This window comes from Psychrobacter sp. L7 (assembly GCF_002810365.1).
GTDB classification, from domain to species: Bacteria; Pseudomonadota; Gammaproteobacteria; order Pseudomonadales; family Moraxellaceae; genus Psychrobacter; species Psychrobacter celer.
Map to the genome: position 1 here is coordinate 1 of NZ_NEXR01000012.1, position 57,671 is coordinate 57,671.

Below are 57,671 nucleotides of genomic sequence, written 5' to 3' on the forward strand. Positions count from 1 at the left end.
GGTAACCAATCAGGACAAGTATCTTTATACAGCTTAAAATCGTGGATTGACCCTTTACAGGTTTGCACATCAAGTATCAAACCAGTTTGCCAATGAACGATAACCTGCGCTTTTAAGGTGTGTTGTTTTTTCTTACCGCTGTAGTAGTCTCTTTGGTTTTTTTTGGACGCTCAATAGGGGTTTCGGTGGCATCGACAATGACGACTGACCAATTGATGTCCTCATCGACACGACTAGGCAACTTTTTAGGCAATTCAAACTTACCTGAATCGATAAGTACGTCTTCTACTTTACGAATGATACGGCTAGCAGAAGACTCATGAATACCAAAGTCCATACTGATATGATAAAGCGTGCGGTATTCACGCCAATAAGTCAGGGCTAGTAGTATCTGCTCCTTAAGACTGAGCACACTTGGTCTGCCTGATTTGGTCTTAGATGCTTCATGCTCTTGCATGGCCTCAAGCATGTCATAAAAGGTGGCTTTATGAATGCCTGTATAGCGTTTAAAACCAGCGTCACTTTGTTTGAGTAGCTTATCTATGTTTGGCATATCTATTAAGTAAGTAGAGTTCAATAATATACGTTGTGTCTTACAACTACTTTTGCAAGAGGTCTAATAGTTTATATTTAAACACATTACATAGAAAGCAAATTAAAATCCACTACTATAATTCATATAGGTCGTCCAATAAGCTAAACATAGCTAGGTTTAGCTATTCTTAGCTGTTTTTAGCTATCCTTAGCTATTTGCAAGAGTCCAAGACCAACCCTCAGAAACGACTAATCCATCACGGCGCATTTTCTGCAACAGGTTACGCACCTTGTTCTTACGCTGTTTATCATCTAGCACTTGCGGTAACTTGTTAGCCAGCATTTTATCAAAGTCAGCTAGTCTGCCTCGCTCAAACGTCTTGAGGTATTCTATAATCAAGCTTTGATAATGCATGTCATCTAAGCCGCGCATTTGCATATACTCTGCCTGCTGCTCAGTGTGCTTAGCAACATCAGCGGCAATGATATAGCTGTTTTTACGCCCTTCTATCAATGACTTTTTGCGTAACGCGTCGGCTTCCTCTTCAGTGATTGACTGCCCTTTTTGTACTTTATCCAGCGCTATGATGTCGTGCAGTGTGAGATTATCAACGGTCGCTAACTGCTTGGCGTATTCTTGATCAAGCACTTTGCCTGTGAACTTCACGCCTACTCTTTCACGGGATAAGTCATAATCTGGCAATGGAAAAAAGCGCTTAGACTGAATCTGATACATTTTTTTGATGCCGCTACCGATGGTGTCCATCATATTTAGATTGACCATGGCATTGACCAAAAACGGATTGCGGTAACTCGCTTCAGGCGCATCTTGCAGTAGTACATTTTCAATGGTCTTAGGAATAAACGCACCGCTGTTTTGAAACAATAGCGTTGAGTCTTCTTTTTCAACTATTATGATACGTCCGCCTAGGCGGTAATCTTGATGACCAATGGCATTGCTTAACGCTTCACGAATGATATAAGGATCGTACTGCTGCACCTCTTCAGGAAATAGCGTACCTGACGCCATGTAGCGGTAATTGAGATTACGAATCTTGTTATACACCTCATCTAAGACTAACAAAAACGGTGGTTCAAAATGCTCATAGTCTTTTTCAATGCCATCAACGCCCTTTAAAATCCAAGTGATATGCGCTTGCGCTGGACTCAAAAAACTCGTGGATTCATAACGACCTAATAGGATAATCGCTGTGTTAGTAATCTGACCGTGAATGGTGATTTTGGCTTTATTTAAAAAAGTGATGTCGTCCCATTCTTTAACATCTTCAGCCAACCGCTTGTTTTTATCCGCAAAGACTTGTCTAGCAACTGCAATGGCCTTAGGATCAAGGTCTTCAAGCGTTGCTTCATGACAAATCTCAGCGCTCCAATCATCGGCTTGATTTTGCCAGAGCTTACGGCTTTGATCAGGATAATGCTTGAGCAGCTTTGTGACACTACCGATACGAATATAAGGCTCATGCAAAAAGCTGACAGGCGTATCGGTAGCTGCTGGAATCTCAAACAGTACCACCGCTTTATCATCAATCTGTAGCTCATGAATGGTAAAGTGAATCTTAGGGCTTAGACGGTTTACCAGCCAATGCTCTAAGTCTTCGTTGCCTTTAGCTTTTTTTGTCCTCGGGCTAAAGCTTGTGCCAACGATGTTGTGCGTGCCGTCCTCTACGCCAAAAACTAAATAGCCAAACTTCTTGCCAGCCAAACACGCGCCATTGGCAAGTGCAGAGATACGCTTACCGATCTCATCAGGACTATGAAAATTATGCTTAAACTCAAGCCATTCTTGTTCGGTTGGCTGCTGAGTTAGTCTTAGGACAAGGCTTTGGTAGTGATTGGGCATAGTAAGAGCGCTAGAAATAATTAAGTATGAATGATTTTGTTTATTATGCACTGTCAATTATGCAAAAGCAGTATATCGTCTGGTTTTGTTTATGATAAGCTATTCTACTTTTAACGAACAAAGTTCTATATAAAAAGTTATCAGCTAAAAATACACGACATAGGTTAAGGTTAAACATGAAAATTGATGCAGACGTTTTTAGTATTGCAGACCTCGAAAAGTATTATTTTGTAGTACCAGACTATCAAAGGGAATACGTCTGGGAAGCAGACAAGCATATCTATCAGTTTTTAGTTGATACTGATGAAGAGTTTGAAGCACATGCTCATGAGCAACAGAGCTATTTTTTAGGCTCAATCATCATTGTAGAAAATAATAAAAAGTACGATGTTATAGATGGTCAACAGCGCCTCACTACTATCGTAATTACTCTGTGCGCCATGCGCGATATATTAGAGGAGATCCAGAAAGATAGTCAACTTTCTGAGATGAGCAACAGTATTCTTAGCATTATAAAAAATTGGCTGTTCAAATTTGATTTAAAAACTAAATCTACACTCTCGCGTCTTGAGCTACAGTATGATGAGAGCAACGGATATATAGACACGCTAATTCAAAAAAAGACATACGAAGGCGAGATCACCAATTCAATCGAAAAAATGCAAAAAGCATACGCGCGTATTTTTGAGCACCTACAAAACTATGTAAATCAAGAGACGCTACTGTTTGAGGAATACACACAGTACTTTTTAACTAACGTCACTGTGGTAGTGATGGAGTCAGACAACCTTGGCAGTGCACTCAAAATATTTGAGACGATCAACCAGCGCGGTGCTGGTCTCAACGCTATGGATCTTGTTAAAAACTTGATGTTTAGTAAAGCGAACTCACATGATTTTGAGGACATCAAAACCAAGTGGAAGCAGATTACCACTTATCTTCAAAACTGTGATGAAGCGGATAAGCCACTACGTTTTTTAAGATACTTTATGATCGCACGTTACCACAATGGTATTATTCGAGAAGATGACCTGTACTCGTGGATCATATCAAAAGAAGGCAAGAGTAAACTAGACTATGAAAACGAGCCTTTGCATTTAGTGAATGAAATGGTCGCTGCGGCTAAACGTTATAGCTATTTGGTTCAAGCAACCAATAGCGACAATAACGCGGACGGGGTTAATAAGTATCCCAACGTAGTCAATATTGGCTACATTAATAAACAACGCTCACGTCAGCACCTTATTTTATTAATGGCGTTAAACCTGAACTGTGATGATCAGGTGATCAACTATCTTGCACAGCAAATAGAGAGCTTTTTATTTTTCGCTAACACACTCAAGATGCAAACTAAGAGCTATGAGCGCCGTTTTACAGATTGGGCAACTAAACTACGCGAGATACGTAGCATAGATGAGATCGTAGAGATCATTGATGGAACCATGGTTCCTTACCTAAGAAGCTATCTATCAGACTTTAAATATAGCTTTTTGCAAATCAAACATTACGACTATAACCCGCAATATCGAGAGCGCTATATTTTAGGGTGCTTAGATACCGAATTATGCACGCAAGCAGGACTAAATCTTCTTAGCCAAGAGAACATACAAAGACTGCAAATTGAGCATATTCTACCGCAAACGTTGAAGAATATAGACGCAAGTGAAGAATTCGCTGATGATGAAGATCGTGAAAAGTACACCTTTATGCTTGGTAATGTGACCTTACTTGAAAGCCAAATCAATCAGGCTATCAATAGCTATAATGATCTATCTACTGATTGGTTTGGTATGAAACAGGCTGAATACATCCATTCTAACTTCGTGCTCACTAAGCTATTGAATGATAACTATACTATCGGTAAGAACACTGGCCTTAATCGTCTAAAAGACAAGCTAAACTGTCAGTTTAATGAGTGGACGAAAGCATCTATCGAGCAAAGACAGAAAATGCTGATGGAGCTAGCTTTGGATCACTGGCAGCTTAATGGTAAACGTTTAGATGAATACGATAAAATAAGTACTACGGAGGACGTAGAAAAATAAGAATAACTTAGAGTTAGTTAACAGAACAGACCACCCTTAAAGGTGGTCTACTTTTTTGATCTGAAGTAGTAAGAGCACATTTTTAGGTAAAGCCTCGCATTGCCACGCGATATGATAAGCTCAAAGATAGCTATGCAGCGGCGGTAATGCTCGCTTGTGTCTTTATCTGGTTGCCACTCATTTGAATTCTATACACACCCTAATTGATAGTTATCTCATAACTAAAATTATCAGCTAAACCAAACGATTCACGGTACTCGATCGGCTCGCCTTTTAGATTTTTGGCAACTCGGCAAATCTTGACCAAGCTTTCATCAATACCATTGCTTAAATAAGCATCGATATGGTTTTTTTTAAAGGTAAGCTTTTCAACCGCTGACGACACAAACTGATTGCAAATTTCATAGTAAAAAGGATATAGCAGATTACCAAAGTCTTCTATGCGCAATCCTGCTAGTGGGTGAAACAGACTTTCAGGAAGCCAAATTCTTTCACTCAGTATGATCTTGTGATCTATCACCCGTATACGCTCAAGATACACTAAGCGTTCATGATCTTTCAGATTTAATTTTTTGTTTATCTTAGAGACACCATTTATCAATGCTACTTTTTTTACTACCCCAGTCGGTGTGACATAATCACTATTTTTATCTCGAAATTTGAAAAACCGTGATAGCGATGTCTCAAAATTTGGTTGTTTTAAGAAAGTACCTCGCCCTTGCTGTTTTTGCAAAATCCCGTCTTCAACAAGCTTTTCTACCGCTTTTCGAACCGTTCCTACCGAAACCTCATATCGTTTCGCAAGCTCTGATTCGGTAGGTAACGGCTTATCTGCGTCCCACTGACTCTCAGTCAATAAGCATTGAATCTCCCAACGAACTTGCTCATACCGAGGTATATTAAGTCCTTCAATACTTTCTAATATTTTTCTTCTCATGTCTATACTCTTTATGAACTGGTTTCATTCTATATTTTAAAAAAGTGATTGACAACGTTCTTAGTATCACTTCTAATGTATAAATATTCATATACATGTTTATATGTTTATATCATTGCTTAGTCACGGTCAAGGAGTGAACATGACAATATACATACTCGCCGCTATCATTGCTTCGATATTTTTAGGCTATACCACTAAAGTTAATATTGGCTTTTTTGCTATCGTATTTTCTTACGTTATCGGTTGTTTTGGCCTTGGTATGAAGGCTTCTGAGGTCATTGCTCTATGGCCTATCAAGATATTTTTCATCATCTTCGCCGTCACTTTGTTCTATAACTTTTCATTGGTTAATGGCGCACTAGAAAAGCTAGCTAATCAGCTAATATATAAATGCCGTAAAGTGCCTGCTCTATTGCCCTTAGTAATATTCTTTGTTGCCACCATTATTTCAGGATTAGGAGCAGGTTATTATACGGTTCTCGCTTTTATGGCTCCTATGACTTTATTACTTTGTAAAAAAGCTAATATGAACATAGTTATTGCTGCACTGGCAGTTAACTATGGTGCACTGGCGGGTGCCAACTTCATGACGTCTCAAAGTGGCGTTATCTTTAGAGGATTGATGGATACTGCGGGATTGGCACAAGACATTGCCTTTACATATTCATCAGGAATCTTTGCTGCGACATTTTTGATTCCGGTAGTTTTACTTGGAGGCTACAGTCTTATCAATGCCAGACACAACAAAATAGCAATTGATGCAGTACTTCCTGAGCCTCTAGACCACAAACAAAAACAATCGATTGTACTCATTTTCATCATGATGGCAATCGTTCTTATCGTCCCTATTTTGAACTTGCTGTTTCCTAATGTTGAGATGATTAGCTTTTTAAACGCGCGAATTGATATCGGCTTTATTGCTATATTTTTCACAATCATCAGCTTGTTTTTGAAGCTAGCGGATGAAAAAACAGTTATTCGTTTTGTGCCTTGGAACACGCTTATTATGATTTGCGGCGTTGGTATGTTAATCAGTTTAGGTGTAAAGGTTGGAGTGATAGACGAGCTAACTGAATGGCTTAGCACCAATGTTCCAATTTGGATGATTCCAATTTTAGTATTCATTATCAGCGCAATTATGTCAGTATTTGCAAGCACACTTGGCGTCGTTGCTCCTGCCCTTTTCCCTATTGTTCCAACACTTGCAGCAGCCTCTGGACTTAACCCACTGCTATTATTTGTCTGCATCGTAGTTGGCGCTCAAAGCTCTTCAATCTCGCCTTTCTCATCAGGGGGTAGTTTGATTTTGGGGTCATCACCAAACGATATTGATAAAGATAAGCTATTAAACTCACTACTGTTTAAAGCTGTTCCCATTGGGATTGTTGCTGGACTTATTGCAACCTTTATTATTCAGGTTTTATTTTAATTGAGATAAAAAGGAGAGTGCTATGCCGCTTATTGACACCCATGCTCATGTTTTTTCAAACGAGGCAGACTTTGTTACCAATGCTCGCTATAAACCAAGCGATACAGCCAGTGCTGAGGACTATATCCAGCAGTTAGATGCTAATGGCTTTAACCAAGGCGTATTGATCCAGCCAAGCTTTTTAGGGACAGATAACAGCTATATGCTATCGGCAATCGCGTCTTATCCTGATCGATTAAAAGGAGTTGCCGTGGTTGATCGTGACGTGACATTATCAACACTTAAGGGCTTAGCTGATCAAGGAATTGTAGGAATACGCTTAAATTTATTTGGGCTTGATTGCCCAGATTTAACTAAACCTGACTGGCAAGCGCTTCTGACAAAGCTTACCGATGTTAACTTTCAAATTGAACTTCATGCGCCGCCTGCTTATTTAGTACGGCTATTGCCTAATTTACAGCAATACCCTATAGATGTGGTCATAGATCACTTTGGACGATTTGATCCAACATTGGGCGTGAATGATCCGGATTATCAAGCATTGTTAAAGCTGCTTGATCCTAAGCAGCATTGGGTCAAAGTATCAGGATATTATCGTGTTGATAAATCAGGTGTTCAAAATGCCGTAGACGCTTTTGCCTTATTAAAGCAAATCGGACTACAAGATCATCTGCTTTGGGGAAGTGACTGGCCGCATACTCAGCATGAAACCATAAGCTTTGATAAAGCACTTGATAACTTCAAGCGCATCGTTAATGATGATAAGCTTGTGACGCAAATTTTGATAAAAAATAATGCCGCGTTGTTTGGGTTTTGATTCAAGCGTCAAAATGCTTTGACTACGGTAATTTAACTGCCGATTAAGCTTTTTTTATTTATAATATATATCTTATCTAGTCTTAATATGGCGCCTCAACATTTATGAGGTGCCAAGTAATATCTTGATACAATTAATCAGGGGAAAAATCCCATTATTTGCCTTGCCTCCAATACTGTAGCGCTGTTGGTCTATTTGATGGTCTAATATGTATCTACAATAAAATAACTATAATTAAATCAATTACTTGTATATAAAGTTAGACTTCCTCCTTCACCGCCAATCTTATAAAATCTTAGTTTTCCTAGCTTGTCCTAAACTATCCTATGTACATCTTAAACCCTTTAAATATAACGCGTCTAGCGTTTTTTTTATACCTACTATTTCCCCAATCCCACCCAACGTGACCCACCTATCACGTCGCTTGTGTTGGTCTATAGTGAATTCAGTATAGTAAAAGACACAGTGGGACGGGGATAAATTTTTCGCAGCCTCTGTCTGCGTAGGCACAGCACGCAAGGAAAATTTAGACCAGTTCCACCTTGATATAGTCTAATCCAAATAAAACCGATACAATACTTTTAACAATTGCATTTAATGAAATAAACGATGACTTATTCAATAGACTATCGCAAACAGGTACTTTCTAGCATCACTGATGGTATGACCATACGAGAAGCTGCGCTATTTTATGGACTTAGCACCAGCACCATTCACAGTTGGCAGAAGAAATTAGCTCCTAAAACAACCAGGAATAAAGCACCGACTAAAATACCTGATGACGCCTTGATTGAAGACATAAAAAGATACCCAGATGATTATAACTATGAAAGAGCTCGCCGCTTGAACTGTAGTAAAACGGGCATCTTCAATGCTTTGAAGCGTCTTGGTATCAGTCAAAAAAAAGACTTTGGAACATCCAAAAGCGTGTCCGATAAAAAGAGCGATATTCCAGAGTAGGCTTGATCGCTTTACTCAGCAAGGCTATCCCATTGTCTATATGGATGAAAGCGGCTTTGAGGCTGAAACTATTCGTTCTCATGGCTATGCACCGATTGGTAAACCCTGTATCGATAGCTACAACTGGCAAGCTTCGAGACGTACGAATGTCATCGGAGCTCTCTATGAAAAAATGCTATTTGCGCTTGAGTACGTTGAGCAGAATATCAATAGCAATATATTTTATGATTGGTGTAAGTTCACACTTATTCCAAGTCTTAAAACCAAGTGCGTGATTGTCATGGATAACGCTCGGTTTCATAAAAGTAGACGCATTCAAAAACTACTCAATAGGCATGGCCATCGTATTTTATGGCTGCCGCCGTACAGCCCTGATCTGAACCCTATCGAGAAAAAATGGGCACAGGCTAAGTTTATGCGCCAAGGGTGGATGGAGAATAATCTACCTAAACTATTTCATGATATGGGCTGTATCGATTTTATAAAGACTTAACTATAACGGCGCTACTTCCTTTGTTCGACCGCAATTTGTCCCATTTTTATCACCATTTTTGACATGCAGACACGTCCTAATGACTTTACCAATCAATACGGTCAAAGTTTTACAGTACGTTATAATTAGTCAGTACTGTGCGATACGTCAATAAAAACAATAACACTGGATTGCCTTATGCTGTTAGACATCCTGCTCACCATCCACTTTATCTTACTGGTGCTCATCTCTTTACGAGTATTGTCGCGCCATGATCTGAGTGCCCCTGCTCGGCTGGCTTGGATTGTCATTCTATTTATCTTGCCTTATCTGGGGGTGGTGGTTTACTGGATGTTTGGTGAGGTACATCTGGGCCGCAACTTTGCCCGCGAGCGTGAGCAAGTCATCGATAGATTGAGCGCCTATCGCCCCGATGTGCTGGGCAGTGAGGCGGCCTTGACACAGGCTGTCAAACCAGGGTACCGCGCAGCCTTTGCCTACTCTGCCAATGCCACAGGCTTTCGTACGACGGTGGGCAACCGCGCCGAGCTAATGGCCGATGCCAACGAGACGCGTAGACGCATGATTGCTGATTTTGATGCGGCGACCGATCATATTCATGTGCTGTATTATATTTGGCTGATTGATGGCATGGGTATCGACACTGCCCAAGCATTGATACGGGCGGCAAAGCGCGGGGTGACATGCCGCGCGATGGTCGATGGCATGGGCTCACGTAAGATGGTGCGCTCAAAGATATGGCAAGAAATGAAAGACGCTGGCGTACAAGTTAGCGTGGCATTACCGATTAACAACTTCTTAAAGGTAATGATGTTTAGTCGGATCGACTTGCGCAATCACCGCAAAATCACGGTGATTGATGGCAAGATTGGCTACTCTGGCAGTCGCAACTGCGCCGACCCTGAGTTTCGGGTAAAGCCCAAGTTTGCGCCGTGGGTAGATATCATGATGCGTGTTGAGGGGCCAGTTGTGGCACAAAACCAGATGCTATTTGCCAGTGACTGGCTCAGCGAAAACCCTTATACCCCGCTTGAGAGCTTTCCTTTTTTTACCCAGCCTGCGACCGCCTTGGATGACGGTGCTGAGACAACGTCTGAGATACAAGCAACCAACACCTTTGCCGCGCAAGTCTTCTCCGATGGGCCGACCCAACGTCACGGCACCACGCCGCAGTTTTTGGGCGCGTTAATCAGCCAAGCCCAGCACACTCTTATTATCTCGACGCCCTACTTTGTACCGGACTACTCGTTGGTCAATGTGTTGTGTGCCACCGCCTACCGTGGTGTAGACGTGACGATGATTTTCCCAAAGCACAACGACTCTATCGTGGTGGCAGCCACCAGCCACAGCTACTACTGGCAATTGCTCGAATCTGGGGTAAAGATATATGAGTACAAACCCGGCCTACTACACGCCAAAACCCTAACCGTCGATGGCGAAATCAGCCTGATTGGCTCAACCAATTTGGACTTACGTAGTTTTGATTTAAATTATGAAAACAACATCGTTTTTAGTGATAGAGCGCTCACCGCTGATATCGTCGCACGCCAACACCAGTATATCGCAGACTCAGATGAGGTGACCTGCGCGCAGGTGAAAAACTGGCCACTGCCTTATAGAATTTGGAACAATATCGTCGCGAGCATGGGGCCTATTTTATAAATGGCCAGTTAGATGGCTAAATGGCTCTAGATTGAATTGAAGATACGCCCTAATACTGACTTTGCTAATAAGGATGCAGGCAGACTCATTTCATCTACAGACTGCGCTATTTACCCATATGCTTTTGCAAAACATACACCACAAACTTGGCTTCTGTATTAAATGGCGCATGCTCACTAAGCTCCAGTAATGCTTGGCGTTTTTCTGCGCGGGCGCGATAAGCATACGGGGTCATGGTCATCAAATCTGCCAAATCATTTGCCGCTAATGACAGCTCGGTACTGACGTGATGCGTCGCAAGCAGGGTAAAGTGCGGGGCTAATTCGTGCAAAAACTTATCAGAATCATGCTCGCGCACACTATCAAACAACGCCTCACGCATCGAGGCAAGATGCTGACTATCGGGTTTGGCAATGATGAGATAGCCTGTGTCACACAACACTTTGGCAAAAGCCTCAGGCAAGATAGGACTAAAGATGCTACTGATACCCGTCACACTACGGGCGCGTAGCGGCAGATGGGCGGCGCTGGTCACTAGTGGATATACCGCCGTCTGAGTCGCGCCCTCTTTGGGCTGCTGATACCACAGCTGCCCTGCCGCTTTACTTGCTTTGGCGAAAGTAGAGACGGCAGGCTTGCTGATGTCAGCCGCTATCAGCGATGCTATACCGTCTATCTGCGCCATTGCTTGGGTATAATAGCCCTCACCGCAACCGACATCCAGCCAATTTGCGGCAGTATCACTTTGCCCGAGCAGCGGCCTCATTTGCTGCTCAAGCAAAGCCTGTAATGGCTGGTAATGTCCTGCGGCCAAAAACCGCTGCCGCGCTTCGATAGAGGCTTGGCTGTCTCCTGGCGCTTTGGATTTTTTTTGTTGTACTGGTAACAAATTGACATAGCCTTGACGCGCCACATCGAAAGGGTGCTTGGTCTGCTTTGGATGCAAGCTGCCATCACAGCGCCACGTATCGGCGGCAGGCTGCATGGGTGACTGGCAAAGGGGACAAATAAATAACGACACAGGTTTCTCAAAATCAGTCAAATATGGCCGTCATTTTAGCAAAGTTTGCTTCAGCTGCGGCATAAAACCCCTCACTTAATAATAAGAGACAGAACCAAAAAAGCCACCTCAAACACGATGAGATGGCTTTTGCAGAGCGCTGAACCAAAAGACTCAGTTTGCTAAAACACCAGCTTGTTAAAGCACCAATTTATTAAAAAACCAGCTTGTTAAAAAGTAGTTAGCGCAGTTTTAGCGTCATTAGCCCTAAGATTACAAGGATAATGGCAATAATCCAAAAGCGTGCCACCACTTGTGTTTCTTTCCAGCCAATCTCTTCAAAATGATGATGCAGCGGCGCCATACGAAAGACGCGTTTTTTGCGCAGCTTATATGAGCCAACCTGTAGCATCACCGACAGCGCTTCTGCGACAAACAAACCACCCATAATGGCAAAGGCAATCTCTTGACGAGTCATGACCGCGATGGTACCGAGCATCGCGCCCAGTGCCAGTGCTCCGACATCACCCATAAATACTTGGGCTGGATGGGCGTTAAACCACAAAAAGCCCAAGCCTGCCCCAATCATCGAACCACAGACAATGATGACCTCAGAGTTATAAGCGATATAAGGCACATGCAAGTAGTCAGCAAAACGCACATCACCTGAGACATAAGCCATCGCGCCCAAACCTGCCGCCACCAGTACCACTGGCAAGATAGCCAAACCATCCAAACCATCGGTTAAGTTGACGGCATTAGAAGCGCCATTAATCACAAAATAGGTAAAGATAATAAACCCAATACCAAAAGGTAGCGCAGAGAAAGGAACGATCCAGTTTTTAAAGACAGGCAGTAGTAAATCCTGCATCTCGCGGGTGGTCGCCATATCTGGCTGCAGCGTGGCGATATAGTACAGCGACACCCCAACAAATAACGCGCCCATCGACAGCCAAAAGTACTTTTTGCGAGCGATTAGGCCTTTGGGGTCTTTATACTTAATCTTTAGCCAGTCATCAGCCCAGCCAACCGCACCAAACACCACCATCACCACCAGCAAAATCCACACATAAGGATTGTCTAAGCGCGCCCATAGCAAGGTCGACACCCCGATAGCACTGAGTATCAAGACGCCGCCCATGGTCGGTGTGCCCGTCTTGGCCAAATGCGACTGCGGTCCATCATTACGGATGGCCTGCCCATATTTGAGCGCACGCAAGTGGCGAATGACGCGGCCACCAAACATCATGCTAAAGACTAAAGCGGTAATGACCGCTAATAACGCGCGTAGCGTCAACGAAGAAACCGCAGAAAACGGTGTATAATACTGGCCAAGCCAGCCAAACAACCAAACTAACACCGCCTACTCCTCGACTAGCGCATTGATAAGGGTTTCCATTTGCATGGCACGTGAGCCTTTGAACAGCACGGTACAAGGCTTAGCCTGCTGCGCTTGCAAATACGGCTGTAAATACGCCAAAAGACTGTCTTTATCCGCAAACGCATGCGCACTGATATCAGAGATTTCTTGCGCACCTGCTACGGTATACGGCGCATACTCACCGACGCACAGCAGCACGTTGATACCAGTGGTGGCAATGGTACGACCCAAGCTTTGATGCTCGCTCACTGCCGCGTCACCCAGCTCAGCGATATCGCCCAACACCATCACTTGCGTGCCTGTTTGCGCCGCCAGCACCTTGGCCGCTGCACGCACGGAATGCGGATTGGCATTATACGTATCATCGATCAGGCGATGCATCCCCAGTATCTGACTATTGAGACGACCTTTGGCGGGGCGGGCGTTTTCTAAACCAATCACGATATCACTGACATCGATGTTTAACGCATGCGCACAAGCGGCCGCCGCCAAGGCGTTATTGACATTATGCTCACCCGCCAATGGTAGGTTGATGTCATGGACTTGATTGCCAATATGCAGCTTGAACTCACTACGCTCAGGCTCGACATCCAAGTGACTGGCACTGACATCGGTATTGCCAAAACCAATCACATGTGAGGTATGTTTTTCGGCGATACGGCGCAGTTGATTGGTAAAGTCGTCTTTGTCAGGGACAATAGCAAACTGAGTATCGGTTAATGTATGGTAAATCTCCGACTTGGTTTGACAGATACCTTCACGGCTACCGAATTCACCCAAATGCGCGGTACCAATATTGAGGATACAAGCCACATCCGGTTGGACGATTTCTGCCGTGTAAGCAATCTCGCCGATATGGTTGGCGCCCAGCTCCAAGATGGCATAGCGATGATGATCGGACAACTCGAGCAGCATCATCGGTACGCCCAAATCGTTGTTTAGGTTGCCACGGGTGATCAGGGTTGGTGCTAAACGACCAAAGATACTACCAAGCATCTCTTTGCAGGTGGTTTTACCGCTTGAGCCGGTGATAGCAATCACAGTCAAGTCTTGATGCTGCTGACGACGATAAGCGGCCAGCTGCCCCAAAGCCAGACGCGTATCACTCACGACCAACTGCGGGATGCTCGTCGAGATGGGACGTGAGACGATAGCAGCGACAGCACCTTGGGCAGCGGCTTGATTGATATAGTCATGACCATCAAAATTGGCACCGCTTAGCGCCAAAAAGATATCGCCGCTCTTTATCGTGCGGGTATCGGTGGCGATACGGTTGCTGGTGACCGCGTTGTTGGCAAGCTCAGTTTGTCCTGCATTGCTTTGCTCTGCTGCTAGCTGCCAATGCCCATCCAGCGAGGCTGTCGCAGCGAGCAGATTATCTACCTGCCAGACATAGAGACCTTGCGACTGAATGGTATTGTCGTTGTCGGCTGTCATAATGATTACCTTGTATGATGACTACTTAATTTTTATAAATACTGTTTGTTACGCTCAACATGATTTGATGAGCGCTCTCAAATGATGGCGCAACCCTCAAAATCATGACGCTGTAAACCCATTGCCTATCTGCGCCCAGCCTTTTGTAAGGCTTGTTGCAAGACCACACTGTCATCAAAATCATAACGGACATGATTGATCTCTTGATAGGTCTCATGACCTTTGCCAGCGATGACGACGATATCATTGGGTGCTGCTTGCATGACAGCATACTCAATCGCCGCTTGCCGTGCAGGCTCAATATGGGTGCGCTGATACTGCGCGGTGCTCATGCCCGCTTGCATATCTTGCAAGATGGCCTCTGGGTCTTCGGTTCGCGGATTATCCGCGGTCAATATAACCCTATCCGCGCCCGCCAGTCCTGCCTGCGCCATCAGCGGACGCTTGCCCGCGTCACGGTCTCCGCCGCAGCCAAACACCGCCCACAGCTGCCCCTCACAGTGGGTGCGCAAACTGGCCAGCACCTGACTGAGCGCATCAGGGGTATGGGCATAATCAACGATAAAGCAGCCATCACTCGATGCGACGCGCTGCATACGTCCTACCGCGCCTTGTAGCTGCGGGACGAGCTCGGCGATACGCTCAAGACTCATGCCCAATGCAGTAGCAGCGGCAATGGCAGCCAGCAAATTGGCGACATTAAAACGCCCGAGCAAAGGACTAACGATATTTATGCGACAGCTCTCTTTATGGCCAGTGTCTGTATCACCAGTTCCTTTATCAGCGGTATCTCCACCGGCGATGTCTGTCTGCAGTGTAATTTCCACCCCTTCTAAGCTTGGGGTAATATCGGTGGCAACAAAAGTCGCAGGCTTTGAGGCATCTAGACTATACGTCCATACCGTCAAACCACTGGCATGCGCCATATCTAGCATGACCTGCGCGTACTCATCATCGATATTAATGATAGCGTGGGTCAAGGAAGGAAAATGCGTTTTGTCAAAGAGCCTAGCTTTTGCCGCGGCATACGCTGCCATATCGGCATGATAATCTAAATGATCGCGGCTTAAGTTGGTATAAATCGCAACAGATATCGGCACGCCTTGTAGACGCTGCTGATCAAGGCCGTGCGAGCTGGCTTCTAACGCCAATACTTCTGCCTTCTCAAGCGCCATTTGATACACAAACTGCTGCACGGCAAGAGCGTCGCCCGTGGTATGGCTAGCCTGTACCAAAGCGCCCAGTCGACCGTTACCCGCGGTCCCCATCACAGCGCTGCTCATGCCAGTCAGCTGCGTCAACTGCGCTACCAGCTGGCTGACGGTGGTTTTGCCATTGGTGCCCGTCACTGCCGCCACCGTGGGTAATCGGCTTGGCTGCTGGTACTGCAAACGCGCCTGAATGAGACTGCCCAAAAAATCACGAATATGCGGCGTGTATATCAAAGGACAAGACAACACATCCGCTGGCAACTGTCCATCATCAAACAAGTCGCTTGGGTCAATCTCCGAGAGAATAAAAGCCGCCTGTGATGCGGCTTGTAGCAGATAGTCGCGGCTTTTTTGACAGTGGCCTGTCTGGCTTTTTAGCAGGACAAACACATCGTGTGCCGCAACGTGGCGGCTATCCAACCGAAACTGTGCAAATGGTATATGCGCGACCGAGATGCCCTCACTGGTATTGTCCGCAGCAGCGAGCAGCGCGGTGAGCGATGACTGTAGCAAAGAATGCTGACGATCGCCGCTCTCTAAAAGCTGCTGCAAGGTAACCGCGTGGGTGCTGGGCGATGAGGTAAGCGTGGTCATGGGCAAATCCTAAACGGTAAACACAAATCAGCGGCTGGCGCTGGATACTGGCCGACATCAGTCGTCGTGTTTGTGTGGCAAGATACTTATGGCTCTTCGGTCTTTAGCGGTTTATCTAAAGGCACATTATACAAACGCAGCGCCTCTTTCATGACATTATGAAAGACAGGAGCGACAGTCAGACCCGCATAAATCTGCGCGCGCGGGTCTTCGATGAGCATCACGCCCACCAGCCTTGGGTTTGATGCTGGTGCCATACCCGCAAAGACGTTGCGATACTGGTCAGTATAGTAGCCACCTTTGGGGTTGATACGGCGCGACGTTCCTGTTTTACCCGCCACACGGTAGCCATCAATGGCCGCGCCTTTCGCGGTACCACCCGGCTCGGTGACGCTCTCCATCATCTGCACGATAGACATCGCCTGCTCGTGCGCCATAATGCGTTTGCTTGGCTGCGGTTTGTCGTCTTTGATCAATGTCAGCGGATGCATGACACCACCTGCGGCCAGCGCCGAATAGGCCTGTGCGACCTGCGCAAGTGTCACCTGCAGACCATAACCATAACTGACGGTGGCGCGGCGCGAGGTTTCTTTTTCTTTTGGCGTGACCACCAGACCACTACCCTCACCAGGGAACTGTAATGGGGTTTTTTTACCAAAGCCAAACTGCTTTTGCATATTGGTAATGGCATCAGGCGGCAGGGACAATGCAATCTTGGTCGAGGCGACGTTACTCGATTTTTGTAGTAGCGTGCCCATGTTGATCATGCCGAGATTACGGTGATCGCGAATGGTATAACCACGGACACGGATAGAGCCTGGATTGGTATCAATCAATGATGTCGCGGTATATTTACCCGAGTCTAACGCCGCAGCCACAGTAAATGGCTTCATCACTGAGCCTGGCTCAAAGACGTCTAACAGCGCACGGTTTCGCTGGTTTTCACCGGTCATCTCATTGAGGTTATTGGAATTAAATGACGGCCAGGTCGAGAGGGCGAGCACCTCGCCTGTCTGTACATCGACGACCATACCTGTCGACCAGCGCGCCCGCTGTAGGCGTCCTGCTTTTTCTAACTCTTTATAAAGCAGATACTGCAGACGCGAGTCAATCGTCAGCGCCACATCTTTGCCCGGTATCTCAGGCTCGACTTGCTTGATTTCTTTTAGGCTGTTTTGTTTGGCATCTTTTAGTACCAGTACCTTGCCATCTTTACCCGCCAGCTCCTTTTCGTACTGACGTTCGATACCCGCACGCCCTTCATAGCCGCCCTCAGGATCATTGGCGTTTTGTCCCATAAAGCCGAGCAATTGCGAGTTGGGCTGAGGCTGCGGGTAATAACGCTGAAAGAAGTTTTTTTCATACACCCCAGGGAAATCTAAAGAGCTGACACTTTGGGCAATCTCTGGCGTGACTTTATTAAGAAGCGGTAAGTAGTGCGAGCCTGCGCCTGATGGCAACGCTGCTTTTACTGCTTCCTCGTCGGTGACATCGATGCTGTCATCGATCGCGGTGACTCGTTTTAGCTCACTGACTGAGATATTGGCGGCAGCGGCCAAGGTCGTCAAATCCATAGCATCCAAGCGTTTTTGCATGCGCGCTCGTAGCTGCGGACTGTCAGGGTTGGTCAAAATGATGCGTTTTAGCTCATAGTATTCACGCGCATAGTCATGCGGACTAAAGGACACTGTCGCCAGCGGCGCACTCACTGCCAGTGGCAGTTTGTTGCGATCCGTGATCATACCGCGATAAGATGTTTGTGTGCGTACGCTGGTGATCAGCTCATTGCCCTTATCTTGATAAAACTGGGCATTGGCGACTTGAATGTAGTAAGCACGGCCTATCAGTGCGACCAATATGGCAAGCGCCAATCCCCAAACCGTCCAAAATCGCGCTTTGTCTTGCTCAAAACCGCCCCGTGAGGACGCCCCTGATGCTTTATTTAAAAACGCGGTTTTACGGTTTTTGACACTGGTATAAGCACCTTGATTGTCATTCTTTTTTAGTCGCCCAAACAGCTTGGCCTTACGGCTATCTGCCGCACTACTATCAGTTTTTTTATTTTTTTGTCCTGAATTGGCCGCACTGACACGGCGCAGCGGCTTGGTGACTTTGCCACTGGTGGGTTTTTTGCTGTTGTTTTTTGCTGTTGACTTACCGGTCTTGGCTTTGGATTTTTTTTCACTCATCGCCCAGCCTCCGCCGCATTGGTATTAATTGATGTAGCTCTAGGCGGCGCGTCAATCGACAAATCGGTACTGACAACCTCTTGTATGACATCACTGTCATTGGCGGTGATATCTGCCTCGCTAGAGGCGGCTGGCGCCAGTGCCGTAGGAGCGCCTGGCTGAATAATCAACTTGTCTTTGAGGGTTGGAGAATACATGCCAAGCTCGGCCACAGCGCGGCTGGCAATTTGCGGCGTGGCGCTAAAGGTTTGCTGCTCGATAAGCAACCGCTGATGCTCTACTTGTAGCTTGCGCTGTTGTTTTTTCATGTCTTGCAAGGTTTTATAGTCCTGATGGTATTGCTGGACGCCTTCAGCGGTCTTGATACCGCTCCAGATGATTGCCGCCGCCAGCAATAATAAAATCGCCACATAAATGCTGACCACATTAAACCGGCGCACAAACAGCTCGCCGATATCGACATTAGGAGGGGTGCCGGCGCGGCGAGTAGGTTTGTCAGATATTGCCATGACGCTCTCAAAAAGTGGACTTCAAATATAAAATCGGCGACGGTTTTAAATGGTTTTTATGCGCAAATGTCTCTATCAGACACTCAGGCCGCATCGGTGACATAAAACCAAATATCACTGTCATGCGCGCTACAAACAAAAAACCAACTGCTGAGCCTAGCAGGTAATATTTACAGCTTTTTAACACTAGCGTAGCCATTCGCACATTTTTATCTTATTTAGACAAACAACAGCAAAGCGATATGACTACTCTTAAACCGCTTCACTGACAATGTAGCTAATCTTGGCTTGCCGCCTGTTGATACTCAACATCGCTGCGCGTGGCCAGTCGCAACCAAGCACTGCGCGCGCGCGGGTTGCCGCTGATCTCGCTCTTGCTAGGCCCCACCCGTTTTGGCTTACCAAAATAGCGCGGACGTTTGGGTGGCATCGGCAGATTATCATCCTCTGGATATTGCCCTTTGCTATGGCGCTGCAAAAACTGCTTGATTCGGCGGTCCTCTAAGGAGTGAAAGCTAATCACTGCCAGCTGACCACCTGCTTTTAAAATCGGAATGCTTTGCGCCAAAAAGTCATCGACATCGCCAAGCTCGTTATTGATAAAAATACGCATGGCCTGAAAGCTTTGGGTCGCTGGATGCTTGCCGCGCTGCCAGTTGGGGTGCGCCGTTTTGATCACCTCTGCCAGCTCAAGCGTGGACTCATAGCTGTCCATCTGCTTGATGGCGCGCGCGATACGGCGACTGTGGCGCTCTTCGCCGAACTCGTAAAGCACATTGGCCAAGGTTTCGTCATCGACCTGCTCGAGCCATTCGGCCACCGACTGGCCACGACTGGTATCCATACGCATATCGACCGCGCCATCACGCATAAAACTAAAACCGCGGCTACCATCATCAATCTGCGGCGATGAAATGCCCAAATCTGCCATCAAGCCATCCACCTGATCGATACCCAGCGCCGCTAAGCTATCCGTTAAGGTCGCAAAACTATCATGCACCACTTTGACACGGCTGTCACTAGCGGCCAGCTCTTGCGCCACAGCAATTGCTGTCGGGTCTTTATCAAACACCACCAGCGTCGCGTCGTCACTCAGATGACTCAATAATAGACGGCTATGACCGCCACGGCCAAAGGTAGCATCGACGTAGATGCCGCTCATTTGCAAGCTGGGTTGTGGGGCGTCATCTGTGCGTTTGGGAAGAGATTTGACCCCCAGTACCGCCGCCACCGTCTCTTGCAATAGTACGGCATCATGGACAAAGCGCTGCTCGCTGGACGCCGCGCATGCAGACCCTCCTTCACGGGTGGGCTGCGCGGTATCAGAGGTTACAGCAGATAAATCAGCCGCCGACTTGGCAGGGTCAGTGGCCAAAGAAGGGCTTTGTTTGCAAGTGGACGTACTGTTTTGCTTATTATTTGGCTTATCATTCAATGTGGACACAAACGACTCAGTAGATGACGGCCATATCGGCCGGTAATAGTAAAAAATCAGATGAAAATAAACAAGTTATGTCTTGCTTGACCTTATTATCGCAAGGATACACGGTGAGTCAAGCACTAGACAGGCTTTTCATTAAAAATATCGCAGCTGTCTGTTATACTAGCGCTATATTTTACGCTATTTTTTGCTATTGACGGCCACTCTTTCATTGCTATTTTAGTCATATTTTTCCTTTAGTTATTTTGTGGCTATTGTTGCTACTTATCGCCCACGACATTTTGAGATTTTTATTATGCAAACATCGACCCATGCTCCCTCCGACACGAGCAACGCCCGCCCTATTCGCACGCGTATTGCGCCCTCGCCGACTGGTTTTCCGCATGTCGGTACCGCTTATATTGCGCTCTTTAATTTAGCCTTTGCCAAAGCCCACGGCGGTGAGTTTATTTTGCGTATTGAGGACACCGATCAAACGCGTTCGACGGCCCAATCCGAGCAGATGATTTTGGACGCGCTACGCTGGGTCGGACTTGACTGGAGTGAGGGACCAGACGTTGGTGGCCCGCACGCACCTTATCGTCAGAGCGAGCGTAGCGATATTTATAAAAAACACGCCGAGCAGCTGATAGCAAGCGACCATGCGTTTCGCTGTTTTTGTACTACAGAAGAGCTAGATGCCATGCGCGCTGAGCAAATGGCCAATGGCGAGACCCCACGCTATGACGGCCGCTGTGCCCACCTACCTCCAGAAAAAACTGCGCAATTGGTAAGCGAGGGCACCCCGCATGTGATCCGTATGCGTGTACCCACCGACGGCGTTTGCCAAGTACATGACATGCTGCGCGGCACCGTCGAGATTCCTTGGGCGCAAGTCGATATGCAAGTATTGCTAAAAACCGACGGTATGCCAACTTACCATCTTGCCAACGTCGTTGACGATCACTTGATGGAGATCACTCACGTTATGCGCGGCGAAGAGTGGCTCAACTCCGCCCCCAAGCATCAGCTGCTTTATGATTACTTTGGTTGGGAGATGCCAACACTCTGCCATATGCCGCTACTGCGTAACCCCGACAAATCAAAGCTGTCGAAACGTAAAAACCCAACCTCAATTACTTACTACCGTGATGCCGGCGTACTACCTGAGGCGCTGCTCAACTACCTAGGCCGTATGGGCTACTCAATGCCTGACGATACCGAAAAATTCACCTTGGATGAAATGATTGCCAGCTTTGATATCCAGCGCGTGTCTCTTGGCGGCCCTATCTTCGATACCGAAAAACTCAATTGGCTAAACAGCGAATGGCTACGCGCGCTTACACCTGAAGAGCTTAAAAACAAAATCCTTGAGTGGGCCAGTGACAGCGATAAACTCACCGCGATCGCCGCTGCGATTCAGCCACGCATCGAGCTGTTGTCTGACGCGGTCAACTGGGGCGGCTTTTATTTCCAAAACCTGCCAGACATCACCGCTGAGAGCTTTACGCATAAATCGCTTGAGCCTGAGCAAATCATCGAGCTGCTACAACTGGCGCTTTGGCAGCTTGAGACCCTGCCGACGTGGTCGGAGGAAAACATCTATACCACGCTAAAAGGCCTCGCCGCCCACCTCGATATCAAGATGCGCGACTTTATGGCGCCATTCTTTATCGCGATTGCGGGTAGCACCTCATCGACGCCCGTTATGAACTCGATGGCGATTATCGGTGCGGATATGACCTTGACGCGCTTGCGTCATGCGGTTGATGTCTTAGGCGGCCTCGGTAAAAAGAAACTGAAAAAGCTTGAGAAAAAAGCGGCGGATCTGCCTAATTTTTTGGCTGATGCATAGTTTGGCAGCAGGGTATCCTTGTACTTGCCGATGAAGAGTAGGATAGATAAATAATAACAAAGAGTCAGCTCGATACTGGCTCTTTTTTATGTAACACCCATACTCAAACGTCCATAATTAGCCATTTAAATACTTTTAATGACTTTTTTTGCATTATTTTGCATTTTTTTAAAAATAGCGGTTGACAAGACTGCTGGTCTTACCTAAAATACGCACACTCTTAGCGAGGGGCTATAGCTCAGTTGGTAGAGCACTTGCATGGCATGCAAGGGGTCAACGGTTCGACTCCGTTTAGCTCCACCATACTATTTATCGCTCAACAGATAAATATTGCTTTGAGAACAATGTCAGCACCTAGGCAAGGCTTATTAATAAATAAGCGCTCTGATATTGTGAAGTACCGTTATAACCATAGGTTATGACACTCTATGCGTCCCCATCGTCTAGAGGCCTAGGACACCGCCCTTTCACGGCGGTAACGGGGGTTCGAATCCCCCTGGGGACGCCACTATTCGGCGTCACTTATTAGCACTTTTGCTTAGCATCAGGTTAGACTAATAAGCGAACACTAAAAAATCCCAGTCATCATCCGGTGACTGGGATTTTTTTCGTTTGTCGTTTATAAAAACCATCGATATGAGCTGCTCATGACGACCGATACCAGGTAAACTACGAAAGAAACGATAAATAAAACACTCCCCTATTATTGCTATCACAAGGAAGTATGAGCCATGTTCGGTATCGAAAACTATCTGGGCTTTGTCTTGGCGGCGATTTTGCTAAACCTCACTCCAGGCACCGATACGATGTATATCATCACCCGTAGCGTCTCACATGGCAGCGCAGCAGGGTTTTATTCTGTCCTCGGTATCATCTCAGGCATCTTGGTGCACACGGTATTCGCCGCATTGGGTCTATCGATCATTTTGATCAACTCGCCTCTGGCCTTTACGATTGTAAAATATATCGGTGCCAGCTACTTATGCTATCTGGGTATAAAAATGCTGATGAGCAAGCAGCCTTCTTTACTGGCAAATCATTTACCAAAAAGTCGCCCATCGGCACCTGCCAACTCTATAGCGCACTGGCAAATATACAAACAAGGCGTATTAACCAATGTCTTTAACCCAAAAGTCGCGCTATTCTTCCTTGCATTTTTTCCGCAGTTTATCGATCCTAGCTATACTCATAGCGCCTTGTCATTTCTGATTTTGGGATTGAGTTTTGCGCTGACGGGCTTTGTATGGTGTTCGTGCCTTGCTTTATTGGCCTCAAAATTTAGTGCCAACTTAAGAAAAAACCCAGCTATCGAAGTGATTTTAAATAAAATAAGCGGCGTGGTGTTTATTGGTTTGGGAGTTAAGTTGCTTACAGAGAAGGGATAAACAAACTGCAAATAATGATCAAATAAGCTGATTTTTATAAAATCTAACTACCCATAAAAAAGCCCAGTCTCCTTAATATAGGGGACTGGGCTTTATATTTTTCTAACTCTAATTAATCACTATGCAGCTTCTTTATTATCAGCAGCTAGCTGACGCAGCACATAGTGCAATACGCCGCCATGACGCACGTATTCGCGCTCTTTTGGTGTCTGCAGGCCGACATTGACCTCAAAGGTTTCAGTCGAGCCATCGGCGCGGGTGGCAGTGACTTGAGCGGTTTTGCTCTCGCCATTGTTCAGGCCAGTGATGCTCAGCACTTCAGAGCCATCGAGCTTGTAGGTTTGTGCATCTTCGCCATCTTTGAAAGTCAATGGCAGCACGCCCATACCGACGAGGTTTGAACGGTGAATACGCTCGAACGAGGTGGTCAATACCGCTTTTACACCAAGCAAAATCGTACCCTTCGCTGCCCAGTCACGGCTAGAGCCTGAGCCATACTCCGCCCCGCCGAGGACGACGAGCGGGCGCTTATCTTCTTTATACTTCATCGCTGCATCATAGATAGCCATTTCTTCGCCATCTTGTAGCGTTGACTTATCGTCTTTGAAGTAATAGGTATAGCCGCCCTCTTTGCCGCCCATCATTTGGTTTTTGATACGGATATTGGCAAAGGTACCACGGGTCATGACTGCATCATTACCACGGCGTGAGCCATAACTGTTGAAGTCCGCTTCCATGACGCCGCGCTCTTGCAGATACTTACCTGCTGGTGAGTTTGGATCAATGTTACCAGCTGGCGAGATATGGTCGGTGGTGATTGAGTCACCAAATAGACCTAAGATACGCGCGTCTTCGATATCAGGGATACCTTCTGGCTCCATGGTCATACCATCAAAGAACGGTGGATTTTTGATGTACGTTGAGCCTTCATCCCATGGATATAGCTGACTATCGGCTGAGCTAATCGCGTTCCATTCTTTACTACCATCGAACACTTCACCATAGTTTTTACGGAACATATCAGCATCAATGTTATTGGCAATCAGCTCGTTGATCTCATCTGACGTTGGCCAAATGTCTTTTAGATAGACATCATTGCCGTCTTGGTCTTGACCAAGCGGCTGGGTGGTCAAGTCGATATCCACCGTACCTGCCAGCGCATAAGCGACGACTAATGGTGGCGACGCCAAATAGCTTGCCTTGACGTGTGAGTGAATACGACCTTCAAAGTTGCGGTTACCAGAGAGTACCGCTGCCGCCACTAAATCATTTTCTTCGATACCTTGCTCGATACTTTCAAGCAGTGGTCCTGAGTTACCGATACAAGTGGTACAACCATAACCGACGAGATAAAAGCCTGTTTTTTCTAGCTCATCCATCAGTTTGGTTTTTTCTAAGTAATCCGTCACTACTTTTGAGCCAGGTGCCAATGAGGTCTTAACCCAAGGTTTGGCTTTGAGGCCTTTGGCAGCGGCCTTTTTGGCGACCAGTCCAGCACCGAGCATGACGGCTGGGTTTGAGGTGTTGGTACAAGAGGTAATCGCGGCAATCACCACCGCGCCGTCACGTAATTTATACTTCTCATCATTAATGTCAACGATACTACAGAAGTTACCGTCTTCATCACAGTTTTTCGGCTTAGCTGCTAGGTTTTTGGCTTGCTCTTGCTTACCGCCTTCTTCATCGAAACGCACCTTAGCTTCAACTTCTTTTTTACGGTCCTTGGTCATCTTCTCAAGCGTTTCGCCGAATTTTTCGTGCATATCAGATAAGTTGATACGCTGCTGCGGTAAGTTAGGGCCTGCCAGTGCTGGCTGGACAGAGGACAGATCAAGCTCTAGCTTACTTGAGTAAGTTGCCGCTGGCGTATCGGCATCATGCCATAAGCCCTGTGCCTTGGCATATTTTTCGACCAGCTCAATTTGCGCTTCGTCACGGCCTGATAGACGCAGATAATCAATCGCCATTTGGTCAATCGGGAAGATACCACAAGTCGCGCCATATTCTGGCGACATATTGGCAATCGTCGCCCGATCTGCTAATGGCATTTGATGCAAGCCTTCACCGTAGAATTCGACAAACTTACCAACCACGCCATGTGCCCGTAGCATCTCGACCACGCGCAATACCAAATCCGTCGCGGTGACGCCTTCTCTCAGTTTGCCTGTCAGCTCAAAGCCAACCACTTGCGGAATCAGCATTGAGGATGGCTGACCGAGCATCGCCGCTTCAGCTTCGATACCGCCAACACCCCAACCAAGCACGCCGATACCATTAATCATCGTCGTATGACTGTCGGTACCAAACACTGTGTCAGGATAGGCGGTCAGCTCGCCATCGACATCTGCTGCCATGACCACGCGCGCAAGATACTCAAGGTTGACTTGGTGCACGATACCCGTCGCTGGCGGGACAACGACAAAGTTCTCAAAGGCATTTCGGCCCCAATGGAGAAACTCATAGCGCTCATTGTTACGCTTAAACTCAATCTTCTCGTTGAGATCCAGCGCATCTTCGCGGCCATAAGCATCCACTTGTACCGAGTGGTCAACGACCAACTCACTGGGGATAAAGGGATTAATTTGCTCAGCACGACCACCCAGCTCTACTACTGCATCACGCATCGCTGCCAGATCGACGACTGATGGCACGCCGGTGAAATCTTGCAGCACCACGCGTGCTGGCATGAAGGCAATCTCTTTGGACGCCTCAGCGCCAGCGTCCCAGTTGGCCACTGCTTCGATGTGGTTTTTGCCGACAGACTGACCATCATCTTCGTTACGCAATAGGTTCTCTAGTACGACCTTCATACAGTACGGTAGCGTATTGATATTGTCGTAAGTTTCGGCAAGTTTGGGCAAGCTATAATAGGCATGCTCCTTGCCATCGACCGAAATGGTGTCTTTTACATTAAAGATATCACTCATGGTAGCTTCCTTATCGTTGTTATAAATCCTAAACATAAATGGCCAATTACAAGTTAGCATTTATGTTGATATTGGTGGCTCAATAAATGGTGGTTTATTAAAGAAATACTGTGTCAAAGTAGGCACTAAAGACATTCATTATTACAAAACCATGTAAGACAAAATCCTAAGACATATGTTTTCATTAACCCAAGCTCTAAAGGTGCTTGTAAGACCTGACATCAGCTTGTTTTTACCATAACAAATATATAGCGCTTTGTTAACGTCTGGACGTAGTCAAATCGTGGCACAATCGTAACTGTAACAATGTGTTAGCGAGTTAATAATGAGAGGCTAGCCAAATCCATTTTTATTACTTTTTACGGCGACCACTACGAAACACAAATGCATCATCATAAAAATTAGAATCTTCATTCTCGGCCCAGAAATGCGGCACACCTAAAATGGGCAATGGCGATAAATAACGCGGTGTGACTGTGTCCTTTGATAATAATTCATTCATATAATCAGCCAATTTATCATCCAAAAAGGCGATGCGCTGCTGCGTTGACAAGGCAAAGAAATCTTGGCCGACGTTGATGACCACACTATGCGCGCACAAGGGCTTACGCGGCGCTATCAATTGCTCAAGGAGGGCATGACCAAAAATATAAACCACCGCTTGCGCGTTTGGACTAGGACTTGTAGGGTCATCCCACTGCATGCGCGGCTGTACCAAACTGCCCTGCCAGTCAAAGCCAATCAACGCCTCACCAATACTAGGATTGGCAGTGACCAAAACCGCGCCGTTTTCATCAAACACAGTGATGGTATCGCGGACGCGGCCCCGACTGGCACCGACCCCTTGCTGCTCAATTTCAAGCATATGGTAGTGGTTTAGCAGGGCTTTGGTCTTAGGGAACGTCAGCCAAATACTACCGTTAAATAAGTCGTGTAAGTTGTCACGCGTCGGGATATTGCCCGTACTGCCGATGAAGCTCTCGTAAGCCTCGCCCTCTGGCAACGCCTCTTGTGAGACAAACTGTAAAGCCTGCGCCTTATGGTTATATGCAGGCTTGGTGTGCGGCAGTTGCTGCTGCACGTCAGCTGCCTGCTGATGCAATGCGGTATTTAATACTTTCGCGATGATGTCTGGTGTGTTTTGGGTACGGCTGATATCAAGGGCTTGATTTTCAGGAGCAGAACTTTGAGTATCAGCGCGCTCCATGCTCAAGCTTTTTGTCGCACTAAGCTGAGTGATGGCTTGGCTAATGGCATCTAACTGCTGCACATGACCAAGCCACGGCGCACGCCAGTCAATCTGGGCAAAGCTGTCATCAAGTCTGCTTGCCGCTAAGGCTGACGCCTGTACAGGCGAATCGTTCGGCAAAGGCTTATCAAAACGCGCATCTGAGCGATGCAAAGGAGGCAGATTACTGGCAGTCATATCAAACTATCTCTCATGAGCGATGGGCGGCTTATGGTATCATGGTGCGCTTTTTTACGGCTAGACGGGCAGCTCGAAACGTTGTGTTCGCGCGCTATTTATTGATGAGTTTTTATGGCAAATTTTAACACCCACTTAAATGTTGCATTTATGGTCAGCGGTACACTGAGCTTAACGGTCTATAAAGCGGGGCTGGTTGATGACTCTGGGTTTTTGATGTGTGCGGCGCTCGGTACTATCGGCGGCCTTTTGCCAGACTTGGACTCAGACAACTCAACACCGATTAAGCTTGGTTTTAACCTCATCTCTTTTGTCTTCGCTTTTGGACTGGTGATGCATTGGCGCGGTGAGCTGAGCCTATTGGCATTGATGGTGTTATGGCTGGCAGGCTATGGGTTTATGCGTTATGTGGTGTTTTATGTTTTTACCACGATGACGGTGCATCGCGGCGTTATCCATTCTGTGCCTTATATGGCGATATTGGGCTTGGCTCTGACGTATTTAAGCCATGATATTTTGCACCTGCCCTTAACGGTGAGCTGGTTTTATGGTTTGTTTTTATTTGGCGGCGCGATGGTGCATTTGGCTCTAGACGAATTATATAGCGTCAACTTGTCCAATATGAAAATGAAGCGATCGTCGGGTACGGCGATGAAGTTTTATCAGCATAAAGACAAATGGTGGTATTTGCTGCTATACGTTATTTTGGTGTTATTGTTATATATAGCGCCGCCGTTTGACACCTTTTGGCAGCAGGTCAGTGATCCCGCAGCTTGGGCAAAGCTTAAGCTCGGTCTATGGCCAGAATTGATAAAAGGCTGGCTGAGTTAAGGCCGCCTCTACCAGCAAAAAATGATAAATAATGAGAGTACACTATGTCGACTTCTGCCGCCCTCCAAACCTGCCCTTGCCAAATCAACCCCGCGTCAGAGACCGCCACCGCGCCCCTACTTTATAAAGACTGCTGTCAACCTTATCATGACAGCGTTTTAAATAAAGAAATGAATAAAGAAGTGAATAAAGAAGCGGATAAAACTGACGGCGTACAGGCAGAAACAGCGGAGCGTCTGATGCGCACGCGTTATAGCGCTTTTGTGCTTATCAAGCCAGAATACATCGTCAAAACCACACTACCCGCGCAGCAAAGCTTGCTCGATGTCATAGCGATTGAGTCTTGGGCCACCGAGACCGATTGGGCAGGATTAGAGGTTGTAAAACACAGAGCAAAGCTTGGCAAACGACACGCGCAGGTTGAATTTAAAGCTTATTTTAAAACGCCTAATGGCTTGCAAGCGCATCATGAGTTGTCTGCCTTTGTAAAGGTAGTAAATAAAGCCAATCATGATACGCGTTGGTATTTTCTCGACCCGACCGTTCCTATGTCTGTCGCCCAAAAGCAGCCGTGTATTTGCGGCTCGGGTGAGAAGTTTAAGCGCTGTTGTGGATTATACAGTTAATTCACTTTAAAACCGATACGGTGCCTGCCGGCGCTATACACTGGCCCCAACCGCCCGTGCCACTGCAATCCCTTCATCAATGGTCAAAAACTTACGCTGGCTTGGGCTGTCTTTATAAATAATCTCACCCTCAGAGAATATCAGACATTCATTGACCGCCAACTGTTGCCATTTTTCATTTTCAGTCAATGGTACGGTCACCAAAATCGTCACCTTATCGGTATCGGTGGTGACATCGCTAAAGTTAATCGCTAAGTCATCGTCCGCCAGTTTCGCTTCACCAAATGGTGCTTGGCGGGTGAGATAAAACAACAAGCTACCGGCATACGCCAATTGCCAGCGGCCGTTGGAGATTAGGCAATTAAACAGGCCATTGGCCGATAAATAACGGCACTGAGTGGTCAAAAAGTTAAACAGCGTCTGGTCGTCAGGACGGGTTTTAAAAGTGCTTTTTAAGCGATTGACCAGATAACAAAACGCCACTTCTGAGTCGGTGCTGCCGACAGGCTGACAGTGTGAGGCGTTGCCATTGTCTTGCAGACGCTGACAGCGCTTGATAAATTCACTATTCATCTGCCCGTTGTGGGCAAATACCCACTGCTCGCCCCAGACTTCGCGGACGAAAGGATGGGTATTTGCCAGACAGTTTTGTCCCTGCGTGGCTTTACGAATGTGGGCGATGACATTCATGGCCTTAATCGGGTAGTTATTGACCAAGTCGGCCACTGGCGACAGATGGCTTGGGCGATTGTCATGAAACAAGCGTAGTCCCGTTGAGTCGTTTGCCGTCTCGCCATTATTGGTGCAGTCGCTACGTTCAAAAAAAGCAATACCAAAACCATCCTCATGGCTATCAGTCATACCGCCGCGACGACGAAACCCTGCAAAGCTAAACCCAATATCGGTTGGGGTATTACAGTTCATTCCTAAGAGTTGACACATTTATAGATCACCATCATGATTGTCGTTATGGTCGTCGTTTTTTGTAGGATGTACAGTCGCGCTTGCGCCATTTTCTGCCCCTTCATCAAACATCTCATAGGGCGTCGCGCCTTCGGTATCGATACTGTCCAAGATCCGTTTGGCATGCGCCAGCTCGGTATCTTGTATCCACAGTACGATACCTGAGTTCATCCCTGGCATCGCGCTTAGCGGCTGCAAGGACACCGTGATGCCATTATTACGCAGTAGATTGGCATGCAGCTCACCTTGCATATTGGTGTCATAGCGTGCCAGTTTGTGCCAGTTATCAACTTGATCGGTCATAGGGTCGCCTCTGTGGTTTGGATGCAAAAAATGGTATTGAGCAAAAAAACTTACGCCAATTGATCGAGTGTATATTCTTTGATGCTGGTGTCGCGACGATTACTTAAAGTAGCACGCGCTTGCTCAGCGTGGGTGATATCACTAAATATACCTATGAGTTGATTGTCGCGCTTATCATTTGATAATACAAATACCGTCTTTTGCGCTTTTTCGACATGCGCCCAGTGATAAGCGGCCAGACGCTTCATAAGGTCAGGATTTTTCACCATGATATTGTCGCCCGTCCGACCTTCGGTACGGTTGTAATGAATGACATTAAGACGCAAAAGCCAAAAAATCACTGCCGCTTTGGCAAGCATAACAGGTAACGCACGTTTTTCATCGCGGTTTAGCGTGCGTTTTGACTCATATCCTTCTAAAAACGCTGCCATCTTACGACGATCAAAATGTACCAGCTCGCCTTGCTCGGCATCGCCCCACGTGGTACAAAAATCATTGATGGTAATGGCGATATCCATCACATAATGCTCGACACTGACCTCAGTAAAATCCAATAGACCTGTTAACTTTTCCTGCCCTTTAGTCAAGTCCCATAGCGTATTGTCAGCGAACATATCGAGATGACACAAGCCTTTTGGTAAGTCAGTCAGAGGTAGATTTGAGTAAGCTTGCCAAATATCACGCATGAGCTTGGCTTCATCGCCGGGCATAAACTGCATTTCACGGTCGCGCACCTCGCTCCACGGGTAGAGGGGCACGCCGTAGTCTTGTGCCGGTTGTAGCGCTTGCAAGGTCTCATGCAGCATCGCTAACGCCGCGCCGATCTCATGACACATCGCAGGCGTGGTCTCTTGCGGATGCGCGCCTGCCAAGCACGGCACCAAGGTGATTGCTTTGTTTTCATAATGAATGACATAGCGTTTTTTCGTATCAGCGTTATCATCAGCACCTAATGCTACCAGTGCCAACGGGGCAGCGACCGGCAGCTTGCCATCTAGTTGATTTAATATCACTGCCATTTTTTCGATATCCTCTGGCGGGCGCTCTTCAAACAAAGTAAACACATAAGCGTGCGCGCCATCGACATCGTCCGTCGTTTGAATAAACCAGTTAGAGTTTTTGATGCCTTGGGTAATCGGAATGGCGCGGGCAAATGACACGCCAAAACGCTGGCAAAAGGCGGCAAATTGATCATCAGTTAACTGGGTATAGACGGACATGACATCTCACTTTGGCAATTGGATAAGAAGATAAATAGAATAAATCTGGACGCTAATGACAATAATCGTCCCGCGCATCAGCAAACCATCATAAAAAGCATAATAATCTTGTGAAAACCTGCCTGATATGGCAGTGATTTTGCTAGACTAGCGCTTATGGTTGAATTGATTATAAGGTGAAAGACCCTATGTTAGCAAAGCGTATCATTCCTTGTTTGGACGTGGACAATGGCCGCGTGGTCAAAGGCGTACAGTTTGTCGATATTAAAGACGCTGGCGACCCTGTCGAAGTGGCGCAGCGCTACAACGAACAAGGCGCTGATGAGATTACTTTTTTGGATATTACTGCCACCAGCGATGAGCGTGATACCACTTATCATACCGTCGAGCGTATGGCGGAGACGGTGTTTGTCCCCTTAACTGTGGGCGGCGGCGTGCGTAAAATCGCTGATATTCGTAACCTGCTCAATGCAGGCGCGGACAAAGTGGCGATTAACTCGGCTGCGGTGTTTACGCCTGAGTTCGTCGGAGAGGCGGCGCAAAAATTTGGTAATCAATGTATCGTCGTCGCCATCGATGCCAAACGTGTCGCTGATATAGAGGTTGATGGCATCATTACACCGCGCTGGGAGATTTTTACCCATGGCGGACGTAAGCCGACTGGCATTGATGCCGTCGCTTGGGCAAGCAAAATGGCCGATCTTGGCGCAGGTGAATTATTGGTCACATCAATGGACGGTGACGGCACCAAAAAAGGCTATGATTTGGCACTGATGCGTGAAATTACCCGCCGCGTCAATGTCCCTGTTATTGCCTCTGGCGGCGTGGGCAACCTGCAACATTTGGCCGAAGGCGTCTTAGAAGGCGGCGTCGATGCGGTGCTGGCGGCCAGTATCTTTCACTTTGGCGAATATACCGTATCGGAGGCCAAAGCCTATATGGCAGCACAAGGCATACCCATGCGCCTATAAGCTTGGTAAAATACAACTGCCTTGACAAAAAATGTTATCATAGCGCTACTTATTTATTTTTGTCAGTTAACTATTGAAAACAATCGAGATTTTGTACAAAAATTTTGCTTATAATGCTACTTATTCAAAGGATTTTTTATGTCAAATTTACAGCAGCAGCGCAACGATATTACCCATATCGATGGTAACTTGCATCAAAACGAAGAGGCCCGTATCGGTATCGTCGTTGGCCGTTTTAATGGGTTTGTCGTTGAGTCATTAGTCGACGGTGCTATCGATGCCCTACTACGTCATGGCGTATTGGGTAGCAACATCACTGTGATTCGTGTACCAGGTGCCTTTGAGCTACCCCTTGTCGCCCAGCGTGCCGCTGAGTCTGATCGTTTTGATGCCATCATTGCGCTAGGCGCGATCATCCGTGGTAGCACGCCACATTTTGACTTTGTCGCTAGCGAGTCTGCCAAAGGTCTTAGCAGCGTTGCGATTGATTATAATATTCCTGTCGCCAACGGCGTCATCACCACCGATAGTATTGAGCAGGCGATTGAGCGCTCGGGCACCAAAGCTGGCAACAAAGGCTCGGAAGCAGCGATGGTGGTGCTTGAGATGCTAGCGGTTTTATCACAATTAGATGTTGATGACGATTACGACAATGATAATGACGCGTAATATAGTCAGTTGAAAACCAAACTGGCATAAGTTCCAAAGCGCGACTGGGATGAATCTTGCGCAGCCTCTGTGTATACAGCACGCAAGGAAAGTTTATACCAGTAGCGCTATAACATTTTTAAATTGAATCTACTACATCGCAGTCGTTTTATAGATTTATTATTTATTGTTTTACTGTTTTTGATTGGCGCTGATGGGTTAAAAACTCGTAGCGTCAGTGTCTTAAAGCTCGCGGCACTGCCGACAAAGCGCTGCAATTTTGCTTTAACACTCGATTGTCATCATCTGCCAGTCGATTACTATTTAACATTTTTAGTTCAAACGTCTATGCTTTTCTTATCACAGGCTATTTTTTACAATCAAGCTGATTGTACCCTGACGCTATTGGTATCAATATATCTATATTAAATAGTCGTTAAATAATTGATGAATACAGTCAATCAAAAAATAGTTAATAAAAGCAGTTACTCAAAATAGCCACTTAACATTCAGGTATTTACCCCCTATGACTGACCAACTCAAGCGCGCCATCAACGCTGCAAAAACCGCACAAACCAACGACCAACAAGCTGAAGCGACTCGTATCGCAAGCAGCAGTGCAGGTGAGCAAAAATTTGATATGAGTGAGTCTTCTTATAAGACCAGTCACACCGCTGTGCGCAAAGCCAGACGCTTTGCCATGCAAGGCTTATATGAATGGCTGGTCACCGACCGCCGTTTTGATAAAGACGGTAAGCTTGGCTGGAAAGACAATGCGCCGCACGATATCGCCGCGCGCACCCGTGCGACCAACGCCATGCATACGGTACATATCGGCTACTATCACGAAATGATGCGCGATATTCCCGAACAAATCGAAGCGCTAGATACACTTATCAGCCAGCATCTCGATCGCGATATCGATAAATTAGACACCGTTGAGCATGCTATTTTATTGATTGGTGCCTACGAGCTGCAAAACCGCTTAGAGATTCCTTATAAAGTGGTACTAGATGAAGCAATGAAGCTCAACAATCACTTTGGCGCCACTGACGCGCACAAGTTAATCAACGCGGTGCTCGATAAAATGGCCATAGATCTGCGCGACCTCGAAGTACAGGCCGACATCAAGGCCAACCGCCGCAGCTCACAAAAAGCCGCTGCGCCCGCCGCACAGCCGCAGCCGAAAACTGCTGATGAAACCAAGGCTGTCACTAACGCTGACGACACCAGTGAGACGCCGACCACAACTGGCAAACCTCGTATCAGTGCCAATAAAGCCATTAAACGGCCACGTGCTAACAAGGCTCAAGCAAATATCAGTGGTTATAGAGCCAGCAAAAAAGCCAGTGCGCAAGGACATAATGAGGCAGCAGCCGCGCCTACCCCTGAGAGCACTGCCGCCGATGTTGGGCTACAGGACTCAAACCTTGTCAATTCAGACGAAAAAAGTAAAGACTAACCATGAATGAATTTGAGCTGATCGAGCGCATCTTTGCACAGATGCAAATATCGCCAGCACGCACGGCAACGGACGTCGAAAAAGGCATCGGTGATGACGCGGCGGTGATGAGCGTGCCTGCTAGCGCGCGCTTGGTCAGCTGCATTGATACTCTCGTTCAAGGGCGGCATTTTAGCGCCGATTGGGATAAGGTACATCAATTAGCCTTTCAAATTGGCTATAAAGCGGTCGCGGTCAATGTCTCAGATATCGCCGCAATGGGCGCGGCGGCGCACAGTATTTTGCTGGCGCTGGCATTGCCTGAGCGCTTGGCGACTGAGACTTGGCTCACTGAATTTGCCAAGGGTTTGTTTCATGCCTGCCAGCTCTTTGGTGTGACCCTGATAGGCGGTGATACCACGCGCAGCGATAACTTAGTGCTAAGCGTTAGCGCGCAAGGATTTTTAGCCGCTGATACACCAGCCGTCTATCGCTCAGGCGCGCAAGTTGGTGATAAAATCTATGTATCAGGCACGCTTGGTGATGCCGCATATGCGTTGCAGCATCCTGATAGTAGCCAAGGCATAGCGCTGGCACATCGCTTGCATATGCCCACGCCGCGCATCACCTTAGGGACCACGCTAGCCAAAGTCGGCGCCACAGCGATGATCGATATCTCTGATGGTCTGTATCAAGACCTTGGACATATTTGCACGCAAAGCGGCGTTGGCATACGCCTTGATTTAGAGCAGCTGCCAACCAGCCAAGCGTTAGCGAGCGTGGATCTATCTGAGCGCTTACTATGCCAGCTGGCAGGCGGCGACGACTATGAGCTGGCTTTTACTTTACCTGCTGATATCGAGCCACCCGTCAACGATATCAGTGACACGCCAGTGACCTGTATTGGCGAGGTGATAGCATTGGCCAAGGCAGACACGGCAACAAATAGGCATGCTGATCTGTATTATCAAGGACAGCGAGTCACACCGACGCACCCTGCCCCTTTTGCCACATGGCCCACGCTGACGGGTTACCAACACTTTGCAGGTTAATCCATGACCGATCATGATCTATCTAAGCCCGATATCCGGCAAGCCAATGACTGCCCGCCTCTACCTGCCACGGCCAGCACGCTCGATCGTGTGGTTTATTGGCTTGGTATTGGTCTCGGTAGTGGCCTGCCGCGCCGTGCCCCTGGCACATGGGGAACAGTAGGCGGGCTACTCGTCGCGATACCGCTTATGAGTTTCGGCTTTTTGCCGTTTTTGATAATCACTATATTGTCTTGTGTCGTTGGTAACTCAATATGCGGCAGAACCTCCACCCTGATGGGCGGTCACGATAACCCGCATATCGTCTGGGATGAATGGGCGGGTATGTGGCTCACCTTGCTGCCGATGTCTTATATGGGCGTTGCCGATAGCAGTTTTTGGCAAAATATCAGCCAAACCTCTTCTCTCATCGCGCTTCTTATCGCCTTTATCCTGTTTCGTTTTTTTGACATCATCAAGCCACCACCGATCGGCTGGGCAGATAAAAAAGTCGCCGGTGGCTTAGGTATCATGCTCGATGACATTATCGCAGGTATCATGGCGGCAATTGTTTGGAGTATTCTTTATAGTAGCGTATTATCACTTGCTAACTGATGCTGCTATGAGTCGTTAGCACATTTAGTGACGCTGCAAATGAGACGTTACAAAGATGTCACGACTTAGCAGTTTGGTTGGTTACGCATTTACGTTATAATTCAAATCATATCTTGTTACATTTGTAGGCCATTATGACTTCTCCTCTTTCGGTAATTATCCTAGCAGCGGGTAAAGGCACGCGTATGCAGTCGGCCAAACCCAAAGTCCTGCAGACACTAGCTGGCAAGTCTTTACTCGCTCACGTTTTAGACACCTGCCACCAGCTGACGGTCGATGAGACCATCATCGTGTATGGTTTTGGCGGTGAGCAAGTCAAAGCTGAAATCACCACCCAGTATGCCCAGTCAGCCCTTACTTGGGTGGCACAAACTGAGCAGCTAGGGACCGGGCATGCGGTCAAGGTCACGCTGTCTGATTTGCCAAAAGACGGGCAAAGCCTGATTCTTTATGGTGATGTACCATTGGTCAGTTGCCAGACGTTAACCGCATTAAAGTCGGCCAACACCAATGGCATGTCGATGCTGACGCTAACGGTAGATAACCCATTTGGGCTAGGCCGTATCAAACGTGACAACAACGGTAATATCGAAGCCATCGTTGAGCAAAAAGACGCCAGCGCTGATGAGCAGGCCATCAAAGAGATCAATAGCGGTATTTACTGCGTCGATAATGCTCTGCTTCATAAATACTTGCCGAAACTTTCAAACGACAACGCCCAACAAGAATACTATCTGACAGATATCGTCAAGATGGCCGTGGCCGATGGCATCGCCATCGCTGCGATCGAGCCTGAGCATACCTTTGAGATTGAAGGCGTCAATAACCGTCAGCAGCTTGCCAGCTTAGAGCGGACGTGGCAAGGAAAGTTAGTCGCCGACTTACAAGAAGCCGGCGTGCAGTTTGCCGATCCTAGTCGTGTCGATATTCGAGGGACCCTAAGCGCCGGTCAAGATGTGTTTGTCGATGTTGGCGTGGTGTTTGAGGGTGATTGTACCTTAGGCGACAATGTCTATATCGAGCCAGGATGCGTCATCAAAAACGCTCATATCGGCAATGCTTGTCATATCAAACCCTACTGCGTCATTGATCATGCCAAGATTGGCACTGGTGTCGATGTCGGGCCTTTTGCGCATTTGCGTCCTGAAAGCGTACTAGCAGACCAGAGCAAAGTCGGTAATTTTGTCGAAATCAAAAAATCCACCATCGGTCAAGGCAGCAAAGTCAATCACTTAAGCTACGTGGGCGACTCGACCGTCGGGACAGGCGTCAATATCGGTGCAGGTGTCATTACCTGTAATTATGATGGCGTCAATAAGTCTCAAACCATCATTGAGGACAACGCCTTTATCGGCTCCAATGCCAGCTTGGTGGCACCGGTTACCATCGGTGATACAGCGACTGTAGCGGCAGGCTCGGTGATTACCAAGGATGTCGATGCCAGTGCCTTGGCGTTTGGCCGCGCTCGGCAAACGCAAAAAGAGAACTTTCAGCGTCCAACTAAAAAATAAAGACGGCGGTGATCGTCAACTCGATAAAAACGATAGTAAGACCACTAAGGCAGTACGACAATAATTTGTGGTGCTGCTTATTTATATTGACAGATTAATGATTATCCATGTATTGGCATCTTTTAAAATAACATGGTATGAGAACATAAAATTTAAGGAATAATTATGTGCGGAATCGTTGGAGCAGTTGCTGAGCGTCATATCGCCAATATCTTACTTGAAGGACTAAAACGTTTAGAATACCGCGGCTACGACTCCGCTGGCCTAACGGTCATTCGTGATGGCGAGCTGCATCGCGAACGCCAAGTGGGCAAGGTACAAGCCTTAGTCGATGCCGTCGCCGTCAACCCTGAGTTTTTTGATGGTCATATCGGTATTGCCCATACCCGCTGGGCGACACATGGCGAGCCTGCCCAGCGCAACGCCCATCCGCATATCTCTGGTAAGATCGCGGTGGTGCATAACGGCATTGTGGAAAACTATGCCGAACTTAAAGAAACGCTGATAGCAAAAGGTTACGAGTTTACCTCACAGACCGATACCGAAGTCGTTGCGCACTTAATCAATGATATCTATAAAAACACACCTGATTTATTAGAAGCGGTGCGTGCGGTCATTCCCATGTTGCACGGCGCTTTTGCCCTTGGCATTGTGCATATCGATTGCCCAGACGAGCTGATTACCGTGCGCCTAGGTTCGCCATTGGTCATCGGTGTGGGGATTGGCGAGAATTTTATCGCGTCCGATCAGCTAGCACTTCTGCCCGTGACCAATCGCTTTATGTATCTAGAAGAAGGCGATATCGCCAAGCTGACACGCGACAGCATTGACGTATATGCAGACGGTGTAAAAGTAAAACGTCAAATACATGAGATTGACGCCGCCCAGCATAATGCCGATAAAGGCGAGTTCAGACATTATATGCTCAAAGAAATCTATGAGCAGCCAGATGCAGTTGCTCGTACCATTGAGATGGCAGTAGATAGCGATGCGCCGTCTAAGCTGCGCGATGATTTTTTACAGCGTCATGAAGCACTGTTAAAAGGCATTAAACAGGTCCAAGTCATCGCTTGTGGCACCAGTTATCACGCAGGTTTGGTGGCAAAGTATTGGTTTGAAAGTCTCGTTCGTGTGCCGTGCTCAGTCGAGGTGGCTAGTGAGTTTCGCTACCGCAATCCGGTCGTCGTCGATAACACACTGGTCATTTGCATCTCGCAGTCTGGTGAGACAGCCGATACCTTATCGGCGCTACGCGATATTCAAAAACACACCCCAGCCGGTCTTGTGAGCTTGGCACTGTGCAACGTACCGACGTCGTCTTTGGTACGTGAGACCGATATCTTTTTGCCAACGCTTGCAGGCCCTGAGATTGGTGTCGCTTCCACCAAGGCTTTTACCACTCAGCTGGCCGCCTTGATGCTACTGGTGCTAAAGGTAGGCGCCGTCCAAGCGCGCATGACAGGCGAGAAACTGAGCACGCTGCTAGAGAAACTACAAGCGCTGCGCGGCCAACTGCATGCCAGCTTACACCTCGATGCGCCGATCAAAGTCATGAGCGAGCATTTTGAATATAAGAAAAGCTGCTTGTTTTTAGGTCGCGGTTTACAATTTCCTATTGCACTAGAAGGCGCATTGAAGCTAAAAGAGATCTCTTATATCCACGCTGAAGGCTATGCCGCCGGCGAGCTAAAACACGGCCCATTAGCCTTGGTGGATAAAGACATGCCAATCGTGGTGCTCGCGCCAAAAGACAGTATGTTTGATAAACTCAAAGCCAACATGCAAGAGGTGCATGCGCGCCATGGCGAGCTGTTTGTCTTCGCCAGTGAAGAGAGCAAGATGGTTGCAGAAGATAGAATGCACGTGGTCTATGTGCCTGAAGTTTGCGAGACACTGGCTCCCATCGTCTATAGCATACCTGTGCAGCTGCTGTCATACCATGTGGCCGTGATGCGCGGTACAGATGTCGACCAGCCTCGTAACCTCGCAAAATCAGTGACGGTCGAATAATATAAATCATTGATTTTAAATGGTTTTTTATAAATTAAACCATTGTATAACACTAAACCCTTTGCTGTCTAGCATTACTAGATAGCAAAGGGTTTAGTGAACGTTGTTAACGGAAATAATATGATTAGGGCGTGTTCTCTCTCTAAAGAGAACACGCCCTATTATACAAATATCACTCTCTAAACCAGCCCTTTATACAGAAAATAAAACCCAACGACGGTCAATAACACCGCAAAACATTTCTTTAATAATTGCGGTGATAATATATGAGCGACTTTTGCGCCCAATTTTGCGGTAAAAAAGCTCATGATACTAATACCTAAAAAGGCATAAATATGCACAAAGCCGATGGTATTGGGCACATCTACTTGCTTTTGCATCCCAAAGAGCATAAACCCTAGAGCGCCTGCAACCGCAATCGGTAGACCGCACGCCGCTGAGGTGCCCACCGCTTTTTGCATCACCACATTATAACGCGTCAGATATGGCACCGTTAAGCTGCCACCGCCAATCCCAAAGATAGCTGAGGCAATACCGATGACGCCGCCTACTGCGAGCTGCTTGGGTTTTGATGGTAGTGTTGTATTGCGATAGTTGGCACCACTACTGGCGCTATTGGCATTATTCATGGCTTGTTTTTTACCAGCAAAAAACATCTTATAAGCGACCCACAGCAAAAACACCCCAACAACAATCTGCAGATACAGCCCAGAGATTTGCCCAGCAATCCCTGCACCTAGAAAACACCCAAGCGCCATACCAGGTGCCAGATTTTTAAAGACCGGCCAGATGACGCCGCCCTTTTTATTATGCGCCATCAAAGAGCTGATCGAGGTGACGATGATGGTGGCAAGCGATGTCCCTAACGCCAGATGCATGATCGCGTCGGCATCATAACCCATTTGGGTAAAGACGATAAACAATAGCGGTACGATGATGGTACCACCGCCTACCCCAAACAGCCCTGCCGCAAACCCTGCGAGCGCGCCTATTACTAAAAAAATGATTAATTCCACAGGATAGCTACTTCTTATTTGATTTTAGTGAAAGGATGATTGTATTGATACACGCGTGCCCTGCATTTATGCCAAGTCTGTCTGACCCACGCGCGCGTAGGCTCGATTAAAATATACCAAACTCTCATCGTTGATACCTGCTGAGCCAGACTGTTTGATGGCGACCACGCGGCACATAAACACACTATGCGTGCCCACTTCTTGCACCTGTTCAATCTCACAATCAAAACTCACCAGCGCATCTTCTAGCACAGGCGCGCCAGTGCTCAGCTCCGTCCAAGCACCATGGGCAAATCGCTCTGCTGGGCTGAGCCTTGAGGCAAACACGTTAGATAACTGTTGGTGCTGAGTGCCCAACACATTGACGCTCAGCGTTTTATTGTCGATAAAATGACTGTGTGAGCGCGAGGCTTGGTTCATACAGACGAGCAGTGTTGGCGGCGTGTCTGTGACACTACATACCGCAGAGGCAGTAAAACCATGTCGGCCTGTGTCTCCGTTTGTAGTGACCACGTTGACTGCTGTCGTCAACAAAGACATGGCCTCTCTAAAACCGCTTGCTTCAATCATCGCTTTTATCCTCAGTTAGCATGTGACCCGTGTCAGACAGACGTTAAGCGCCCAGCTCTTTACGCACGATTGCCGCGCCCGCGCTCAACGCATTTAGTTTCCCGCGTGCAACGCCGCGAGATAGTGGTGCCATGCCGCAGTTGGTGGACGGATACAGCTTGTCTGCATCGACAAACTGCAAGGCTTTGCGTAGTATCTCTGCCACCGCTTCAGGCGTCTCGATACTATCGCTCGCCACATCGATGGCACCGACCATTACTTTTTTACCGCGGATTAGTTCAATCAGATCCATCGGGACGTGCGAGTTTTGACACTCAAGCGAGACAATATCGATGCTCGATTGTTGCAGCTTTGGAAAGGCCTGCTCATACTGACGCCACTCTGATCCCAGTGTCTTTTTCCAGTCGTTATTGGCTTTGATGCCATAACCATAACAAATATGCACCGCTGTTTCACACTTTAGGCCTTCGATAGCACGCTCCAACGTAGCGATGCCCCAATCATTGACGTCATCAAAAAACACGTTAAATGCAGGCTCGTCGAATTGAATGATATCCACACCAGCTGCTTCTAGCTCTCGGGCTTCTTGATTTAAGATTTTAGCAAACTCCCACGCCAGTTTTTCACGGCTTTTATAATGACCATCATATAAAGTATCAATCATGGTCATCGGCCCGGGCAATGCCCATTTGATCGGCTGGTCAGTTTGACTGCGTAAAAATTTTGCATCATCTACAAACACAGGCTTTGAGCGACTGACATTGCCCACTACCGACGGCACGCTGGCCTCATAGCGATTACGAATTTTGACCGTTTCACGATTGGTAAAATCCACACCCTCAAGATGCTCGATAAAGGTGGTGACAAAATGCTGACGAGTCTGCTCGCCATCACTCACGATATCAATGCCTGCTTGTACTTGCTCCTGCAGTGACACCCGTAGCGCGTCTTGCTTGGCCTCTAGCAGCTCATCGCCTGCTAGCTTCCAAGGTGACCACAGCTTCTCAGGCTCAGCCAGCCATACAGGTTTTGGCAAGCTGCCAGCAGTAGAAGTTGGTAATAATATGTCCATGGCTTGTCTCTTTTTACTGTGATAGTTTTTACTATGTTTGGTTGTCTAATAAACGACAGATAACTGCCTGATAGGTCACCGATACCATCATGCTGCTTGTCTTTTTGCCGCTGTTTGTTTTAGCGCTGGCGTTTGCACTGGGTAGTTTGTCGCCCATTCCTCTAATATGGCTTGATACGGCTGGATAAAGGCCTCTTGGGTAAACCTGCCTTGTGTCACCGCCAACTGGCTACGCTCCTCACGGTCATAGACTATTTGCGTGAGTGAATAGTCTTGATAGTTTAGGCTTGGCTGGTACACCTGAGCGGCAGCGGCGTTGGCATTATAAATCTCTGGGCGATAGATCTTTTGAAACGTCTCCATAGTGCTAATGGCACTGATCAGCTCAAGGTCGGTATAGTCACTGAGCAAATCACCGGCAAAATAAAACGCTAAAGGCGCCGCGCTACCTTCAGGCATAAAGTAGCGAACGCTCAAGCCCATTTTAAAAAAGTACTCATCGGTCAATGACCCTTTGTTCAATGAGCCACCGTCTTGTCTGTACTCAGTCCCCAAGACAGGATGCTGGTTGCCCGTACGATAATAAGTCTTGCTGGTCGACACACTCAGACAAATGACAGGCTGTTTGTTAAATCTTGCGTGGTAAGCGTCTGAGTTCAACAGATGCTGAAACAGCTTGCCGTGCAAGTCGCCAAAATCCTCCGGCGGCGGGCACTCAGGGTTTTGAGCGAAATGCGCTGGCAAGACAACACTAAAATCATAATCGCGGACATAAGAAGAAAAGCTGTTGCCAATCATGCCATCGATACGGGTGTTTTCTTTGTGATCGATGATGGTGGTTTGCAATGTCTCGATGACAGGGAAAGTGTTGCCATTGCCTTCCACGTCCAAGTCTGCCGAGATGATGTCGACTTCTACTGAGTAACGGTCGGCATGAGGGTTGTCCCAATGCGCCAAGGCATTAAAACGATTGTTTATCATGGTGAGTGTTTTGCGTAAGTTTTCTTGACGGCTGGCACCGCGCGCCAAGTTGGCAAAGTTGGTCGTCAAACGCGTGCTATCAGCTGGCTGATAGTTTTCATCAAAACGAATACTTGAGATGGAGTAGGTAAATGGTTTAGTCATGATAATTGGCTACCTTTATTTTTTGATATGAATCCAAGGTCTGTATGAGATAAATCATACCCAATCTATTACATGAATAAAAACGATGTTATTTAAATATAAGATGAATTTAATTCATCTGTGCTGATTCAGTAAGTGGATAGGAGAAATCGATCACTGGTACCCTCAGCTCAATTGTCTTACTCATCTCTAGGGTGTGTGAAACCTTCAAAAAAGGCACTGCTAATCGCTAAAATGGCTCCAGACAAGTCGCAAAGCGATGATAATGAGATGCCTTAACTAGATTTGTAACGCAGTATATGGGGCAGTTTTAGCATCAGCCTTGAGAGTAGATCGAGCAAAGCACTGCTTTGCCCGTTCACAAGGCGAGAACGATGCTCGAGTGGGGAGCAGGACTCTTTTTTGCCGCTTTATTGGTAAAATAGACACTTAGAACGACTAAAATTAGCCAAGTAAGCCCGACAAAATCCTTATTTAAGTGTGATTATCAGTGCTCGACTGCGGTTTGCCACTTGGCGTCAACCATTTGGCAAACCATCCCGATAGATCATCCATCAATGTATATACCACCGGAATCACTACTAAGCTCAGTAGTGTCGAGGTGACAAGGCCGCCCAATACGGCTGCGGCCATTGGGCGACGGAACGTCGGATCGGCATCGCCCCACCCAAATACCAAAGGCAGCATCCCTGCGCCCATGGCGATGGTCGTCATGATAATTGGGCGCGCACGCTTGCGACAAGCATCAATGATGGCATCAAAACGAGCCAAGCCGCGGCGCTGAGCGATCAAGGCATAATCCACCAATAAGATAGAGTTTTTGGTGGCGATACCCATGAGCATAATAAAGCCAATCATCGAGGGCATCGACAGGCTACTATTGGTAATGACCAAGCCGACAAACGCACCACCAATCGAAAGCGGCAACGCCATCAGGATGGTAAAGGGCTGCAATATACGGCCGAATAATAAGATCAGCACGCCTAAAATACAGACCACACCGACCGACATGGCAATGACAAAACCACTAAACAGCTCTGCCATGTTTTCTGCCTGACCTTGGTCAATGATGGTAATCGATGGCGGCAGCGTCTGCATCGCTGGTACCGACTTGACCGCCTGCACCAAGTCGCCAAGCTCGCCATCAGAAGGCTGCACAGTAATACTAATGGCGCGCTCGCGGTCAAGCCGGTTGATCTGGGCCGGGCCTGTCCCAAAGTTTAGATCGGCCACTTCGCCCACGCGTACCCCTTGTCCTGCAGGCAGTGCACTTGGCACGTATAGGCCTTCTAATTGGCTGACGTTTTGTTTGGCGACATCAGGCAGTCGCACCACAATAGGAATCTGCCGGGTATCGAGATTAAGCTTAGATAAGCGCTGCTCATAGTCGCCGACCGTTGCCACTCGTAGCGTGGTGGCGATATCTTGCGTGGTGACGCCTTTATCTGCCATCGCCAGTCTGTCAGGCATGACCGTAAGCTCTTGCCTCGGCAGGCTACGGTCACTGGTCACTGCGCCGGCGCTGGGCAGCGCTCGGATTTCAGTCATAATCTGCTGGGCGGTCTGCTCTAGCACCTCTGGATTGGTACTGGTTAAAGAAAAGTTGTAGCCTGTCTCGCCGCCGCTCGATAGACCAACGGTAAAGCGTGCGCCAGGTACCTCCGCGAGCAGATGACTGATTTTGCGCTCAATCTCTTGCTTAGAGATACGCTCTGCGCGCGGCGCAAGGACGACATCTAGCCCTGCGATATTTTCGGCTTTGCCGCCAGAGCTGGGCTCCATAGCAGCTTGCGCCTCCCCTACCGAGGTAAAGATATTGGTCACTTCAGGCATGGCCAAGATACGCTCACTGGCCATCGCTGCCACGCGCTCGGTATCTTCGAGCGCCACATCTGGCGTCAGCTCTATCTCAACACGCGTCTGATCGATATCATTGTCAGGAATAAAGGAGGTCGGTAGCAACTTCACTAAAGCCAACGACGCCACAAACAATACTAAAGTCGCTCCCATCGTTATCCAACGATGGCGCAGTGTCCATGCAACCACTTTAAGATACCAATCCATCAGCGCGCTTTGTTTTTCCACGCGATTTTTTTCTGGCCGCAGTACGTAAGCTGCCATCATCGGCGTGATCAGTCGCGCTACCATCAAGGACGCAAATATCGACAAAGCCGCTGTCCAGCCAAACTGACGGAAGAACTGCCCAACAATACCGCCCATAAAGGCCGTCGGCAAAAACACAGCAATCAAGGTAAAGGTAGTAGCAACGACTGCCAGACCAATCTCATCAGCCGCTTCCATCGCCGCCTCATAAGGCGTCTTGCCCATACGCAGATGACGAATGATGTTTTCGACCTCTACGATGGCATCATCGACCAACACCCCAATCACCAATGACAATGCCAATAAAGAAATAATATTGAGACTAAAGCCAAACAGATACATACCCAAAAAGGTAGGAATAACGGACAATGGCAACGCCACAGCTGCGACAATGGTCGCACGGATATTGCGCAAAAATAAAAACACCACCACGACGGCCAATAACCCGCCTTCTATCAGCATACGCAGTGATGCTTGATAATCCTCGGCGATAGGGGTGGCTCGATCATAGACTTTTTCGATACTGATATTACCCGTATCGGCCGCCAGTTTGGCAAGCTCGGCATCGACACGCTCCATGACCTCGACCTCACTGGCACCGCGCGAGCGGGTGATGTTAAACGCCACCACCGTCTGCCCATCAAGCTTAGCAATCGAACTTGGGTCAGCAGCACCATCGGTGATTTGCGCCATACGTCTAAGCGCTTGCGTGCCACCTGTCGGCACGGCCACTTGTAGGTCGTTTAAGTCGCTTGCGCGCTCGACCGCCCCAAGCACGCGAATGGTTTGCGTGGTTTTACCGACCTCGGCTTCACCGCCTGAGCTGTCCTGCTGAATCCCAGCGATTTGCTGCGATAGCTGAGAAATAGGAAACTTTAAACCACTGAGCGCAATCGGGTCCGCTGCCACGGTAATCTCACGCTGCAGGCCACCGATACGGCTAACGGTACTGACACCAGGGATATCAGATAACCGCTTGGTGACCGTATCATCAACGAACCAAGACAGATCTGCTACATTCATGTTTTCTGCGGCGACAGAATAAGTCACCACCGGAAACCCTGCGGTTGAGACCTTAGTGATAATCGGATCATTGGCCGCGGCTGGCAGATCCCCTCGCACCTCACCGACGGCTGAGCGCACATCATCGACCGCTTCTTGGATGTCTTTTTCTAGGACAAACTCAGTGACCATGGTGGCAGCGCCGGTTTGCAAGGTGGTGCGAATATGCTTGACACCTTCGATACTGGTCAGTTTATTTTCGACTTTTTTGGCAATGTCGTTTTCGAGCTGGGTAGGTGCCGCGCCAGGCAGAGTGACGGTTACCACCACGGCAGGCAAATCAATGTCAGGGAACTGCTGCACCTTCATTTGCATAAAGCCATAAATACCGCCCAACGTCAGCAGTACAAACAGCAAAATAGCGACCAACGGATTTTTAATCGAGTAAGCAGATACATTTAGGCTCATGAGCGCGCCTGCGAAGCTGTATCAGCGTTATTATTGGATTGATTCAGACCATCGACGATGCGCACCAAGTCGCCATCATTTAAAAAACTACCGCCTTGCTTGACGATTTGACTGTCGCTCGGCAATGGCTCTGTGACCGCCACACTATCGCCGAGACGCTCACCCAAACTCACACGCTGCTGCTTGATACGGCCCGTTTTTTGCGCTGCGTGGTCGGTGCGAATTTGTGTGACCATCATCACATAGTCATAGCCATCATTGCTGACCACCGCACTGTTAGGAATGGTTTGGGTGTTGCTGCTACCCAATAAAAACTCGCCCGTTTGATACATGCCAGCGCGTACTTTTGCGTTGGCCGCTAGGCTAGCATAGATGGTGATTTGGCGATTGTTGTCCGCTGTCGGCGCGATGCGACTGACTTGCCCCATCACAGAGTCGCCATCTGGTAGGCTGACACGCACAGGCGTGCCAACAGTGACTTCCCCAACAAGCTTTGGATCGATATCTGCGCGCCATTCTAATTCCCCGCCTTTTATGATGGTAAATAGCGGTTCACCGCCTGCGACCATGCCGACCTCCACCATCTTGTCACTGATGACGCCGCTGACTGGCGCGACGACCTTAGCGTTATCCAAGGTCAAACGCTGACTGTTGAGCCGCGCTTTTGCCGCCTGCAAAGACGCTCTAGCACGCACCTCAGAGGTGCGATAGCGATCGGCTTCTTGCCTACTAATGGCATCGATGTCTATCAAGGGTAAGACCCGTGCGGCATCGGCACTGGCATTGGCAAGGGTGGCTTCGGCTTCGGCCACGTCGGCTTCGGCTTGCAACACCTGCTGCTCCATCGCATCGGTATCAAACACCGCCAGCACTTGGCCTGCTTTGACGCGATCGCCCTCCTCCACCAAGACGCGCTCGACAGCCACGCCATTGACTTTGGCACTGACATTGGCCGTGTCTTTGGCACTAATCGTACCGTCGGCGCTCAAGGTATTGCCAATCGTATCTTGGCTGGGCATTACTGTCTCAACTGATAGCACTGCCTGCGCGTCACTGGCCGCCTTGTCACCTACCTCATTACTTGACGCGTTAGGCGCAGTGGGAGTATCCGTCGCCGTCTTATCAGCGCCCCAATATCTCCCCAACAAGACACCTAATACCAGTACCACCACCAGTACCGGCCACAGCCATAAAGGCAGCTTTGCTGAAACGGTTGCGGGCGTACTGGGCTGACGGTACGGCGGTAGCTCTGTCTCGTTTACGGGTTTTGGGTGCGTCTTGTCAGAATCATTCATGGGTAGTCTCTATCAATACAAGCCATCATAAGATAAAACAGGGCGAGCAATGATGATTGCGCTACTTACTCATAACCTACTGTTTTTTAGTATAGTAATTTATAAAACCATTAAGAATAACATAATTTTGTTATTCTCTTATTGCTCGCTGTCTTAAAGCCTTCAGCTGTAAAGTCCTCAGTTTAAAACACTTCAGGCAACTCAACCAGCTCAAGCATTGGTATAACGGCTGGCCTCCGGCATCCAGCGATGTATCAGCTGACTGACATCGGCTTTGCGCGCAGGATCTGCAATCAGATGCTTGGCCAAGCGCTGCGCAATGGCAAATAACTGCTCATCGCGAATCAAATCAGCCAAATAATAGCCGACATTGCCTGTTTGTCGTTTGCCCAGCAGCTCGCCTGGTCCGCGCAGCTCCAAGTCTTTTTGGGCAATGACAAAACCATCAGTGCTATCTCGCAGCACATTTAGCCGCTCAGTGCCCGTCTCTGATAAAGGCTTTTGATACAGTAGGACGCAAAAGCTCTTGGTAGAGCCACGTCCAACGCGGCCGCGCAACTGATGCAGCTGTGATAGACCCAGACGTTCAGCATTTTCGATGACCATCAGCGAGGCATTGGGCACATCGACGCCGACTTCGATGACAGTGGTGGCAATCAATAAATCAAGATTGCCTGCTTTAAACTCCTGCATGATGGCTTGCTTATCAGCAGGTTTCATTTTGCCATGCACCAGCCCGATACGAATATCTAAGCGTGCACTTAAATCCTCAAACGTCGCTTCTGCCGCTTGCGCATCAAGCACGCTCGACTCCTCTACCAACGAGCATACCCAATACGCCTGCCTACCTGCAGCACAGTTCACCGCAATACGCTCAATCACTTCATCACGGCGATTACGGTCAATCGTCACGGTGGTGATGGGCGTACGTCCCGGTGGCAGCTCATCGATAATAGAGGTATCCATATCACCATAGACACTCATCGCCAGCGTACGCGGAATAGGAGTCGCGGTCATGATCAGCTGATGCGGCGTACTGCCTGCCACGCCTTTATTAGTGAGCGCCATACGCTGCTCAACGCCGAAACGATGCTGCTCATCGATAATGACCAAGCCCAGTTTGGCAAATTGCACTTGCTCCTGAAACAGCGCATGAGTACCGACCACCACTTGCACGGTGTTTTCACTTACCGCCGCTAGCGCTTCGCGGCGCTGCTTGGCGGTTTGCTTGCCCGCCAGCCAGCCCACACCGATGCCTAATGGCTCAAACCACTGCTTAAAGTTTAACAGATGCTGCTCTGCTAAAATCTCGGTCGGTGCCATGACTGCCACCTGCCAGCCACTATCGAGCGCATAGCCCGCCGCGCCTGCGGCAACCAATGTCTTGCCAGCGCCCACATCGCCCTGTACCAGTCTGAGCATGGGGATCGACGTTGCCATATCTGTGGTAATGTCTGTGAGCACGCGCCGCTGCGCACCGGTCAAATCAAACGGCAACGCGGCAAACAGCTTGTCAGCCAAAGGGCTGTGAGCGGCACACTTGGGCGCTTTGTACTGATGCAACTGCTGGCGACGATATAGCAAACTTAACTGATGGGCGGTCAACTCCTCAATGATAAGGCGCTGACAAGCCGCGTGGCTACGAGCGCTGAGCTGAGTCAGCAGCTGATATTGCTGTCTGGCATCGGTATAAGTGGGCGGGGTATGTAGCAGGACCAATGCTTCAAATATCGTCAAGTTATAGACATTATTATTGGCCGTACTAGCAGCGCTGCTGGACTCATCGGCACCATGAGCTAGAGTATGATCTGGCACACGCCGCGCAAGCGTTGAAAATATATCGTCTGGATAGTCGATCTCTGCGGTCACTGCCGGTTTTGGCGCAAAAGGCACCAATGGCAAATCTGCCACCACCGCAAAATCCGCTGGCGTAAATAGCGTCATCGGCAGACCTTGGCTGCGCACCGTCTGGAGAGCCAGCTTAATCAAAGTGCGCAATTTGTTTTGATGCAAGCCTTTGACAGTAGGATAAATGGGTTGCAGGCCGGTATTGGTGATGGCAGTACTATCAGTTAGCACCTGATATTCAGGATGGTGCATCTGCTTGCCATAGCGACTGACTTTGACCTCACCAAACAGTTGCAGCCGCGTACCTACACTCATGGTCTGAGCAAGACCACGATAGACCTTAAAAAATCGCAGAGAAATCGTGCCCGTATCATCATCGACAATGACGGTCATGCCATTTCGTTTGGTATCGACATGCACCACACGCCCCGTAATCAACGCCGCTTGCCCGTGCTCCACGTCAGCGATGGCCACCAAGCGACTACGATCTTCATAATCACGCGGCAGATGGAGCAGCAGATCAAATATCCGCTTGATATTCAACTGCGCCAACTGTGCAGCGACCTTTGTCCCAACACCCGCCAGCGCTGTCACTGGCATATCTAATGGCGAGACTGCGCCTGCTGGCCGTGCAGGTGCGGTAAAGTGACTGAGGGACTGATTGGCGGATGTGGTCATCGAAGATCCTAGCAATTTTTTATTTCCATCGACAAAAGCAAGTATTATCATCACACTATAAATCACTGGCTGATTTTATTATAACTGACAACACCATCGATTATGCCAAGCGATTTGATAACACGGTATTTAGCAGTCGACCCCCTCTAACAATGACATAGTGCTACTGGTCTAAACTTTACTTGCGTACTGCGTGCCTTCGATTCAGTCGCGTGCTTACACAGATAACCACTTTATTTTGAACTGACTAGGGCGTGTCGTGCGCACGTGCTGCAAAGATGCCTAATACGATAAAAGCACCACAATTGATACATTGCAGTGCTTTTTATTCATTTATATATCGTTAATACACTATAAAAATGACTATATAAATAATGTGATGCCATGACTTAACGAGCAGTCATATCATCATCGCCGGCTACGAGGCTACTTGACGCGTGCACGGTATTTTACTGCCACGGTGTCATTGAGCCCGACGCCCTGCAAATCCCAGCGTACGGCTTTGTAGTGCTTGAGATCGACATCGACCAGTTGATTGTCTACGCGAGTACGCAGCGGCATGCGAGCAAAGGTGTTACCATCGACACTGCCGTATGGAAAATCAGGCGCTACTGTACGCAGCAGCTCGACCTGCTCAGGTATAGTCATGGTCACGGTCATCTTACGCACGCGGTCAGCGTTAGTATTGGTAAAGTACCCTTGATACTCCAGCACATTGCCTGACTGCAGCCGGGTGTTGGCGTTGACTGGTACCAGCACTTCTTCGCCATTGGCATCGACACTGACCAAAGAGGCGGTGATTTTACTAGTGACTGCTTGAGCGCTTGAGTTACCGGCGTTGCTAGTACTCGTTTGTACCGCAGCTGAAGCGTCTACCGTCTGCTCTGGCGTTGGCAACATGGCAGAGGCTTGCGTGACGACCATTGCGCCGATAAGCGTACCGGCAACAACGTGAAATAAGCGATGTCCGCTCCATGCGCTAAATGGACTGGCAAAGTGGTTGGTTTTTTTCATGGTGTTCATTATCCCTCGTTGATATATCGATAAAACGCCGCGATACCGCTTCACTATCGGTATGACGCTCGCTCATCTATTGATGCGCGCGTGGCTCTCCGGCATTGGGCAGTATATAGTCAGTTCAAAACAAAACTGTCATAAGTTCCAAAGCGCTACTGGGATGAATTTTTCGCAGCCTCTGTGTATACAGCACACAAGGAAAATTTATACCAGTAGCGCTATAACATTTTTAAATTGAATCTACTATAGTTGCATGCCAAAGACGGCATTTATTTTTCTTGATTATCTTCGTTCGCGGTCTGTAAAGCAATAGCGTTTAGCATAGCAAAAACCCTATAGCTGTACATAAGCCCCGTGTTGCGGTTGTGTATATAGTGCATCGGCTCTGAAAATGATAAACACCACTGAAATAAAAGATAGCTCATAACGGCGTTTTTTGCTATGGTAATTCTTTAGCGATCGGCTTGTTTGCCGCGCCTTTTTTATTCTAACCACAACTGCCCCTATTATGACTACTAGCGCCATGCCACAGATCAATCCTGAATACGTTCATTGGTTTCGCAACTCAGCCCCTTACATCAATACGCATCGCGGCAAAACGTTCGTGATTATGTTTGGTGGTGAAGCGGTCAACCATCCAAATTTTAGCACCCTAATCCATGACTTTGCCTTACTCCATAGCTTAGGTATCAAGCTGGTGCTGGTGCATGGATCTAGGCCACAAATCGAAAAAAACTTAAAAGACGCCGCCATCACCTCGCCCCTGCATCAAGATATTCGTGTCACGCCGCGAGAAGCGATGCCGGCCATCTTACAGGCGGTCGGTGCCATCCGCCTACAGATCGAAGCGCAGCTATCGATGGGCTTGGCCAACTCGCCCATGTACGGCTCTCGTATCGATGCGATTTCTGGCAACTTTGTCACAGCGCGGCCTTATGGCGTTCGTGATGGCGTCGACTACCAAATGACAGGCGAAGTACGCTCGATCGATGTTGAAGCCATCAAAAACAATCTGCTCCACGACCATATCGTGATATTGGGCTCGATGGGCTACTCAGCGACAGGCGAAGTGTTTAATTTGCTCGCCGAAGACGTGGCGCTTAGCACCGCAGTGAGCTTGGGTGCCGATAAGCTTATTTTCTTAGGCGAAGAAGCCGGCATCAATGACAATGATCGCTTGCTACGAGAGATGATTCCAAACGAAGTCGATCGCTTCTTACGCGACCGCGACCTAAACTGTGAGATCAATTATTTCTTACACTGTGCCAGTGTGGCTTGCCGCCAAGGTGTCCATCGCACGCACATCATCTCATACGCCAAAAACGGCGCGCTCCTCGAAGAGCTATTCACCCGTGATGGCTCTGGCACCCTAATCAGCCACGACCCTTATGAAGAAATCCGCCACGCCAACATCGATGACGTGGTCGGCCTGCTCGAGCTTTTGACGCCACTTGAAGAGCAAGGCATCTTGGTGGCTCGCTCGCGTGAGCGCCTCGAGCAAGAAATCGACAACTACAGCGTCATCGAGCGTGATGGCATGATTTTAGGCTGCGCCGCTTTATACCCACTCGATGACGACTCAGCAGAGGTCGCTTGCGTCGCCGTCCATGCCGAATACCGTAACGGCAGCCGCGGCAATGATTTGCTGGCATTTATCGAGCAGCAAGCACGTAGCCATGGCCTACACAAGCTCTTTGTCTTAACGACTCGCACCGCCCATTGGTTTGTCGAGCACGGTTTTGCCGAAGTCGATGCCAGCGCTCTGCCCGCTGCGCGCCGCGAAAAGTACAACAACGGTCGTAACTCTAAGGTCTTTCAAAAAACCTTATAATCTAGGCAGGCTTTGGTCAACCGCCGCGCCAAACCAAAAAAGCCCTCATTTATAAATGAGGGCTTTTTTATCAACGCTAAAAATTGGTAGGGTAACTTTTTAGTTGGTCACTGATACTTTATCAATGTCACTCTGTAAATGGCACTTTATAAGTGATGCCTTATAAACGACACCTGATAGAGGCAGTCGCGCACAGATATCAGTCTGTCAATGCCAGATATAACACTAAAAGCGATGAGTGCCCTAATGCATTATTTTACGTTTAATAGCTCAACCGTAAAGATAAGCGTACTGTTTGGCTCGATACCCGCGTTACCCGCTTCACCATACGCGATGTCAGATGGGATATAAAACTCGTATTTGCCGCCCTCTTTCATCAGTTGTAGACCTTCTGTCCAGCCCGCGATGACTTGATTGAGTGGGAACTCAATTGGCTCGCCGCGCTCGTATGAGCTATCAAATACTGTACCGTCGATCAGCTTACCTTCGTAATTGACTTCGACCACATCGGTGGCTTTTGGTGATTTGCCTGTACCTGCTTCGATGACCTTGTACTGCAGACCAGAAGAGGTTTCTTTTACGCCTTCCTTCTTAGCGTTTTCTGCTAAAAAGGCTTCGCCTGCCGCTTTGTTTTCTGTGGCTTTGGCTTCCATGTCTTTAACAAATTTTTCTTCTTGCTCTTTTTGATAATCCATCAAGACTTGTTGCATCTGCTCTTGGGTCAGTGCTGAGTCGTTGCCTTCATAGCCATCGCGAAAGCCTTGCTCAAAAGTATCAAGATTTAGATCACCGACCGCTTCTTTGTTACCTTCGGCCATCATATAACCCAAGCTATAGCCTACTTTTTCGTTCGCCGAGCTTTGCTCAGTAATTGAGATGCTTTGCGCCGCGGTTTCTTGATTGCCGTTATTGGTGCTACAGCCTGTAACTAACAACATAGCGCTAGCAAGTGCACCAACGCTTAAGGTAGTGATTTTTTTCATAAAGTACTCTCAAATTGTAAGAATAGTGGCAAGATGTCACATGTTCCTATGATAGCAAATCTTGGTTTTAGGAGCCATGTTTGGCAAAAAATTATCGGGCGAATGTACAGTCTGTGTTAATATTTCCTGTCACGATAACAAGTTATCACACAAATACAGTAACACGTTAAGCTTTCTATCTTTAAATCCCCTAATACATCAGCTAAGCTGAATGAGTTCAGGTGATAAGTAACCGAGTGTAACTCTTTATCATGGATGATATGACATTGGTGGTATAGCAATTAGCACAAGATAAGCCGATGTTTTTTCGATGAATTTTTACACTTAAAAATTATAATATCACCGCACAACCGACTTAAAAAAGCTATTTATCATAACCATCTATGTTGGTTTCGCTCGCTGATAGCAGTACCTAGCCTATCATTCGGCGGCTTTTATATGATGATTAAAGGAGGATAAGATGAATCCAATGTTTGCGTCTTTTAACGGTTATCTGGGTGGGCCTATTGGTTCCATCATTGGGGCCATTTTGATATTTATTATTGGCTGGCTTGTCGCACTGGGTATCGCGGCTTTGGTTCGCAATGTACTGTCTAAAGTGAATCTCAACCAACGCATGAATTCTTCAACCGGCAAAACCTACGATTTAGAAGGCATCATCTCTAAAATCGTATTTTGGTTTATCTTTATCATCGCCATTTCTGGAGCGTTGAACCAATTGAATCTGAACTCCATTTCGACACCGTTTGCCAATATGGTCAATCAAGTACTGGCCTTTATCCCTAACTTGATCGGCGCTATCGCCGTTGGGGTGATCGGTTGGGTCGTCGCCACTGTGGCGCGTACTGCTATCAACGCCGCCCTTGCTAAAACTTCGATGGATGAACGCCTAAGTGCACAAGCAGGCGTAAAACCCATGAGCAGCACGATAGCCGATATGGTTTATTGGTTCATCTTATTGGTGGTATTGACCATGGTACTCGGTCAATTAGAGCTTGATGGTTTGTTTGCGCCATTGACTAACATGGTTGATAAAATCTTTAGCTTTATCCCTAACATCATCATTGCTGGCGTGGTGTTTGTCGTCGGCTACATCATTGCAAAAGTGGTGCGCGGTATCGTCACCAATCTTGTGTCTACCTTTAATATACAAGAGCTGGCCTCAAAAGCAGGCTTGAGCGAAAAAAACAGCCTGCCGAATATTGCAGGGTCTTTGGCATTTTTAGTGGTGATTATCCCGACGATTATCGCGGCATTAAACGCTTTAAAAATCGAAGTAATTTCGCGCCCAGCGACCAATATGCTAAACAAAATCATGGAAGCGTTGCCAAACATCTTTATGGCAGCGGCTATCTTAGTGGTGACGTTTTATGTGGTGCGTATGGTTGCCAATATCATCAAAGGTTTGATTGAAAACACAGAGATCAATCAGATACCTGCCAAGGTTGGCCTACAAGAAACCATGGGTGATAAGAAAGTCTCTGATCTTGTCGGTTATGCCATTGTCTTTTTTGCCATGTTATTTGCCGCTATCGCTGCCGCTGATTTATTAGGCTTTGAGCCAATCTCAGCCATCATCGCGATGTTTATCGCCTTTGGTGCCAACATTATCTTGGGCGCGATTATTCTGTTCATCGGCTTTTGGCTTGCCAACATCATCGCTGGTGTGGTGGAGCGCTCTGAGCAAGGCTCACAGTTCTTAGCAAACATCGTGCGCGTCTTAATCATGGGTCTTGTACTTGCTATGGGTCTAAAAGCGATGGGCATTGCTGACTCTATCGTCAACCTAGCCTTTGGTCTGACACTAGGCGCAGTTGCCGTGGCCTTTGCTCTCTCGTTCGGTCTTGGTGGTCAAGAAGCAGCCGCCCGCTTCTTACGTAAGATGCAAGACAAAATGGATGAAGAGCAAGATGAAGCCAAAGCCAAGTCTATGCTACAGCCGAGTGCATCGACTCGTGAGAAGTTTGCTGATGCTGTCCGCGAAAATACCCCATCAGCGGCAACGAAGACTACTGATACTCACACTGATGTCGTCGATACCACTCGCGTCGATACCGATGCTATCGACACCGCTGATATCGATAACGATGTTACCGATGGTAGTATCACTGATGCAGATATCGACAATAACAACTTGCTACCAGGTAGCGGTCTAAACGACGATATCAATAATAAGTAATTTGCTCTCGAAGTATGTGTTCTTGAGATAAATTCATCAGTTTTATGCTCGCTTAAACCAAAAAAGACAGCTTAGGCTGTCTTTTTTTGTGGGCATAAATGTGTGTTTTATACCTATCAGTCGCTATCAATAGTGCTATTTATTACTTTTACGCGCCGGAATGGTGAGATTCAAACGAACTTGCGGCAGGGCTTCTGCTGGATGGTCGTTATCCGCAGAAGTGCCTGCCACTGGCATTT

At 47.7% G+C, this 57,671-nt stretch carries 44 protein-coding genes, 2 tRNA genes and 2 pseudogenes (1 of these 48 running past the window's edge); 22 read left to right on the top strand and 26 right to left on the bottom strand.

The window, feature by feature from the left end:
- From CAP50_RS12970 to CAP50_RS12065, 3 genes and pseudogenes are all read right to left on the bottom strand, one after another.
- Positions 1 to 104, bottom strand: a pseudogene (locus CAP50_RS12970) (hypothetical protein); the annotation flags it as partial.
- An 8-nt stretch (positions 105 to 112) separates the two neighbouring features.
- Positions 113 to 553: an IS5/IS1182 family transposase gene (locus CAP50_RS12060; protein ID WP_075102676.1), complete on the bottom strand. Its 441-nt coding sequence runs from the start codon at positions 551 to 553 to the stop codon at positions 113 to 115.
- A gap of 189 nt (positions 554 to 742) precedes the next feature.
- Positions 743 to 2,395: an RNA-binding domain-containing protein gene (locus CAP50_RS12065; protein ID WP_075102500.1), complete on the bottom strand. Its 1,653-nt coding sequence runs from the start codon at positions 2,393 to 2,395 to the stop codon at positions 743 to 745.
- Between the two features lie 176 nt (positions 2,396 to 2,571).
- On the opposite strand from CAP50_RS12065, the gene CAP50_RS12070 reads away from it, so the two are divergent.
- On the top strand, positions 2,572 to 4,440 hold the full coding sequence (locus tag CAP50_RS12070) for a DUF262 domain-containing protein (RefSeq protein WP_075102499.1): 1,869 nt from the start codon (positions 2,572 to 2,574) through the stop codon (positions 4,438 to 4,440).
- Positions 4,441 to 4,538: 98 nt separating this feature from the next.
- Positions 4,539 to 4,625, top strand: a pseudogene (locus CAP50_RS12075) (IS5/IS1182 family transposase); the annotation flags it as partial.
- A gap of 14 nt (positions 4,626 to 4,639) precedes the next feature.
- Here CAP50_RS12075 and CAP50_RS12080 read toward each other — a convergent pair.
- Entirely contained in the window at positions 4,640 to 5,377 is a 738-nt protein-coding gene (locus CAP50_RS12080) for a GntR family transcriptional regulator (RefSeq protein WP_100750115.1), read from the bottom strand.
- A 142-nt stretch (positions 5,378 to 5,519) separates the two neighbouring features.
- Here CAP50_RS12080 and CAP50_RS12085 point away from each other — a divergent pair, with 142 nt between their 5' ends.
- The 5 genes from CAP50_RS12085 to cls all read left to right on the top strand — a co-directional run bounded on the left by CAP50_RS12085 (position 5,520) and on the right by cls (position 10,741).
- The gene (locus CAP50_RS12085; protein WP_075102498.1) at positions 5,520 to 6,809 is read left to right on the top strand and encodes an SLC13 family permease; all 1,290 of its coding nucleotides are present in this window, start codon (positions 5,520 to 5,522) and stop codon (positions 6,807 to 6,809) included.
- A 22-nt stretch (positions 6,810 to 6,831) separates the two neighbouring features.
- Positions 6,832 to 7,626: an amidohydrolase family protein gene (locus CAP50_RS12090; RefSeq protein ID WP_075102497.1), complete on the top strand. Its 795-nt coding sequence runs from the start codon at positions 6,832 to 6,834 to the stop codon at positions 7,624 to 7,626.
- 609 nt (positions 7,627 to 8,235) lie between these two features.
- Complete coding sequence (locus CAP50_RS12845; RefSeq protein ID WP_075102496.1) at positions 8,236 to 8,586, top strand: IS630 transposase-related protein; 351 nt, start codon at positions 8,236 to 8,238, stop codon at positions 8,584 to 8,586.
- Positions 8,537 to 9,079 (top strand): IS630 family transposase, encoded by a 543-nt coding sequence (locus CAP50_RS12850; RefSeq protein ID WP_241900770.1) that lies wholly within the window; start codon positions 8,537 to 8,539, stop codon positions 9,077 to 9,079. The genes CAP50_RS12845 and CAP50_RS12850 overlap by 50 nt, the downstream gene beginning before the upstream one ends.
- A gap of 177 nt (positions 9,080 to 9,256) precedes the next feature.
- On the top strand, positions 9,257 to 10,741 hold the full coding sequence (gene cls, locus CAP50_RS12105; protein WP_075102494.1) for a cardiolipin synthase: 1,485 nt from the start codon (positions 9,257 to 9,259) through the stop codon (positions 10,739 to 10,741).
- 106 nt (positions 10,742 to 10,847) lie between these two features.
- Here the strand turns inward: cls and CAP50_RS12110 are convergent, their stop codons facing one another.
- The 7 genes from CAP50_RS12110 to rsmH all read right to left on the bottom strand — a co-directional run bounded on the left by CAP50_RS12110 (position 10,848) and on the right by rsmH (position 20,506).
- Positions 10,848 to 11,783: a putative RNA methyltransferase gene (locus tag CAP50_RS12110; protein WP_305956345.1), complete on the bottom strand. Its 936-nt coding sequence runs from the start codon at positions 11,781 to 11,783 to the stop codon at positions 10,848 to 10,850.
- A 199-nt stretch (positions 11,784 to 11,982) separates the two neighbouring features.
- Positions 11,983 to 13,101 carry a phospho-N-acetylmuramoyl-pentapeptide-transferase gene (mraY, locus tag CAP50_RS12115; protein WP_075102493.1) on the bottom strand — a complete coding sequence of 373 codons (1,119 nt, stop codon included), beginning with the start codon at positions 13,099 to 13,101 and terminating at the stop codon, positions 11,983 to 11,985.
- Between the two features lie 3 nt (positions 13,102 to 13,104).
- A complete protein-coding gene (locus tag CAP50_RS12120; protein WP_075102492.1) occupies positions 13,105 to 14,559 on the bottom strand; it encodes a UDP-N-acetylmuramoyl-tripeptide--D-alanyl-D-alanine ligase in 1,455 nt (484 codons plus the stop codon).
- Positions 14,560 to 14,684: 125 nt separating this feature from the next.
- Positions 14,685 to 16,364: a UDP-N-acetylmuramoyl-L-alanyl-D-glutamate--2,6-diaminopimelate ligase gene (locus tag CAP50_RS12125; RefSeq protein ID WP_075102491.1), complete on the bottom strand. Its 1,680-nt coding sequence runs from the start codon at positions 16,362 to 16,364 to the stop codon at positions 14,685 to 14,687.
- Between the two features lie 86 nt (positions 16,365 to 16,450).
- Positions 16,451 to 18,553: a peptidoglycan D,D-transpeptidase FtsI family protein gene (locus CAP50_RS12130; RefSeq protein WP_075102490.1), complete on the bottom strand. Its 2,103-nt coding sequence runs from the start codon at positions 18,551 to 18,553 to the stop codon at positions 16,451 to 16,453.
- Positions 18,550 to 19,062 carry a cell division protein FtsL gene (gene ftsL, locus CAP50_RS12135; protein ID WP_075102489.1) on the bottom strand — a complete coding sequence of 171 codons (513 nt, stop codon included), beginning with the start codon at positions 19,060 to 19,062 and terminating at the stop codon, positions 18,550 to 18,552. Before ftsL ends, CAP50_RS12130 begins: the two co-directional genes overlap by 4 nt.
- A gap of 277 nt (positions 19,063 to 19,339) precedes the next feature.
- Positions 19,340 to 20,506, bottom strand: coding sequence for a 16S rRNA (cytosine(1402)-N(4))-methyltransferase RsmH (gene rsmH / locus CAP50_RS12145; protein ID WP_075102487.1), 1,167 nt, complete (start codon positions 20,504 to 20,506; stop codon positions 19,340 to 19,342).
- A 292-nt stretch (positions 20,507 to 20,798) separates the two neighbouring features.
- On the opposite strand from rsmH, the gene gltX reads away from it, so the two are divergent.
- The 4 genes from gltX to CAP50_RS12170 all read left to right on the top strand — a co-directional run bounded on the left by gltX (position 20,799) and on the right by CAP50_RS12170 (position 23,722).
- Positions 20,799 to 22,337, top strand: a complete 1,539-nt coding sequence (gene gltX / locus CAP50_RS12155; RefSeq protein WP_075102485.1) for a glutamate--tRNA ligase — start codon at positions 20,799 to 20,801, stop codon at positions 22,335 to 22,337.
- 227 nt (positions 22,338 to 22,564) lie between these two features.
- Positions 22,565 to 22,640: transfer RNA gene (locus tag CAP50_RS12160), tRNA-Ala, on the top strand.
- Positions 22,641 to 22,769: 129 nt separating this feature from the next.
- A tRNA-Glu gene (locus CAP50_RS12165) sits at positions 22,770 to 22,845 on the top strand.
- Positions 22,846 to 23,068: 223 nt separating this feature from the next.
- Complete coding sequence (locus CAP50_RS12170; protein ID WP_075102484.1) at positions 23,069 to 23,722, top strand: LysE family translocator; 654 nt, start codon at positions 23,069 to 23,071, stop codon at positions 23,720 to 23,722.
- Between the two features lie 119 nt (positions 23,723 to 23,841).
- On the opposite strand, the gene acnA is transcribed toward CAP50_RS12170, so the two are convergent.
- Together acnA and CAP50_RS12180 are read right to left on the bottom strand one after the other, a co-directional pair.
- Positions 23,842 to 26,649, bottom strand: a complete 2,808-nt coding sequence (acnA, locus tag CAP50_RS12175) for an aconitate hydratase AcnA (RefSeq protein ID WP_075102483.1) — start codon at positions 26,647 to 26,649, stop codon at positions 23,842 to 23,844.
- A gap of 352 nt (positions 26,650 to 27,001) precedes the next feature.
- Positions 27,002 to 28,075: a DUF3025 domain-containing protein gene (locus CAP50_RS12180; RefSeq protein WP_075102482.1), complete on the bottom strand. Its 1,074-nt coding sequence runs from the start codon at positions 28,073 to 28,075 to the stop codon at positions 27,002 to 27,004.
- A 114-nt stretch (positions 28,076 to 28,189) separates the two neighbouring features.
- On the opposite strand from CAP50_RS12180, the gene CAP50_RS12185 reads away from it, so the two are divergent.
- Positions 28,190 to 28,906 carry a metal-dependent hydrolase gene (locus tag CAP50_RS12185; protein ID WP_075102481.1) on the top strand — a complete coding sequence of 239 codons (717 nt, stop codon included), beginning with the start codon at positions 28,190 to 28,192 and terminating at the stop codon, positions 28,904 to 28,906.
- 44 nt (positions 28,907 to 28,950) lie between these two features.
- Positions 28,951 to 29,532: a YchJ family protein gene (locus CAP50_RS12190; protein WP_075102480.1), complete on the top strand. Its 582-nt coding sequence runs from the start codon at positions 28,951 to 28,953 to the stop codon at positions 29,530 to 29,532.
- A 33-nt stretch (positions 29,533 to 29,565) separates the two neighbouring features.
- Here the strand turns inward: CAP50_RS12190 and CAP50_RS12195 are convergent, their stop codons facing one another.
- Genes CAP50_RS12195 through CAP50_RS12205 form a run of 3 tightly spaced genes read right to left on the bottom strand, consistent with a single transcriptional unit; the run spans position 29,566 to position 32,018 of the window.
- Complete coding sequence (locus tag CAP50_RS12195) at positions 29,566 to 30,474, bottom strand: class II glutamine amidotransferase (protein ID WP_075102479.1); 909 nt, start codon at positions 30,472 to 30,474, stop codon at positions 29,566 to 29,568.
- Positions 30,475 to 30,798 carry a hypothetical protein gene (locus CAP50_RS12200; RefSeq protein WP_227526354.1) on the bottom strand — a complete coding sequence of 108 codons (324 nt, stop codon included), beginning with the start codon at positions 30,796 to 30,798 and terminating at the stop codon, positions 30,475 to 30,477.
- A 50-nt stretch (positions 30,799 to 30,848) separates the two neighbouring features.
- A complete protein-coding gene (locus CAP50_RS12205) occupies positions 30,849 to 32,018 on the bottom strand; it encodes a homoserine kinase (protein WP_075102478.1) in 1,170 nt (389 codons plus the stop codon).
- Between the two features lie 188 nt (positions 32,019 to 32,206).
- Here CAP50_RS12205 and hisF point away from each other — a divergent pair, with 188 nt between their 5' ends.
- From hisF to glmS, 7 genes are all read left to right on the top strand, one after another.
- A complete protein-coding gene (gene hisF, locus CAP50_RS12210; protein ID WP_100750116.1) occupies positions 32,207 to 32,989 on the top strand; it encodes an imidazole glycerol phosphate synthase subunit HisF in 783 nt (260 codons plus the stop codon).
- Positions 32,990 to 33,127: 138 nt separating this feature from the next.
- A complete protein-coding gene (gene ribH, locus CAP50_RS12215; RefSeq protein ID WP_075102476.1) occupies positions 33,128 to 33,658 on the top strand; it encodes a 6,7-dimethyl-8-ribityllumazine synthase in 531 nt (176 codons plus the stop codon).
- A 505-nt stretch (positions 33,659 to 34,163) separates the two neighbouring features.
- On the top strand, positions 34,164 to 35,099 hold the full coding sequence (gene nusB / locus CAP50_RS12225) for a transcription antitermination factor NusB (RefSeq protein ID WP_100750117.1): 936 nt from the start codon (positions 34,164 to 34,166) through the stop codon (positions 35,097 to 35,099).
- Positions 35,100 to 35,101: 2 nt separating this feature from the next.
- Entirely contained in the window at positions 35,102 to 36,130 is a 1,029-nt protein-coding gene (gene thiL / locus CAP50_RS12230) for a thiamine-phosphate kinase (RefSeq protein ID WP_075102474.1), read from the top strand.
- 3 nt (positions 36,131 to 36,133) lie between these two features.
- Positions 36,134 to 36,724 carry a phosphatidylglycerophosphatase A family protein gene (locus tag CAP50_RS12235; RefSeq protein WP_075102473.1) on the top strand — a complete coding sequence of 197 codons (591 nt, stop codon included), beginning with the start codon at positions 36,134 to 36,136 and terminating at the stop codon, positions 36,722 to 36,724.
- A gap of 134 nt (positions 36,725 to 36,858) precedes the next feature.
- Positions 36,859 to 38,235 (top strand): bifunctional UDP-N-acetylglucosamine diphosphorylase/glucosamine-1-phosphate N-acetyltransferase GlmU, encoded by a 1,377-nt coding sequence (glmU, locus tag CAP50_RS12240; RefSeq protein WP_075102472.1) that lies wholly within the window; start codon positions 36,859 to 36,861, stop codon positions 38,233 to 38,235.
- A gap of 165 nt (positions 38,236 to 38,400) precedes the next feature.
- Positions 38,401 to 40,245, top strand: a complete 1,845-nt coding sequence (gene glmS, locus CAP50_RS12245) for a glutamine--fructose-6-phosphate transaminase (isomerizing) (protein WP_075102471.1) — start codon at positions 38,401 to 38,403, stop codon at positions 40,243 to 40,245.
- Between the two features lie 179 nt (positions 40,246 to 40,424).
- Here glmS and CAP50_RS12250 read toward each other — a convergent pair whose 3' ends face one another.
- The 8 genes from CAP50_RS12250 to CAP50_RS12285 form a co-directional block, all read right to left on the bottom strand.
- A complete protein-coding gene (locus tag CAP50_RS12250) occupies positions 40,425 to 41,261 on the bottom strand; it encodes a sulfite exporter TauE/SafE family protein (protein ID WP_075102470.1) in 837 nt (278 codons plus the stop codon).
- Positions 41,262 to 41,327: 66 nt separating this feature from the next.
- The gene (locus CAP50_RS12255) at positions 41,328 to 41,831 is read right to left on the bottom strand and encodes a flavin reductase (protein ID WP_075102469.1); all 504 of its coding nucleotides are present in this window, start codon (positions 41,829 to 41,831) and stop codon (positions 41,328 to 41,330) included.
- Between the two features lie 43 nt (positions 41,832 to 41,874).
- A complete protein-coding gene (locus CAP50_RS12260) occupies positions 41,875 to 42,903 on the bottom strand; it encodes a methionine synthase (RefSeq protein WP_075102468.1) in 1,029 nt (342 codons plus the stop codon).
- 87 nt (positions 42,904 to 42,990) lie between these two features.
- On the bottom strand, positions 42,991 to 44,028 hold the full coding sequence (locus tag CAP50_RS12265; RefSeq protein ID WP_100750118.1) for a DUF1852 domain-containing protein: 1,038 nt from the start codon (positions 44,026 to 44,028) through the stop codon (positions 42,991 to 42,993).
- Between the two features lie 474 nt (positions 44,029 to 44,502).
- The gene (locus tag CAP50_RS12270; protein ID WP_075102466.1) at positions 44,503 to 47,601 is read right to left on the bottom strand and encodes an efflux RND transporter permease subunit; all 3,099 of its coding nucleotides are present in this window, start codon (positions 47,599 to 47,601) and stop codon (positions 44,503 to 44,505) included.
- Positions 47,598 to 48,896, bottom strand: a complete 1,299-nt coding sequence (locus CAP50_RS12275; protein ID WP_075102465.1) for an efflux RND transporter periplasmic adaptor subunit — start codon at positions 48,894 to 48,896, stop codon at positions 47,598 to 47,600. Before CAP50_RS12275 ends, CAP50_RS12270 begins: the two co-directional genes overlap by 4 nt.
- 210 nt (positions 48,897 to 49,106) lie before the next feature.
- Positions 49,107 to 51,422, bottom strand: a complete 2,316-nt coding sequence (gene recG / locus CAP50_RS12280; RefSeq protein ID WP_075102464.1) for an ATP-dependent DNA helicase RecG — start codon at positions 51,420 to 51,422, stop codon at positions 49,107 to 49,109.
- A 426-nt stretch (positions 51,423 to 51,848) separates the two neighbouring features.
- Positions 51,849 to 52,445: a hypothetical protein gene (locus tag CAP50_RS12285; protein WP_226941241.1), complete on the bottom strand. Its 597-nt coding sequence runs from the start codon at positions 52,443 to 52,445 to the stop codon at positions 51,849 to 51,851.
- A gap of 502 nt (positions 52,446 to 52,947) precedes the next feature.
- On the opposite strand from CAP50_RS12285, the gene argA reads away from it, so the two are divergent.
- Entirely contained in the window at positions 52,948 to 54,270 is a 1,323-nt protein-coding gene (gene argA, locus CAP50_RS12290; RefSeq protein ID WP_075102463.1) for an amino-acid N-acetyltransferase, read from the top strand.
- A 251-nt stretch (positions 54,271 to 54,521) separates the two neighbouring features.
- Here argA and CAP50_RS12295 read toward each other — a convergent pair whose 3' ends face one another.
- Positions 54,522 to 55,253: an FKBP-type peptidyl-prolyl cis-trans isomerase gene (locus CAP50_RS12295; protein ID WP_075102462.1), complete on the bottom strand. Its 732-nt coding sequence runs from the start codon at positions 55,251 to 55,253 to the stop codon at positions 54,522 to 54,524.
- A 460-nt stretch (positions 55,254 to 55,713) separates the two neighbouring features.
- Between CAP50_RS12295 and CAP50_RS12300 the strand changes: the two genes are divergently transcribed.
- A complete protein-coding gene (locus CAP50_RS12300) occupies positions 55,714 to 57,432 on the top strand; it encodes a mechanosensitive ion channel (RefSeq protein WP_075102461.1) in 1,719 nt (572 codons plus the stop codon).
- A 135-nt stretch (positions 57,433 to 57,567) separates the two neighbouring features.
- Here the strand turns inward: CAP50_RS12300 and CAP50_RS12305 are convergent, their stop codons facing one another.
- A protein-coding gene (locus tag CAP50_RS12305) for a hypothetical protein (protein ID WP_075102460.1) crosses the window boundary here: on the bottom strand, positions 57,568 to 57,671 show its end. It continues 1,366 nt past the right edge of the window; the window shows 104 of its 1,470 coding nt (coding positions 1,367–1,470); the start codon falls outside the window, past its right edge; the stop codon is at positions 57,568 to 57,570.

Coding starts and splice junctions, on each gene's coding strand:
- CAP50_RS12070 (WP_075102499.1), top strand. CDS start 2,572: ATGAAAATTGATGCAGACGTTTTTAGTATTGCAGACCTCGAAAAGTAT.
- CAP50_RS12130 (WP_075102490.1), bottom strand. CDS start 18,553: ATGAGTGAAAAAAAATCCAAAGCCAAGACCGGTAAGTCAACAGCAAAA.
- CAP50_RS12285 (WP_226941241.1), bottom strand. CDS start 52,445: ATGAACACCATGAAAAAAACCAACCACTTTGCCAGTCCATTTAGCGCA.
- ribH (WP_075102476.1), top strand. CDS start 33,128: ATGTCAAATTTACAGCAGCAGCGCAACGATATTACCCATATCGATGGT.
- CAP50_RS12085 (WP_075102498.1), top strand. CDS start 5,520: ATGACAATATACATACTCGCCGCTATCATTGCTTCGATATTTTTAGGC.
- CAP50_RS12170 (WP_075102484.1), top strand. CDS start 23,069: ATGTTCGGTATCGAAAACTATCTGGGCTTTGTCTTGGCGGCGATTTTG.
- CAP50_RS12080 (WP_100750115.1), bottom strand. CDS start 5,377: ATGAGAAGAAAAATATTAGAAAGTATTGAAGGACTTAATATACCTCGG.
- ftsL (WP_075102489.1), bottom strand. CDS start 19,062: ATGGCAATATCTGACAAACCTACTCGCCGCGCCGGCACCCCTCCTAAT.
- acnA (WP_075102483.1), bottom strand. CDS start 26,649: ATGAGTGATATCTTTAATGTAAAAGACACCATTTCGGTCGATGGCAAG.
- CAP50_RS12190 (WP_075102480.1), top strand. CDS start 28,951: ATGTCGACTTCTGCCGCCCTCCAAACCTGCCCTTGCCAAATCAACCCC.
- glmU (WP_075102472.1), top strand. CDS start 36,859: ATGACTTCTCCTCTTTCGGTAATTATCCTAGCAGCGGGTAAAGGCACG.
- thiL (WP_075102474.1), top strand. CDS start 35,102: ATGAATGAATTTGAGCTGATCGAGCGCATCTTTGCACAGATGCAAATA.
- CAP50_RS12200 (WP_227526354.1), bottom strand. CDS start 30,798: ATGACCGATCAAGTTGATAACTGGCACAAACTGGCACGCTATGACACC.
- glmS (WP_075102471.1), top strand. CDS start 38,401: ATGTGCGGAATCGTTGGAGCAGTTGCTGAGCGTCATATCGCCAATATC.
- CAP50_RS12195 (WP_075102479.1), bottom strand. CDS start 30,474: ATGTGTCAACTCTTAGGAATGAACTGTAATACCCCAACCGATATTGGG.
- CAP50_RS12265 (WP_100750118.1), bottom strand. CDS start 44,028: ATGACTAAACCATTTACCTACTCCATCTCAAGTATTCGTTTTGATGAA.
- CAP50_RS12205 (WP_075102478.1), bottom strand. CDS start 32,018: ATGTCCGTCTATACCCAGTTAACTGATGATCAATTTGCCGCCTTTTGC.
- hisF (WP_100750116.1), top strand. CDS start 32,207: ATGTTAGCAAAGCGTATCATTCCTTGTTTGGACGTGGACAATGGCCGC.
- CAP50_RS12255 (WP_075102469.1), bottom strand. CDS start 41,831: ATGATTGAAGCAAGCGGTTTTAGAGAGGCCATGTCTTTGTTGACGACA.
- CAP50_RS12275 (WP_075102465.1), bottom strand. CDS start 48,896: ATGAATGATTCTGACAAGACGCACCCAAAACCCGTAAACGAGACAGAG.
- CAP50_RS12090 (WP_075102497.1), top strand. CDS start 6,832: ATGCCGCTTATTGACACCCATGCTCATGTTTTTTCAAACGAGGCAGAC.
- CAP50_RS12065 (WP_075102500.1), bottom strand. CDS start 2,395: ATGCCCAATCACTACCAAAGCCTTGTCCTAAGACTAACTCAGCAGCCA.
- CAP50_RS12845 (WP_075102496.1), top strand. CDS start 8,236: ATGACTTATTCAATAGACTATCGCAAACAGGTACTTTCTAGCATCACT.
- nusB (WP_100750117.1), top strand. CDS start 34,164: ATGACTGACCAACTCAAGCGCGCCATCAACGCTGCAAAAACCGCACAA.
- argA (WP_075102463.1), top strand. CDS start 52,948: ATGACTACTAGCGCCATGCCACAGATCAATCCTGAATACGTTCATTGG.
- cls (WP_075102494.1), top strand. CDS start 9,257: ATGCTGTTAGACATCCTGCTCACCATCCACTTTATCTTACTGGTGCTC.
- CAP50_RS12295 (WP_075102462.1), bottom strand. CDS start 55,253: ATGAAAAAAATCACTACCTTAAGCGTTGGTGCACTTGCTAGCGCTATG.
- CAP50_RS12180 (WP_075102482.1), bottom strand. CDS start 28,075: ATGACTGCCAGTAATCTGCCTCCTTTGCATCGCTCAGATGCGCGTTTT.
- CAP50_RS12125 (WP_075102491.1), bottom strand. CDS start 16,364: ATGACCACGCTTACCTCATCGCCCAGCACCCACGCGGTTACCTTGCAG.
- CAP50_RS12060 (WP_075102676.1), bottom strand. CDS start 553: ATGCCAAACATAGATAAGCTACTCAAACAAAGTGACGCTGGTTTTAAA.
- CAP50_RS12300 (WP_075102461.1), top strand. CDS start 55,714: ATGAATCCAATGTTTGCGTCTTTTAACGGTTATCTGGGTGGGCCTATT.
- CAP50_RS12185 (WP_075102481.1), top strand. CDS start 28,190: ATGGCAAATTTTAACACCCACTTAAATGTTGCATTTATGGTCAGCGGT.
- recG (WP_075102464.1), bottom strand. CDS start 51,422: ATGACCACATCCGCCAATCAGTCCCTCAGTCACTTTACCGCACCTGCA.
- CAP50_RS12120 (WP_075102492.1), bottom strand. CDS start 14,559: ATGACAGCCGACAACGACAATACCATTCAGTCGCAAGGTCTCTATGTC.
- gltX (WP_075102485.1), top strand. CDS start 20,799: ATGCAAACATCGACCCATGCTCCCTCCGACACGAGCAACGCCCGCCCT.
- CAP50_RS12235 (WP_075102473.1), top strand. CDS start 36,134: ATGACCGATCATGATCTATCTAAGCCCGATATCCGGCAAGCCAATGAC.
- CAP50_RS12260 (WP_075102468.1), bottom strand. CDS start 42,903: ATGGACATATTATTACCAACTTCTACTGCTGGCAGCTTGCCAAAACCT.
- CAP50_RS12270 (WP_075102466.1), bottom strand. CDS start 47,601: ATGAGCCTAAATGTATCTGCTTACTCGATTAAAAATCCGTTGGTCGCT.